Below are 57,671 nucleotides of genomic sequence, written 5' to 3' on the forward strand. Positions count from 1 at the left end.
AAATGGTAAAAGATTTCCCTATTGTAAGGGTTGCAAAAGGAAAAAGAAATTTTGAAAGTGATTTCATAGAAAAAACGATAACCGAATTTCAAAAGAATGTAAAAGATAAAGAATTAGGATGGCTGTTCAACAACTGTTTTCCCAATACGCTTGATACTACCGTAACCTATTCACAAAAAAACGGAAGACCGGATACCTATGTAATCACGGGAGATATTGATGCCATGTGGCTTCGAGACAGTTCTGCCCAGGTATGGCCTTACATGGCTTTTGCCGGAAAAGATACAAAACTAAAAAACCTGATTGCAGGTGTGATCAACAGGCAAACAGAATATATATTGAAAGATCCGTATGCGAATGCGTTTTACAACGATCCCAACAAAAAAGGAGAGTGGACAACAGATCATACCGATATGAAACCCGGAGTTCACGAAAGAAAATACGAAATAGATTCATTGTGCTACCCAATAAGACTGGCTTATAATTATTGGAAAAATACCGGAGACACTTCTCCGTTTGATGAAAATTGGGTAAAAGCAATTAAAGCAACTTTAAAAGTATTCAAAGACCAACAGCAAAAAGACGGTCACAATCCTTACACATTTCAAAGAACCACACAATTTGCTACAGATACAAGACCATTAAAAGGGTACGGATATCCGGTTAAACCAGTTGGTTTAGTGTGTTCGGCTTTTAGGCCAAGTGATGATGCAACGGTTTTTTCTTTCTTAATTCCGTCCAACTTTTTTATTGTAGCAAGTATGAAACAGGCTGCAGAAATGTTGGAAACCATTAAAAAAGACAGCGCTACAGCAAAAGAATTAAGAGCTTTGGGTAACGAAGTAGAGCAGGCAATACAACAACACGCCGTGGTGAAACATCCTAAATACGGAAACATTTTTGCTTTTGAAGTTGATGGTTTTGGCGGTCATTTACTTATGGATGATTCCAATGTGCCAAGTTTACTGAGCTTACCTTATTTAGATGCTATCGATGTGAATGATCCAACGTATCAAAACACCAGAAAGTTTGTACTATCAGAAGATAATCCGTTTTTCTTTAAAGGAAAAGTTGCCGAAGGTGTTGGAGGACCGCACGTTGGGATGGATATGATTTGGCCAATGTCATTAGTAATGAGAGCTTACACAACATCGGATCAAAATGAAATAAAACAATGTATCAAAATGTTGAAAGCATCGCATGGAGACACCGGTTTTATGCACGAATCTTTTCATAAAGACGACGCTAAAAATTTCACAAGATCATGGTTTGCATGGACCAATACATTGTTTGGTGAATTATTGTGGGATACGTACCAAAAACATCCAAAATTACTGGAACTATAGCTATTTGTAACACGTTTTAATTCTTTATAAAATGATAAAATTCAACAAGAATATCGTTCTTGCAGCCCTTTCTATGTCCATTTTTGGCTTTAATGCGGCGGCACAGAAATCCGGTGGCGGACTTGCAAAAGGAAAATATACAGCTTTGGTAAATCCGTTTATTGGTACTGCACCTTTATTAGATACCAAAATAATAGGTTATACACCACCCGCAGATATGCGTGTTTGGGCAGGATTGGTTTTTCCGGGCTCATCTGTACCTAATGCAATGGTACAATTAAGTCCTATGACAAAGTACAGATCCGGTGCAGGATATGAGTACGAGGACACATCAATTTTAGGATTTACCCATACCAATAAAGGACATTGGAACCTTTGTCATATTCCGCTTTTACCCGTACCTGACGGCGCAGCATTTCCCTACAAATCATCTTTTAGCCATGATCAGGAAAAAGCAAGTCCTGCTTATTACGAAGTATATTTAAAAGACTATAATGTACAGGTAAAATTAAGTTCGACATTGCGTTGCGGAATACACGAATATACTTTTAAAAACAACAAAGGCCGAAAAGTACTTTTTGATCTGGGCAAAGCTAATAATCATGTAGACGATTGGCAAATCAAGCAGGAAGGCAACAATGCAGTAAGCGGTTTTCAAAGAACAGGAGGCGAAAAAATATATTTTTATGCAACATTAAGCAGTGCGATTGAAAAATTAGATACCAAAGATATTGCTAAAAGTGGCGGATATACTTTGGTAAATATAAAAGACGGAGATACAAAACCGGTAACGGTAAAAATAGCCTTGTCTTTTGTGAGTGTAGAGAATGCAATCGAAGATCTGAAAGCAGAAGTAGGAGATAAAAACCTCAACAAAGTTTTTGAAGAAGGAAGCACAAAATGGGAAAACCTGCTTTCTAAAATTCAGGTAAAAGGAGGAAACGACCAGCAAAATGTAATGTTTTACAGTATGTTGTACAGATCCTTTTTATGGCCGGCTTTACGAAGTGACGTCAACGGACAATTTACAGATGAAGCGGGAAAAGTTCGAAAAGAAAACTATCATTATTACACACTTCCTTCATTATGGGATGATTACAGAAATAAACTGGTTTTGTTAAGCATTTTTTCGCCGGATGAAACCAGCGATATTATCAGTTCGATGATCAACGAAGGAGAAATTAAAGGTTTTATGCCAACATTTTTTCACGGAGATCATGCAGCCTCTTTTATTGCAGGTTCTTATATGAGGGGCATCAGAAAATATGATGTTAAAAAAGCATACGAGTTACTATTAAATAATGCGTATAAAGAAGGCGGTACAAGACCTCACATTGCAGAATATATTGCAAAAGGATATGTTCCGGAACAGGATATAAAAAATCCTGTAGTCGAAACCAAAGGGAATGCAGGAGTAACTAAAACTTTAGAATATGCCTATGATGACCATGCATTGGCATTATTGGCCAAAGAATTAAACGATACAGAACATTATAATGATCTGGTAAAACGTTCTAAAAATTATGCAAATGTATTTGATAAATCGACCAGTTTTATGAGAGGTAAATTGGCAGATGGCAAATGGGTAACGCCGTTTAACCCTGAGTTTCCGTATTATGAATACATGTATCGTGAAGCAAATGCCTGGCAGTTATCATTTTTTGCACCACAGGATATGCCTGGCTTGGTAAAACTGTACGGAGGAGCAAAACCTTTTGAAGACAAACTCGATGAATTTTTTACAAAACCATGGAATCCAAATTATATTGCCTGGAATATATCAGGTTTTATTGGGCAATATTGTCATGGTAACCAACCGGATCACGAAGCTCCGTTTTCGTATTATTTTGTAAATAAACCTGAAAAATCACAAAAAAGAATAGACGAAATATTAGAAACAATGTACGGAATTGGGCCTGAAAAACTGGCCATGTCCGGTATGGATGATGCGGGCGAAATGTCGTCCTGGTACGTGTTTGGTGCACTGGGACTTTACCCGTTATCTCCTGCCGATCCCGAATATATTGTAACTGTTCCTATTTTTAAAGAAGTAGCATGGGCAACACCTGCAGGCAAAAAAGTAACGATCAAAAATCCGAATGGTAAAAGAAATCTGGAGACAATAAAAGTAAACGGCGCCAAGATCGACGGCTATTTCGTTTCGCACGATTTGTTTACGAATGGTGGTGAAATACAAGTGATAACCAAATAATAAGAATGTATTGTATAGTATAAATTAAAGTAGCGTCCCTTTTTTTGGGACGTTATTTATATAAAACCGATTTGAAATGAAAACAATTAAAGTATTGATTTGCCTGTTTTTTGTATTGGGATTTTACCACGGTTATTCCCAAAAAAAGTTTGAACTCCTTTCGCCCAACGGAGCAATAAAAGCTTCGATTGCTTTAGAAGATAAAATTTATTATTCAGTAAACTTTAATAACGAAGAATTAGCATCAAATAATCATTTGGCATTAATTCTGAAAAATGAAACCTTAGGGCTAAATCCTAAAGTAACAGGAAGCAAAACAGGAAAAGTAAAGGAAGAAATTAAACCAATTGTTCCGTTAAAATTTTCATCAGTATCCAATAACTATAATTATTTAGTATTAAATTTTAAAGGAGATTACGCAGTAGAATTTCGTGCTTTTGATGATGGAATTGCATACCGATTCATAACGGCTAAAAAAGGCGAAATTGAAGTAATCAATGAAGATTTCTCGGTTAATTTTCCAGAGGATTATCTATTGCATTTACAACAGCCGGGAAGTTTTAAAACCGCTTATGAAGAAGTCTATTCGCTAACAGCGGTCAAAGATTGGAAACCTGCTGATAAAATGGCTGTACTTCCTGTTTTAGTCGATTCAAAAAAGCAATACAAAATATTAATTAGCGAATCTGATCTTTCTGATTATCCTTGTTTGTTTTTGAAAGGAACAGGAAAAGGAATTACAGCTGCGTTTCCTAAAACGCCTTTAGAATTTGGTCCCGACGGAGACCGAAGCCTTAAAATCCTCAAAGAAGCCAATTATATAGCAAAAACCAAAGGAACAAGAAGTTTTCCGTGGCGTTATTTCGTCATTACCAAAGAGGACAAACAGCTTATAGAAAATACGATGACCCTGAAACTGGCTCCAAAAAGTGAACTAAAAGAAACCGCTTGGATAAAACCCGGGCAAGCCAGCTGGGAATGGTGGAACGGCGCTACACCTTATGGCCCGGATGTGAACTTTGTATCAGGTTATAATTTGGATACTTATAAATATTATATCGACTTTGCTTCAAAATTTGGAATAAAATATATCATTATGGATGAAGGCTGGGCCAATAGCACAGAAGATCCTTATTCACCAAATCCAAATGTCAATGTTCATGAATTGATCAAATATGGTAAAGAAAAAAATGTGGGTATCGTATTATGGCTTACATGGCTTACGGTCGATAAAAATAGGGGCGTTTTCAAAACCTTTAAGGAATGGGGAATTGCAGGCGTAAAAATTGATTTCATGGATCGCAGTGATCAGGTAATGGTCAACTATTATGAAAATGTAGCCAAAGAAGCAGCAAAACATCAAATATTGGTAGATTTTCACGGCGCGTTTAAACCTGCAGGATTAGAATACAAATATCCTAATGTAATATCGTACGAAGGAGTAAGAGGAATGGAACAAATGGACGGCTGTAAACCGGATAACAGTCTGTACCTTCCTTTTATGCGAAATGCAGTTGGCCCAATGGATTATACACCCGGTGCCATGATTAGCATGCAGCCCGAAGTATACAGATCCGAAAGACCAAATTCTGCAAGTATAGGTACAAGAGCTTATCAGCTTGCTTTGTTTGTGGTTTTTGAAAGCGGTTTGCAAATGCTGGCCGATAATCCTACGAATTACTATCGCGAGAAAGAATGTACTGATTTTATAACTTCGGTACCTACAACCTGGGATGAAACCAAAGCATTAGAAGCAAAAGCGGGACAATATGCCATTGTTGCTAAAAGAAAAGGCACGAAATGGTTTATTGGCGGAATCACTAATAATACCGAAAAGCAAAGGAATTTCAAATTAAATCTGGACTTTTTAAAAGCCGGAAAATCATATAAAGTCACTTCATTCGAAGACGGCATCAACGCAGGATATCAGGCAATGGATTATAGAAAAAAGAATTTCACAGTTACCAATGCTGCGAACATCGAAATAAAAATGGTTAAAAATGGAGGATGGGCAGCAGTTTTAGAGGAAATTTAAAACGCAATTCTTTAAAAAATATAATTGATTGTGTTTTAACTTGAATGGATTTTGAAAACATTGTCGAAAAAATCTCTCGAAGATATCCTAAGTTTTTTTGACTAGGCTCTGGCTTTAGCTAGAGTTTATATAAAATCAATCTCAATGGCTTTAGCCAAAAACGTGTGATTTGGCTAAAGCCTATTATTGCGCTAATTATTACCTCTAGCTAAAGCAGGAGGCTAGTCAGGAAATTGATACTTGAAAATTGGCGATTCTTTAATAATATTAAAACCAATGCAACTATTAAAAAAAGAAAATCTAATGATAATACAGCATAAAACATTTACTAAAACAATATATCCGTTTTTCCTTTTTCTGCTAATGAGTTTCGCGGGTTATTCTCAAACTCCTGTAAATCTCAAGTGCGAACATTTGGTTAATCCGTTAGGAATTGATGTACCTCAGCCAAGACTTTCGTGGCAATTAAGTGGCAGCGGACATAATGTAGTACAAACAGCCTATCAAATAGAAATTGCAACAGATTCGATTGCTTTTAAAAAACGCGAAGGATTTGTCTGGAATACCGGAAAAGTAGCATCTGATGCTATTTTAATTCCTTATAACGGACTAGCTCTGAAATCTTTTACCACTTATTTCTGGAGAGTAAAAATTTGGGACGGAAAAAATAAAATGCAGATTTCAAAAATTCAGCGTTGTGAAACGGCGATGCTGCAATCGAGCGATTGGAAAGGCAGTTGGATATCCGATTCTCATGATATGAATTACAAACCGGCTCCTTATTTCAGGAAAGAAATTACAACAGCAAAAACGATAAAAACGGCTCGTGCTTATATTACGGCAGGCGGATTATATGAATTTTATGTGAATGGAAAAAAGGCAGGAGACCGAATGCTGGATCCTATGTTTACTAAATTCGACAGTAGAAATTTGTATGCAACGCTAGATATTACAAAGCAGCTGCAAAACGGGAAAAATGCATTTGGTATTTTGTTAGGAAACGGCTGGTACAACCACCAATCGACTGCAGTTTGGCATTTTGATAAAACAATTTGGAGAAATCGTCCTCGTTGTCTGGTCAATATCAGAATTACTTATTCTGATAATACTACCGAAACAATAGTTACAGATGAAACATGGAAAACGGCTGATAGTCCTGTAATCTTTAATAGCATTTACACTGGTGAACATTATGATGCGCGCAAAGAAATTAGCGACTGGAACAAACCTGATTTTAACGATAGCAACTGGAATAAAGCCATAATTGTACAATCGCCATCATCAAAATTAGTGTCACAGCAATTACATCCAATTCGGGTTACGGCACATTTAAAACCAACGAAAGTAAACAGAATAAATGACACTTTATCGGTTTTTACTTTCCCTAGAAATATTGCCGGAACAGTGAGCCTTTCGATCAAAAATGCAGTTTCCGGAACTATTTTCAGAATAAAACACGCAGAACGTTTGTACAAAAACGGAATGGTCGATCTTTCTAATATCGATTTGCATTACAGACCGACTGACAATACTGATCCTTTTCAGACCGATATTTTTATTGCAAAAGGAAATGATAAAGAAAGTTTTTCTCCAAAATTTAATTACAAAGGATTTCAATATGTAGAAGTAACTTCAAGCCGGCCTTTTGCACTAGATCATCATAATCTTGTTGCGCTTGAAATGCACAGCGATGTGCCTGCCATGGGGAAAATTAAAACTTCGAATCAGGTTTTTAATAAAATATGGGAGGCCACAAATAGTAGTTATCTCGCGAATTTATTTGGTTATCCAACAGATTGCCCGCAACGCGAAAAAAACGGCTGGACAGGCGACGCGCACACGAATATAGAAACGGGATTGTATAATTTTGACGCAATTACCATTTACGAAAAATGGCTCGCCGATCATCAGGACGAGCAACAATCCGATGGAGGAATTTCTAATATTGTTCCAAACCCCGGAGCATTTGGCTATGAATTTGCAACCGGCCCTGACTGGACGAGTTCTATAGCGATTATTCCGTGGAAAATATACGAGTTTTATGGCGATGCCCGTTTGCTGACCAAAATGTATCCCAATATAAAAAAGTATGTAGATTTAATTGATAAGAAATATCCAACCGGTATTACAGATTGGGGATTAGGCGATTGGGTTCCTGTAAAAAGCACCAGTTCGAAACCGCTTACTTCTACAATGTATTATTATGCAGATGTTTTAATTTTAGCCAAGACCGCAAAACTGTTAGGAAACACCAACGAGGCCGAGCACTATTTTAAATTGGCAGAAAAAATTAAAAGTGTATTCAATGAACAATTTTTTAATAAAAGCACCTATTTGTATTGCAGCGGTACCCAAACAGAATTGTCCGGCCCATTATATTGGGGATTAGTTCCTGATGCGTACAAACAAAAAGTAGCCGATAATTTGTACAAAAAAGTACAGGAAACTAATTTTCATCTTGATGTTGGTTTATTAGGAACGAAGTCTTTATTGAATGCATTAAGCGAAAATGGCTATGCTGATGCTGCTTATAAAATTGCTTCTCAGGAAGATTTTCCCTCCTGGGGATACTGGATCAAAAATGGGGCTACTACCTTGTTTGAAAACTGGCCTTTGAATGTTGAAAAAAATGACGCTTCGATGAATCATATTATGTTTGGAGAAATAGGAGCGTGGATGTACAAAGGATTGGGCGGTATTTTTCTTGACGAAAATTTGCCAGGTTTTAAGCATATAATTTTAAAACCCAATTTTGTAAAAGACCTTACTTATTTCGAATCAGAACATACATCTCCTTACGGGAAAATAGTGTCGAACTGGAAAAGAGAAAACAAAAAAGTATTTTACGAAGTAGTGGTTCCGCCAAATGCTACTGCTAGTTTCTATTTAGAAAAGAACAGTAATTTCACTTGTAATGCAAAGGATATTAATGTCAGTAAAGAAGGATTATTTAAAGTGATTCAGCTTAAATCTGGATCTTATTCTTTTAAAATTACTGAAGAGTGATTTTTACAGCAAAGAGCGCTAAGATTTACCGCAAAGAGCGCAAAGTTTTTTTTGATATGCTAAGTTTTTAAAAAAGGCAAAGTTCGCAAAGCTTTGAGATTACTTTGAGATTACTTTGAGATTTTACCACAGAGAACGCAAAGTTTTTTGAAATATATAATTTAATAAAAACACAAAGTTCACAAAGCTCTGTGTGCTTATTTTGTGAACACAACATACACCTTAGTGAACTCTGTGAAAAACCTTTGTGTTCTCTGCGGTTAATTTTTTTACCGCAAAGAGCGCAAAGTTTTTTTGATATGCTAAGTTTTTGTAAAAAGGCAAAGTTCACAAGGCTTTGTGTCCTTAGATTGCGTAAACACAGAATAACCTTAGTGAACGCTGCGAAAAACCTTTGTGTTCTCTGCGGTTAATTTTTTTACCGCAAAGAGCGCAAAGTTTTTTTTGATATTTTAAGTTTTGTAAAAAGGCAAAGTTCGCAAAGATTTGTGTTCTCTGCGGTAAAAAAAAATAGTGAGTATGAAATTTTCTATGTTGATCCTAAAAAATTAATTCTATTAAAATAAAAAAGCATTAGTAAACCTATAATTTACTAATGCTTTTTATTTTTTCGATTGTGAAAGAGTGGATTCTTACTTCGAATTCAAATCGATTTCATAGTTAAATGAAGTAGCTTTTGCATACACTATATATTGTTCTAATGGTTTTGGGCCACATCCCCAGGAACCAACTCCCAGCGTTTTATGCGAAATGCACAATACAGTTCCTTTACTTTGTGGTAAATCTATTTTGTATTCTACATTTTCCATTTCTTCATCGCTATACGGCAATGCGGCAACTTGCAGTAAATCGTCTCCTTGTTTAACGGTAAGCCCTAAACCGCTTTGAGATTTTATATTTGCCCATCGTACATCTTCATGATTTCCGGATTCCATAGGTTTTTCGTAGGGCGTCATCTGTTCTTTTACAGTGCTGTAATAATGACCAACATCAAAACCACTTTTTCGGTCCGGATAGTTTTCCATTGGTCCGCGTCCCAGGTAATCAAATTGATCTAATTCTTTATTTAAAAACATTCGAACACCAATTCGGGCTAAAATTAATTTTGGATCATTAAAACTAATATCATTTGTTACTTTAATAGTACCATTTCCGTTAATGGTGTAAAAAATACGATGTACAACCTTAAAGTTTTCTTTTCCTGTTCCGGTTAATGTTGCTTTAATCTCATAACTGCCACCGGATATTTTTTGAGTTTTGATGTCACTTGTTACCCATTTGATCGATTTCAAGCCATATTTCTCCCAATTTTCATAAGCCCACATATCATCTTTCCTGTGCGGTGCACGCCATAAATGCAAAAGCGGACCTCCGTTTTCCTGCAAAATATTATTACCATTTTTTTCAATTTTAGAAAACGTTCCTTTATTCTTGTCAAATTCAATTTTAAAATTGTTACCAATAAGCTGAACGGTATTTCTATTGTTCTTTACAGATAAGTTTCCTTCGGCAATATGTTGTGAAATTGGCGGAATATTTACCGGAAGTTCAAATTGCTGAGAGGCCACTTCGTATCCTTTTTTTGCCCATAATTCATCCTCTGCAAGAGCAAACGAAATTCGTAAGAAATATTCAGAGCCCGGTTTATACAAAATATCAAAAGGTATCTTGATCTCTTTCTCTTCACCAGGATTTACAGAACCAGTTTTTAAATCGCCCGAAGCTCTTAAATCACCATCTTGCGTTAATTCCCATTTTGCATCAAGGCTATTTAAATTTTTGGTTTCATAACGGTTTTTGATAGTGAAAACACCATTTTTACTGTCTTTATCTGAAATTGTAATCCATTGATAGGCATGTTTTAATTCCGGATAATGTGGCTTTAAAGTTCGGTCAGAGAATACAACACCTTTGTGAATGAAATATTGATCATTAGGATATTCACCAAAACCACCTCCAAAAGCTGTTATAGGATGTTTAGGATCGCGATTGTTGTAAATTCCCTGATCCTGCCATTCCCAGATTGCACCACCAAGCAGCGCAGGATATTGATCAAATAAGTCATTATAGATATCTACAGATCCCATAGAGTTGAACATGGCATGAGCATATTCACATAAATAAAAGGGTTTGGTTAAGCTTTGATCTTTAGCATGTTTTTCCAGATTAAAAACATCCGTGTACATCTGGCTGTCAATATCTGCAGGATTATTTAATGCAATACCAAAACCTTCGTAATGCGTTGGACGGGTAGGATCTATTTTTTTGATTGTTTCTAATGCCTCCCTAAAATTCACGCCGCCGGTTCCGTTTTCATTTCCTAAAGACCAGATTAAAACCGAAGGATGATTTTTAAAGTTTTCCGTATTTGCTACATTTCGGTCTACAATAGCCGCTTTCATACGGGGTTCATCATTAAATTCATTCATAGCGCCGTGACATTCAACATTGGCCTCGGCAACTAAATAAAGACCGTACTCATCGCATAGCTCATACCATCGGGGATCATTAGAATAATGACTTGTTCTCACATGATTGCAGTTGGCTTGCTTGATTAAAAGTATATCTTTTATCATTTGTTCTTCTGTAATAGCGTGACCATCGTCTGGCCAGTTTTCGTGGCGATTGACTCCTTTCAGTTTTATCGCAACACCATTTACAGTAAACAATCTTCCTTTGATTTCAATTTTTCTAAAACCTGTTTTAGAAGACAGTTTTTCGATACTATTTTTGCCTTGTTTCAAATCAATTACAGTCGTGTAAAGATGAGGAGTTTCAGCAGTCCATTTTTTAGGATTAAAAACATTAAAGCTTACATCAACAGTAATTTCCTGACCCGGTTTTAAAGCCGGAACTATTTTTTTTCCTATAGCGCCAACAAAATCATTTCCGTCGTAAAGAGTTGCTTCTATAGTACGGGCTTTTGTTACCGTTTTACCATAATTTTTTACTTTGGCCGTAACGATAACTTGCGCGTCTTTGTAATTTTTATCGAGATTCGTTTTTATAAAATAATCTCTAATATGTTGTTGCGGAGTGCTCCATAGCGTTACGTTTCTAAAAATACCGCTTAAACGCCACATGTCCTGATCTTCTAAATAACTTCCCGTTGTAAAACGGTAGACTTCTACAGCCAGTGTGTTTTTGCCGGGAATAAGATATTTGGTCAGATCAAATTCGGCTGCATTTCTGCTGTTTACTCCGTAACCTACTTTTTTTCCGTTTACCCAAATAAAGAACCCCGCATCAACCCCATCAAAAGTGATTAAAATGCGTCTTCCTTTCCAGTTTTCCGGAACCGTAAAATCACGGCGATAACTACCAACAGGATTTCTTTCGTGAAAAGCAGTAAATTTTTCAGGCGGCGTACTCATAACTTTAGGAAAGTCTTTCTGAAAAATATAATTGTAATTGCTGTAATACGGCGTACCATAACCTTCGATTTGCCAGTTCGATGGTACTTTTATTTCCTTCCATTGCGATACATCATAATCTGTTTTGTAAAAGTTTACAGGACGTTTTTGAGGCCAGTCGACCCAATTAAATTTCCACATTCCGTTTAAACTTTTACTAAAAGTAGACGCATATCTGTTTGCTGTCAACGCTTCTTTTAGCGAAGCATAAGGCATTAAGGTAGCATGAGCAGGTTCTTTATTAATGCCAATGTTTTCAGGATCTTCAATTTCTTTAGGCACTTTTGCAGTATCCTGTGCAGATAGATTTTGTTCTAATTTTTGAAAAGCAAAAACTGAATTTTGACTAAAGATCAGCAACAGTAAAATTAGAATTTTAATACTTTGATTTTTAATTAATAAATGAAACATACATGTGGTTTTTGATAATTAGCAATAGTTTTGGTTTAGAAATTATAAATTATTACAAACATACTAAATCGTTTTAGCGTATTTTAACTTTGCCTACCAGTTTATTAGAAACATATCTTAAAAATTTTTATTAATCTTCGTTTTTTAAAGGTAATAATACATATTTAAATTTTATTGCTCTATTATATTGCGGGTATTGTTTTTCTAAAATATCATTTTGTTCCTTTTTGAATACTGAAAAGGTATATATTTGTAATTTAGTAAAACGTTTTAGTAATTGTTTTGAATTTTGAAATTAGTTGGCTCTTTCTATATAAAGGCAAGTTCTGTCATTTATTTTTACAACCAATAATCTGCAAATAAAGTTTATATTATTAAAGTAATAAATACCACTATGAACAAAATATTATTATGGTCTGTTACGGCCGCATTGGCTGGATTTTTATTTGGTTTTGATACCGTTGTAATTTCTGGTGCCGATACCAGATTACAGGAATTATGGCATACTTCGGATGTTTTTCACGGTTCTGTTGTAATGGCTATGGCTTTATGGGGAACTGTGGCAGGAGCTATTTTTGGAGGTATTCCTACCAATGTATTAGGAAGAAAAAAGACCCTTATCTGGATTGGAATTTTATTTTTGGTTTCGGCAATTGGTTCCTCTTTGGCAAACGATCCCTGGACTTTTGCCTTTTTTAGATTTTTAGGCGGATTAGGAATTGGCGCATCGACTATCGCGGCACCGGCTTATGTTTCAGAAATTGCGCCTGCAAAAGATAGAGGAAGATTGGTTTCGCTATATCAGTTTAATATTGTTTTGGGAATTTTGATGGCTTTTTTGTCCAATTATTTATTGCGGGATGCAGGAGAAAATGCCTGGCGATGGATGATTGGTATAATGGCTTTTCCTGCTTTTTTTTATACGGTAATTGTTTTTACGATTCCGGAAAGTCCAAGATGGTTACTTTCTAAATCAAGAATTGATGAAGCCAAAACGATTTTACAAAAAATTGACACTACAGCCCGTATTGAAGATTTAATGCAGGAACTCCATATTGGTCAGGAAGATAATAAGGATTTAAAGAAAGAGACTATATTTTTGAAAAAATACAGATATCCATTAATGCTGGCTTTTTTAATCGCAGTATTTAATCAGTTTTCAGGAATTAATGCATTTTTATATTATGCGCCAAGGATTTTTGCAGAAGCTGGCTTAGAACAAAGTGCAGCCTTAATTAGTAGTGTGGGTATTGGTGTAACTAATTTAATATTTACACTTATTGGTGTTTTTTTAATTGACGTTTTGGGTCGAAAAGTGCTAATGTATATTGGATCTGTTGGCTATATTATTTCTCTGGGATTGGTCTCTATTGCTTTTTTTCTAAAATGGGAAGGCATGCAGGTACCTGTTTTTTTATTCTTATTTATTGCTTCGCATGCCATAGGACAAGGTGCTGTAATTTGGGTTTTTATCTCAGAGATTTTCCCCAATCATTTACGTGCCAGCGGCCAGGCATTTGGTTCATCAGTACATTGGATTCTGGCAGCTATTATTCCATCCATGATTCCTTTTTTATTCTCGACGATTGGAGCCGGAACTGTATTTTTGATTTTTGCTGTAATGATGGTATTTCAATTGCTTTTCGTGATTTTTATGATGCCGGAAACCAAGGGAAAATCTTTGGAAGAACTTCAGAAAACTACTTTTAAAACTTAAGCGATTCAGGATTAGGATGTAAAAGAATAATAATAATAATAATAATGGAAGAAGGAAATTGGGTAAAAATTCCAATAAAAAAACAAATTCCAAGTGTTGAGAAAGTTGAAAAAAAAGCCTTTAGAAATGATTGATCTAAAGGCTTTATTCTTTTCAAAAAAAATATTACTTAATAGTTACACTATAATTTAAAACTGAAGAACCATCATTGGTGGTAAATCTAATTCTGTCATATATTCCTGCAGGAATTCCTGATGGTACTTTTAACACAGCTCTGTAGGGAGTTAGACTTACAATTTCGACAGGATAAATTAAAGTTTTAGCTTTGTTATTATAAAGAACTGCAGCTGTTATGGTATTCATCATTCCACCTCGAATTTCAAAGGTTTCACCAGCTTGTTTCTCGATTGGAGTACCATATCTTTCAGCGGAAAAATAATCAGGTTCTGCAACCTCAACTTTAAACCTGTTATCTACACTTGTGTTTTGCAGTATGTACGCACCATTCTTAATACGCATATCATATTTTCCCGCAGGCATATTGTCAGGAAGAAAGTAGTACACTCCATAATCGGGAAATAATCCGCCGTCTCCAACTCCCAGATAAACTATTTCTGCGGTGTATTCTGTTTTTTTATCAGTAGCATCTACAAAATATACTTTGGTATCTTTAAGACTTAACCATAAATTATCTACGCCGGTTGCCGACTCATTATTGGTCATTCTTTGCATAAAACCTTTGTATAAAAAATCTCCAGTATTATATGTCCAGCTTTTAGGCTCTTTTTGTCTAATATCTATTTTGATGGTATATTTTTTTGTAGTGCCTGCTTTTGAAGTAACAGTATATACAGTACCATATTTAAAAGGAACTTGTGCGCCTGATGCGGGACTAATAGTTGCTTCTGTACCAAGAATAATCTCGGGTTTAATGGTTTCAGGCAATGCCATATAACTGCTCCAGGTAATGATGATAGCATCATCAGTAAGGGATCCATTAATAGCATTATTTTCGGTATCCTTAAAAGTAAATGATTCGATTTGGGTGTATCCGGGAACTTTAATTACATCACCTGGAATGTCATTGATTTTATCAACATATTCTGTATCACAGGAAAAAAAGAGTGTTGATAAGAAAAGTAGTATAGCGGTATGTAAAAATATACCGGTTTTGTTGCTTTTATCCATGATTGTATGGGTTATTTAATTTTTAAAAGATTTTATTTATTAGTTTTGCAGCTCATTGATTGGCTTGCTTTTATTTTTTAAAATGCCTGTACTTTCGATGCTTACGGTAATTTATAAGGCCGTTTGATAGTCATGGGGGAATGATAGGATAGGGGTAATATGCAGAGATCGCCGGTCAGCTTTGCTGCAACTAACCTTTAAACATTTCATGATCCCATGTTCTTTTTTACGCGTTATTAATTATAATACTTTTGTCCAGTTATAGTTTATTGTACTGCTTGAAGTACCTGGAGTAACACTTGTTACTTTAACCAAATAAGCTTCTGTAGCTGATGAAGGACTTGTTACAGATGTAGCATCTGTTCCTGAGTTTGTTTTCCAGATTACAATCGCTTTAGAAGGAGTCATAACATGCGTTGTGATATTGTATGAATAATATCCTAAACCGTAACTTGTTCCTGATATAGTACCGTTATATCCTAATACATTGTATTTGTCTGTTGGAGCGGTACCAAGATTAGCTGCTGCATTTTTTACAGCAACCGCCGTTTTCCAGGTTCCCCACTCATCACAAGTTGAACTTAGGTCTATTGTACCTACATACCATTTTCCCGTATTGCCTACAGGACGTACAGAGGCACCGTAAATTCCTTCCCATTGTACATTTACACCTCCAATTGTCGCAGCAACCGGAGTCCAGTTGGCATCAACAGAGGATGGAGCCTGCCATCTGTTTACAGTTACAGAGGTTGCAGTTACAGTACAAAGATCAAGTAAAGCTTTTTTTGTTAGATTGCTTGATCCTTCTTGTTCTTTTGCTTGTGCTTGTGAATCAACAGTTTGTTCGTCATTGCTACAAGATGTCATTGAAATAGCAGCCAATGCTACAATTGATAAAATTAATTTTTTCATAATTTTTTATATTAAATAGATTAAGTGGCTTATTTCATTACCCTGGCAGCGAAGACAGGCATTTTTTTAATTTCTTATTTAATTGGTGATCCTGAAAGGATATTTCATTGTTTTAGAAACATTATAGCTTTCCATCAGCAGCCAATAATCAGTATCGGTCTGAAGGCCGTTTTCTATTGTAGGAAATGAGTACATAATATAAAAACTTGCAATATCGACTCCATCATTATATTGTTTCAACTGGAATTTTTTGTTTCCTTGTGCATCTACAATAAATAACTTTGTTACTTCATAAGACGGTACGAAGTTTTCTCCTTTTACGGTGAGAGAAGATCCTGCCTGAATGTTAAAAATCTCAGTTTCGGTAGACAATTCTTTTAAAATTATTTCCGGCTGTTGTATCACAATTTTAACGGTATATACAGCAGTTGTTCCATCTGAGGCTTTTGTAGTATAGGTTACGGGAGTTTTACTAAATACGGGTAGTAACTCTGTGGCAACGGGAGAAATTGTAGTTTTTTCCGGTAATGTTATAGCAGTTTCCAGATATTGATATTCGTAAAAAGAGGGCAGATAAACGGTAATCGTTTTTTTTACGTTATCTACAGCACTGTATAAAGCCTGGCTTTCGCCCGGATTTGTGACTTTAAAAGATAGAATGCGTTTTGCATCAAGGTCTGTAACAACTTCTTTAATGGTTTCTCCTTTTACATCTGTCCATCTGTCTTCTTCATTATCACACGAAGTTAAGAGACTAAATAAGATGAAAGCAGTAAAAAATGACATTGTTTTTAATTGGGTAATTTTAATAGTCATGTTAATTAGGATAGAGTTATTTAATTTCAAATTTGGTACTTCCTTTAGGAACCATTACATAGTCAAAAGTGTAGTACATATGCGGAGTATCCTTAAACCACTCGGCAGAAGTGTATACATCTCTGTAAACAGAAATCATTTTAATTTTGGCGTAATTTCCGTTAGCCGTTTTTAGGATAACTGTTCTGGCCGGAATCACAGTTCCGTTCGCAATTTTAAGAGATTCTCCAAGCGCATAAGCTACGTGCGCTTTCTGAGGATTAGTGCCATCAGTTACCACTTCACCTCCAAAATCGTATAAGTACCATCCGGTTCCGTTACCAAAAGAACCTGCATCATCTGTACCGATAAGGTCGATACCTGTTTTGAACTGATTGTCGGCCGGAATATCAACTACATCATTAAAATGTTTGGCGACAATTGTAATTCCTCCCACACCGCCTGCAAGAGAACCGTTATTTTGTGTATTGCTGCCGTTATTTCCAGATAAAAAACTGGCGTAAAGTCCGCCAAATGCTAAGTCCCATTTTTTTGTTTTTTTATAAGAACCTTCCACAGCTTTGTTTTCTTCAAGACTGTAATAGAGCGTTGCCGATGGAGCAGTAGGATTGTCATCAGAAGTGCTTCCCTGATAATTTTTTACATGTATTACTTTATAAAACAAGCCGTTATCGGGTACCTCTGTTCCGGGATTTTCACCACCGTTTTCTGAATCTGCGGGTTTATCATCTGATGAGCATGCTGTTAGTAGTACAGCAAGGAGCAAAAGCGGCAAAAGTATTTGTGGTATTGCTTTAATTATGGTTTTAATTTTTTTCATCGAATAATTAGTTTGTGTTTAAATTTTTGCTTCCGTCATTTTGAACATAATATTTAAAGGTAAAATAAGGCGCTGGCCAGTTAAGGTCAGTTACAGCAGGCGGATTGCCTTTATAAGCATTTATGAGCTGCAGTTTGGCATATTTCCCATTCGGAAGTCTTATTGCATAGGTACGATTTGGAATCGACTGCATAATATGACTGCTTAAACTGTAATAAAACCAGCCAGCAGAACTTTCAGATGATGCCCAGCCTATTTTGGTCACTTCGCTGCTATCAAAATTGGCATCAGAAGGAGCCTGGCTTACATTTTTATAATCTTCATTAACCAGAATCACAGCTGTTTTTTCGGCTGGACCGCCAAAACCGGGATTGTATTGGTATTTTGCATTATTTACAAAAACTTCACTATTATAAGGCCCCGTAAAAGCCAAATCCCAGTTGGATGTTTTCATATATTGCAAAGAATCCGCTTTTGTGTGAAGCCATATTTGTTTTTGATCACTAAAACGGAAAAGAAAAGTATGAAAGCTTCTTTGTTCTTTGCCATCTGTACCGCCACCCATAGAAGCTCCGGTATCTCCAGCAAGATCTGTGATTACTGTACTTTTACCATCTGCCAGAGAAGCAGTTGTATCTTCTTCATTACTGCTGCACGAGCTGAAAAATGTTACTGTAAAAAGTAGTAGCAGTGCGCTGTATTTTTTAACGGTTTTGTTTGTTATCATTTAGAAAGTATTAATGTTTATTATTTTATTGATCTTTAAAGAATCGGTAACTTACGCCGGCCAGAAGAATTCTTCCGGGCTGTCCGGGCATTAGCGGATCGGTATAATTGAAAATATTATCTGCAGTAAATCTGATGCTGAGATGGTCTTTTAGCAAGCGTTTTTCCAGACTGGCATTGGTAAGCCAATATTCTTTTACAAAAATATCGTACTTATCGATGAATTGATTTCCGTTGCGATCTCCAAACGGATATTTGCCCCTAAAGTTTACCCTTACATTGGCATTAAGTTTCCAGGGAGTATAATTGTAAAAAACAGCTGCGTTTGCCATATGACGGGAACGATTTTCAATTCCCCAATAATCAGATGGACGCGGCTTATAAGAGTTTCCTGTGGCGGGATGATGTATGTTTTGACTATAAGGCCATTTTCCTGCACTGATACTGTCTTTTACGCTAAGGTCTTTCGCAATTAAGTATTGATATCCTGTACTTATTTCCAGATTTTTTAGTGGACTGTATTTGATGCCAATTTCAAAGCCTTTGTTCACGGCTTCAGGAAGATTTTGATAGGTGTAGATAATCCTGTTGTTTGTACCTGTAGCAACTTGTATGCTGTTGATTTGATTGGTTATTTTATGATAAAATACATTTCCTTCGATTTTAAATTTTTTAGAAGGCTCCAGAATTAATCCTGCATTGTAAGATGTGCTTTTTTCAGCCTGAAGATTTCCGGCGGTTTGATTAAGTACGTATTGCCTAATTTCACTTATCTGTCCGTCTTGTTGCATTTGCTGTAGAGTAGGAGCGAGGACTGCATTACCAATAACCAGATAGTTGCTGCTGGAATTGTAAAACACTAAGTAGTTGGTTTTGAAATCAGGAGCTTTAAAACCTGTACCAATTCCGGCCTTAAAAGTTATTTTGGGAGTCATGAAATACTGCAATCCAAAACTTGGATTCAGTCTTCCTCCAAAATTATTGGTATGGTCGTAGCGCAATCCGCCAACAGCTTTTAATTTCTGAAAAGGTGTCCATTCGCCCTGAATAAAAGAAAAGAAATTTTCTAATGAATTTACATTGTTTAGTGCGTTGTCATTCATGTTTTCTAGGCTTCCGCCAACGCCTCCAACAAGCTGATATGAATTGTTATTACTGTACGAAAATTGCTGTTCAAATCGGTGGAGTGTTTGTTTAAAAACATCCTGACTTACAGCATTATTGGTTTGCTGCCAGGCAACACTCATATCTGCAGTGTAGTAGGTAAGATAATATCTGGTGATGCTTCTGAGATTGCTATTAAAACGATGATCGAAAGAAACAGAAAGGTTAAGATCCTGTTCGTCCTGATTATCACCGGAAATATGACCCAAACCAAAATCCTTCTGCATAAAAGAACGGCGCAAACCATAACGTCCGCTTAAATTAAGAAAGCTTTTTTCATTGATTTGATAACGGGATCTTCCTTGTAAACTGTAATTATCGTACGGCGGAGATGTATTTCCTTTTATATATTTCGAATTTGTATTGTAACCGTCTGTTCTGTAATAATTAGCAGCAAGATTTGCGGTTCCTTTGTTTTGTAAAAATGGTGTTTCTCCTTCGAGTGTAGCGTCTATAATATTCAGCGATCCGTAGCTTAAAGAAGCCTGCATTTGCGGATCGATAACTCCATGTCTTGTAATAATATTAATAGTACCGCCAAGAGCTTCGCTGCCATAGAGACTTGACGAAGCGCCTTTGATAATCTCGATGCGTTCAATATTTGAAACACTAATTCGGGAAAGATCAAAATTTCCGTTATTTCTCCCCACCATAGGCTGCCCGTCTATGAGCACCATGATGTATTCACTGCCAAACCCCTGCATTTGTACGCCTACTGATCTCGCACCGCCGCTTATATTATTGACGACAGCAATCCCGGTTTGTTCTTTTAATACTTCATCAAGTCTTCTGCTGCCCATTAATTCTATCGTTTTTCGGTCAATTATGGTAACAGGCATGGCGCTGTATTGTGCGTTGACCAGGTTTTCGGGATTATTCTTAGCAACACGGCCTACTACGCTTACTTCTTTTAGGTCAATACCAGCTTCCATCTTGATATGAAGAGGTTTAGCGGCATGTCCGTCCAGAATAATCTCTTGTATGTAATCTTTAAATCCCATGTTAGTGACTGTTATAGTATACTTTCCGTTTGCTAATCCGGAAAATGAAAAAGAACCATTGCTGCCCGATGTTGCGATTTTTCCACCCGGCTCTAATATTATCATTGCTTTTGATAATGGATCTTCTGAATGATAAACCGATCCTTTTATCGAATTCGTTTGCGATTGTATTAAGCTACATTGTAACAAAATAAAACCTGTAATAATCATTTTTGGTATAGAACTGTAAGTGTTGGTATTTCTCATTGGTGAATTATCAATTGCTTAATTTGAAAAAAACAAAGCAACTATTCTTATTTAGACTGTGTAAAAATAGTAATTATAGATTTAGTAATAGTATTTTTTTACATAATTGAATTTTAAGAAAAGATGCAAAAGGAATACTACTTCAATAAATAAATGAGATAATTGTATTTAAATTGCTTAATTTTAAATGTTTAAAAAATAATTAAATTAACGCCTAATTTTATTTTTTAAGATTAATTTAACATAATTTCCACGTAAGATCTATGTTTTTTTAGCCTGTTGAATAAGAGAATTGTCTTACTTTATTGATTATTTTAAACCAATTATTAAGATCAAAAGCTTGTAATTAACATTTTATTTTGAATTGAAATCTAGTTGTTTAGTAATAATTGCGATTAAAAAAGCTGTGCAAAAGAGGATTTTGGTAAAAGATAAAATAAGCAGATGTTTATAGTTGCGAAGTCTGCAAGCTTGATCTTATGGAAGAAAGTCCTAATAAAGTAACTGTAATAGAAATATTTAAATATGTCCTGAAAAGGATTTTTGTTCTTCTTCATATAAAAATTGATTTATCTATTTACAGTTTGTATTTTTGCCTTTATGAATGATAATTTTATAAATGAATATTTCGGAATAGGAATACAAAATGGAAAAACGCCTGAAAATTTAGGTGTTTTGTGGCGATCGGCTCAAAACTTAGGAGCTACTTTTATCTTTACTATTGGTAATCGATATGCCAAACAAGCCTGTGATACTCACGATGCAGTAAAAGCAATTCCTTATTTTCATTACGATACTTTTGAAGCATTTTTTGACAACTTACCTAAAGGCGCCCGATTGGTTGGTGTTGAATTAGATGAAAAAGCTTCAGATTTAGAAACCTTTGAACATCCGCGCCGTTGTGTTTATTTATTGGGAGCAGAAGACCATGGCTTATCCAGAAAAGTAATGGATAAATGCCATCATTTAATTAAATTTAAATCAGAAAAAAGTTTAAATGTAGCTGTTGCAGGAACTATTATTATGTACGACAGAAACCTGCCTAAACCGCGATCTTAAAAAGCGGTTATCGCATTTTTGTAAATAGAGAAATAAAAAAAGTATAATAAACCCAGTCTAGTTTAGATTTTTATTATTGAGCCTTAAACAGTGCTCTGTACCTAAATAGAGCGGATTTCCGTGTTTTTCGGACCAAAAGCCTTCCAGTACATCTTTGTTGATGCATCTGTAAACAGCTATCCCTTTGTATATTTTTTTGTCATCTCCTCTGTAGTTAAAGTTAATGACTAAAATATTATCTTTAAAAAAACCATGACCGTTTTGTTGTTGGGTATTGTTGATTAGCCAGTTAGCAATAATGCGATTGTTTTCATCGAGCGAAAGACTCAAAATACCTTTATATGTTATTTGATTACTTTCGTCCTGATTGCTTCCTGAAATGGAATAATTACCAATTAAATCTTGTACAGTCATTTATTTTTCGATGCAGTATTAGTAGTGCAGTATTACTTGAATTAAAAGATGTCGAAATACAATGATAAGAATCTGAACAAAATAAACCAAACAATACTTATTCTTTTTTAGCAGAATAAAGATGAAGATAGCATTTTATAGTAAAAGGACTAAATCGAACAACCGATTGTGTGAAAAGAAATTTTTTCAACTGTAATAGAATTAAAATAATTACATTTACTCATTATACTATAGTAAGTAATGGAAGAACATAAACACGTAACGATATACGATATTGCCGAGAAGCTTAATCTTGCGACATCGACAATTTCTAGAGCTTTAAAAGATCATCATACTATTAGTGATAAGACAATTAAAAAGGTGAAGCAAACGGCCAAGGAAATGGGTTTTGTCCCAAATACTCTGGCTGCGGGTTTAAGAGGCAATAAATCAAGAACTATTGGTGTTTTAATCCCAACGATAACCCAGCCCTTTTTATCTTCTTTGATTAGTGGTATCGAAATTGCCGCTCAAAAGTCTGAATATTCGGTACTTATTATGCAGTCGCATGATTCGTACGAGACAGAAGTAGATCTGGCAAAATCCTTATATAGTAACAGGGTAAGTGGAGTTATTTGCTCTCTGGCAATGGAGACTAAGGATACTTCTCATTTTCAGCAATTTTCCAACAATAATATTCCCCTTGTATTTGTTGACAGGGTTCCAAGAGATTATGATACATTTCGTGTTGTAATTAATAATTACCTGGCTGGTTATAAGGCGACAAAGCACCTGATCGAACAAGGATGCAGGAGAATTGCTCATCTAACTGCCGGATCAGAATTTGGAACTTTATATAATGAACGTAAAAGAGGTTATATTGATGCATTATTAGAACATGAACTTTCTGTAGAAGACGATTTGATTATAAGTCTAAAAGAAATGACGTATGAAGATGGTGTAAAGGCCTGCAATAAATTATTTGATTTAAAGCTTCCTCCTGACGGGCTTTTTGCGCCTGGAGATATTCTTGCTGTCAGCGCTGTTCAAACGGCTAAAAAAAGAGGAATTAAAATACCACAAGATTTTGCAGTAATAGGATTTAATAATGATCCAATCTCAGAAATCATTGAGCCTAATATTTCGACTATCACACATCCTGCGGAGAAGATGGGGAGAGCCGCGGCCGAATTAATTATTAAAAATCTAAAATCTTCTAAAGAAGAAGAGGATGCTAAAGAAATAACATTTTTAAATACACAAGTCCTTATTCGTGAATCTTCAAAGCGGATTTAGAATTTATTTAAAACGATCTTATAACCTGTTAATCGCTGTATTAACAGGTTATTTTTTTTCTATACAAATTCTTTTTAAGCTCCATGGATAATAATTCAGTACCTTAATAAAAGAGCAAAACAGGAAAATAAATTGTTTTTTATTTTTTTATTGGCATATTTTTGTATTTTAGCACAACCGATTGCACAAGCTTTAATATTCTTAATAATATATTTTTTTGGCATTTTTTTTACCAAATAGTAATATTTTAACTGAATTTGTAATTTTCGCCTCAATGATAAATTTAAAAACAGCAACTATAAAATGACGCAATTAAAAAAGACTTTTACCCAATCCATTGTACTTATTTTTGTAGTTTGTTGGTCCGCTTCGGCTCAAAAGGACTATAAATTATGGTTGCAATACAATAAGACTACTGATGCTGACGTAGCGGCTGGATATCATTTTAATATTCAGGGAATCGTTTCTTTTGGAAAATCTGAGACTATAAAAATTGCCTGTGCAGAACTACGGTTAGGTTTGAGCGGGATGTTAGGAAAGGAATTTGAAATTAAAAAAATGGCTGGAGGAGATCACAATATTATTTTAGGTTCTAAAGAAGTACTAGATCCTGAAATTCAAAAAGAAATAGGAAGTTTTGATCAGATTAATAAAGAAGGTTTTATCATTAAATCCATTTCCTTAAAAAATAAGAAACAAATTGTCATTGCCGGAAAAAGTGATGTTGGGGTTTTGTACGGTGTGTATCACTTTTTAAGATTAATGCAAACCAATAAATCAATCACAGATTTAAAAATTGTTGATGCTCCAAAAATAAATCTTCGTCTATTAAACCATTGGGACAATTTAGACAGAACTGTCGAGCGTGGTTATGCTGGCTTTTCGTTATGGAATTGGCAAAAATTACCTGATTTTATAGATCAGCGTTATATTGATTATGCAAGGGCAAATGCCTCGATTGGGATCAACGGAACAGTTTTAACCAATGTAAATGCAAATGCGTTGATTTTGACTCCTCAATACCTGGAAAAAGTAGAAGCTTTAGCGAATGTATTTCGTCCTTACGGAATAAAAGTATATTTAACAGCCCGTTTTTCGGCACCAATAGAAATTGGCGGTTTAAAAACAGCCGATCCAAAAGATGCGAAAGTAGCCAATTGGTGGAAAGAGAAAGCAAAAGAGATTTATAAAAGAATTCCTGATTTTGGAGGATTTCTGGTAAAAGCAAATTCTGAAGGACAACCCGGACCTCAAAATTACGGAAGAGATCATGTCGACGGAGCCAATATGTTAGCAGATGCCGTAGCACCTTTTGGCGGCGTTATTATGTGGAGAGCATTTGTATATTCTGAACATGATGCAAATGACAGGGCGAAACAAGCTTACGCCGAATTTCAGCCCTATGACGGAAAATTTAAAGACAATGTAATTGTTCAGGTAAAAAATGGCGCGATCGATTTTCAGCCCAGAGAGCCTTTTCATCCTCTCTTTGGCGCAATGCCAAAAACGCCAATTATGATGGAATTTCAAATTACACAGGAATATTTAGGTTTTAGTACCCATTTGGTTTTTCTGCCAAAATTATTTCAGGAAGTTCTGGAATCAGATACTTTTCAAAAAGGAAAAGGTTCAACCGTTGCCAAAGTCGTTGATGGAACTTTAACTCAACATAAGCTTACCGGAATTGCCGGGGTTTCGAATATAGGAAATGATCTCAACTGGACCGGGCATCCTTTTGCACAGGCAAATTGGTACGGTTTCGGAAGATTAGCATGGGATCCTTATTTAAATTCGGAAATAATCGCTGATGAATGGTTGCGATGTACTTTTTCGAACAATGAAAACTTCATTAAACCAGTCAAGGAAATATTGTTAACGTCACGGGAAGCGGTTGTAAATTATATGACACCACTTGGTTTGCATCATATTATGGATACAGGGCATCACTATGGTCCGGGACCGTGGGTTTCTAATTTATCCAGACCAGAATGGAATCCAACTTATTATCACAAAGCAGATAAAAATGGAATTGGTTTCGACCGATCAAAAACAGGAACCAATGCCACAGGTCAATATGCGGCGGAAGTAGAGCAGGTTTTTGACAATCTAAAAACTTGTCCTGAACAGGATTTATTATGGTTTCATCATGTATCGTGGGATTACAAATTAAAAAATGGCCAAACACTCTGGAACGGTTTGGCTTTAAAATACCAAGAAGGAGTAAATCAGGTTCAGGAAATGCAAAACACCTGGAATAAAGCGGAAAAATATGTGGACAGCGAACGTTTTAAAGAAGTTCAAATGTTGCTGGAAATTCAATATAAAGAATCAAAATGGTGGCGCGATGCCTGTTTGCTGTATTTTCAGCAATATTCAGGTAAAGAATTACCGGTTGGAGTAGAAAAACCAACACAAACTTTAGAGTATTTCAAATCATTAAAATTTCCGTTTGCACCGGGAAATTAAGTACATAAAAAAAATAATATGAATACAAAAACAGCAATTGTAACCGGAGGAAATTCAGGTTTAGGTTTTGCAACCGCGAAGAAATTATGTGATAACGGAATCACAACCTATATCATTGGAAGATCAAAAGAAAAAACAGAAGAAGCTTGCGCTGAAATTGGTGCAAATGCAATTCCTGTTTTATTTGATTTGAATGATATTGCGGGAATTCCTGCGATGATGGCAAGTATAACAAAAAATAATCCTATCGATATTTTGGTAAATAATGCCGGAATTAATTTAAAGAAAGAGTTTTTGGATGTAACCGATGAAGATTTTCTTTCGATAATTCATACTAATTTGTTAAGTGTTTTTGCCGTGAGTAAAGCTGTAGTAAAAAACATGAAAGATAATAACGGCGGAAATATTATCAATATTAGTTCAATGGCATCGCAATACGGAATTCCAAAAGTAATTGCTTACTCGGCAAGTAAAGGCGCAATAGAATCTATGACAAGAGCGATGGCAGTAGAATTGGCTCCGTTTGGCATTCGTGTCAATTGTGTGGCTCCGGGTTTTATAAAAACCAAAATGTCGGCAAAAGCGCTGGACAGTGATCCGGAACGTAAAAATAAAGTGCTGTCGAGAACTCCAATGGGAATTTTAGGAGAACCTTCGGATATTGCAGATGCGGTTTTTTATTTTGCGTCAAGCGAATCTAAATTTACAACAGGAACTATTTTGCCGGTTGATGGCGGAAACAGTATTGGCTTTTAATTAAAAGGAATAGATATCATGATAAAAATGCAACAAACCATGCGTTGGTTTGGTCCTCAGGATTCTGTAAAATTAGTAGATATTAAACAAGCCGGAGCAACCGGGATTGTAACGGCTTTGCACCAAATTCCGGTTGGAGATATTTGGACAATTGAAGATATTAAAGAAAGACAGGAACTAATTAAAAACGCAGGATTAGAATGGACAGTTGTAGAAAGTTTGCCGGTTCATGAAGAGATTAAAAGAGCAAGCGGAAATTATTTACAATTCATTGAGAACTATAAAATCAGTATAAAAAACCTTTCTGATTGCGGTATTAAAACAATCACTTATAATTTTATGCCCATTTTAGACTGGGTTCGAACCGATCATGATTTTGTAAATGAAGACGGGAGTAAAGCCTTGTTATACAATCAGGAAGCGTTTACCTACTTTGATGTGTATCTTTTAAAAAGGCCAGGTGCTGAAAACGATTATACTGTAATTGAAAAGGAAAATGCATTGAAATTTGGCAACAAACTTTCTGATGATGAAAAAGAACTGCTTTTTAAAAATGTACTATTAGGTTTGCCGGGAAGTAAAATCAATTTTACTGCAGAACAAATTCTATCGCTATTGGATAATTATGCCGATATCGATAATGAAAAACTAAGAGAAAACCTGATTTACTTTTTATCAGAGGTTGCACCAATTGCTCAGGAATTAGGGTCGCAATTAGCCATTCATCCTGATGATCCGCCATTTTCGGTTTTGGGATTGCCCAGAATTGTTTCTACAGAAAATGATATTAAAACTATTTTTGAAGCAATTCCTTTACACTCAAACGGTTTGTGTTATTGCACCGGTTCTTTAGGGGCAAATACGGAAAATAATCTGGAGAAAATTATAGATGATTTTGGAGACCGAATTCACTTTTTGCATCTTCGAAATACTTTCCGCGAAAGCGAAACTGTTTTCAGGGAATCAGAACATTTAAAAGGAGATACAAAAATGGAAATTATTGTAGAAAAACTGCTTCTTTTAATGAACAAAACAAAAGTGAGTTTACCAATGCGTCCCGATCATGGCTTTTTGCATGCTGTCGATGACGCAAAAGAAACATATCCCGGATATTCACTGGTAGGAAGATTAAAAGGATTAGCCGAATTAAGAGGTCTTGAAATGGGAATTGCTTATAAACTGAAAGAGTTGAGGTAAAACAGCAAGGTTTTGTCATTTCGACGAAGGAGAAATCACACTAGAAATTCCACAATTAAAATCGCCAATTTTTATCGAAGCCCGAGTATGATTTCTCCTTCGTCGAAATGACAATATTGAGTTTCAACTTTGCGTCTCAGCGCCTTGGCTAGATTAATTTTATTTTCTAAAAGCTTAACTTAATGACTTGCCCAGCAATACTTTAATACAATAAACGTGTTATATTGGCTATAAATATTATGCTTTTCCGGAGCTTTACTATTAAAATTTTAAAAAAAAATATTTTGAAATCAACACAAAATCTATGTGTTAAAAAAATAATTACCAACAACGTGCTTACTACTAATTTTAAACCATTTAATATGAAATTAATCAATCACCGTTTGCTGCTCCTGTCTCTTGTAATTTTAGGCAGCTGCAATTCGAAAAAAGAAGTACAAACTGTTTCGTTAAAAGACAGTTATAAAAACGATTTTTATATAGGAACTGCTTTAAGTAAAGATCAGATTGAAGAAAAAAATGCCAAAGAAGATTCTTTAATAAAAAAAGAATTTAATGCGATAACGGCAGAGAATATTATGAAATCGATGTTTATACATCCTGAAAAAGACAAATACGATTTTACATTATCAGACAAGTTCGTAGCCTATGGTGAGAAAAATAAAATGTTTATTCACGGTCATACCTTGATCTGGCACAGCCAATTGGCGCCATGGATGGAAAAAATTAAGGATAGTACAGCAATGAGAGCTTTTATGAAAGACCATATCACCACAATTGTATCCAAATACAAAGGCAGGGTTGATTCGTGGGATGTTGTTAATGAAGCTTTAAATGAAGACGGAACTTTAAGAAAATCGATATTTTTAAACACACTTGGAGAAAAATACCTTGTTGATGCCTTCAAACTAGCCGCTGCAGCAGATCCTAAAGTAGATTTGTATTACAATGATTATAATAATGAAGAGCCTGCAAAAAGGGAAGGAAATATTAATTTGATCAAAAAAATCAAAGCAGGCGGAGGAAAAATTGACGGAGTAGGTATTCAGGCGCATTGGAAACTGAATTATCCATCATTAGCAGAAATTGAAAAAAGTATTTTGGAGTATTCTGCCCTGGGTATTAAAGTTGCATTTACTGAACTTGATATTTCGGTACTGCCAAATCCAAAAGATTTAAGCGGCGCCGATGTAAATCAGAATTTTGAAGGAAATGCTAAAATGAATCCGTATCCTAAAACACTTCCCGATTCTGTACAGGTTAAACTTGCAGATCGTTACGCTTCAATCTTTAAATTATTTTTAAAGCATAAAGACAAAATTAGCCGTGTAACATTTTGGGGAGTTCATGATGGGCAATCGTGGTTAAACGACTGGCCTGTAAAAGGAAGAACAAATTATCCGTTATTATTCGATAAAGACTTAAAACCCAAGAAAGCGTATTACGAGGTAATGAAGCAGAATGATACAAAATAATAAAAAACGATGCTTAAAAACATTTTTTATTATTAAATACACAACCGAATGTGTAAATTGATTACATTCATTTAATAGTTTGTTACGCAGTTGCATATTATGTTTTTTTGTATAATTTTACACAACCGATTGTTTTAATAAATAATTGCTTTGTCACTATAACTATCTATTTCGAATTTAGAAAAACAGAATCTAATTTCAGCCAAACAATAACCACATAAATAATGAATTACATTTCACAAAAATTATCCATTAAAGAAAAAATCGGCTATAGTTTAGGAGACCTTGCTGCGAATTTAGTTTTCCAGACTTTGATGACCTATCTGGCGTATTTCTATACAGATATTTACGGTTTATCTCCTACGCATTCGTCTATCATCATGCTTGTTGTAGGACTAATTGCAGCTTTTATTTTTAATCCTATTATTGGTATACTCGCCGACCGTACCATTACCAGATGGGGAAAATTCAGACCATGGATACTAATAACGGCCATACCGCTAGGTGTAATTGCATTACTGGCATTTACAACACCCAATTTCTCGTACCACGGAAAAGTAATTTATGCCGTAGTAACCTATACCTTATTACTGCTTTTTTATGCCGGTAATAATTTGCCTTATTCGGCTTTAAGCGGAGTAATAACAGGCGATATGAAAGAAAGAAACAGTTTGTCCTCTTATCGTTTTGTAGCGGTAATGTTTGCACAATTTTTTGTTCAGGTTTTCATGCTTGGCATTATCAAAAGTGCCGGAAACGGAGACAAGGCAATTGGTATCGAAAAAGTAATGACCGTTTTAGCAATCATTGGTACCATTATGCTGCTCATTACTTTTTTAACTACAAAAGAGCGTATTATTCCTAAACCGGAACAAAAATCCAGCGTGCGTGAAGATTTAAGCGATTTAATGAAAAACAAGCCTTGGGTTATCATGCTAAGTCTTACCACATTAGTATTTATTACTTTGGCGATGAAAGGCGGATCTTATGTGTACTATTTTGAAAATTATGTAGATAAAGAACAATTGGCTCTTTTTATACAGCCCATTTTGGAGGTGTTGTCAAAAACAGGATTGAATCATTTTGGGAATGATCCCGTTTCTGCAGGTTTTGGATTGTTTAATGCAGGCGGAATTATCTTTATGATCGTCGGAATTACCTTGTCTAAAGGTTTGGCTGATAAATACGGTAAGAGAAATGTATTTGGTTTGTTTTTATTTATTTCGACCTTATTTGTTCTCGCCTTTTATTTCTTTCCGCCCAAAGCTATTGGCTTTATCTTTTTCTCTCAGATTTTACACGGATTTTTCTACGGAATCACAATTCCGCTTCTTTGGGCAATGATTGCAGATGTTGCCGATTATTCGGAATGGCTGAATAATCGTCGTGCTACGGCCATTATTTTTTCGGCTATGATGGTAGGTTTAAAAGCAGGTTTAAGTATTGGCGGTTCATTGACAACCCTGTTTTTAGGATATTTTCATTATGTGCCAAATTCTCCAACCCAAACAGATTTTGCTATAAACGGAATCAAATTATTGGTCAGTGTTTTTCCTGCAATCCCTTTTTTAACGGGCGTTGCCTTATTGTTTTTCTATAAAATTGATAAAAAGACGGAAGTACAGATAGAGGCAGATTTAAAAGAAAGAAGAACTTAATTATTTTATATAAAACAAAAAAAACGACTATGCCTGAAGATAGTATTGAAGAAATTAATTTCGAGCAAATTAATAAAGAAGCCATTTCACAGCCTTTGGTGTCTCATATTTATACAGCAGATCCGTCTGCACATGTATTCAATGGTAAAATTTATATTTATCCATCACACGACATAGATGCCGGTATTCCGTTTAATGATAACGGAGATCATTTTGGTATGGAAGATTATCATGTGTTTTCAATGGAAAATATCAATTCAGAAACTTTGGATAATGGTGTGGCATTGCATGTAAAGGATGTGCCGTGGGCAGAAAAGCAAATGTGGGCACCTGACGCCGCTTGTAAAAACGGAAAATTTTATTTGTATTTTCCTGCGAAACGTGCTGACGGAATTTTCCAGATTGGAGTTGCAAGCAGCGATTCACCCGTTGGACCTTTTTTACCGGAGCCCGAGCCTATAAAAGGGAGTTATAGTATTGATCCTGCTGTTTTTGAGGATGATAATGGAGAACATTATATTTATTTTGGAGGTATTTGGGGAGGACAACTTCAAAAATACAGAAACAATAAATACGATGTAAATTATGAAGAACCAACGGATAATGAGCCTGCTTTAGGGCCAATAGTAGCCTTATTAACGCAGGATATGTTAGGATTTGCCGAAGAACCAAAAGAAATCCAAATTTTTGATGAAAATGGTAAAGTAATATTGGCGGGAAATAATGAAAAACGTTTTTTTGAGGCTTCGTGGGTACATAAGTATAATGGGAAATACTATTTTTCATATTCTACAGGCGATACTCATTTTATTTGTTACGCGACAGGAGATAGTCCTTATGGACCGTTTACTTATCAGGGCCGAATTTTAAATCCGGTTGTAGGATGGACCTCACATCATTCTATTTGTAAAGTAGATGATGAATGGTATTTATTTTATCATGATTCGAGTTTGTCAAAAGGAATTACGCATTTGAGAAGTATGAAGGTAACTAAAATCGATTATCTCGAGGATGGTACAATTGTAACTATAGACCCTTATGGCATAAGGAGAATGATGGATTAAGATTTCGGTTTATTGTGAAAATAATAGTAAGACGCTAAAATTTTATTTTCTATGGAAAGGGGAGATGAAAAAATAAAAAATAGTAGCAGCCAATATACTTCAAACAGAATAGAAATTGATTGTGTAATCTTTAATTTTGAAGGCGAAAGCCTGAAAGTTTTACTGGTTAAACATAAAGACAATCAGGGAAAACTAAACTTTGAGCTAGCTAAGGATTATATAAAAGAAGGGGATACAATATCAGGAACCGCACAAAATATTTTAAAAAAGTACATAGGCGTTGATAATTTCTTTCTGGAGCAATTAAAAGCCTTTGGTTATCCGTCTTCATCGTCCTCTCAGGAAGATATTGCGATAGGATATTATGCGATGGTAAAAAAAAATATAGAAGATATCGAAAATGATATTTTTAATCCAAATGTTGCATGGATTGGTATTAACGAAATTTCAGGTTTAAACGATAAACATAAAGTAATTCTGGATTATAGTTTGAAAGAATTACGAAAGAATATTTGCAAAAGTGCCATTGGATTTAATTTACTGCCGGAAAAATTTACTTTACTGCAAGTCATACATCTTTATGAAGAAATCCTCGGCATCGAAATCAATAAATCTAATTTTAGACGAAAGATATTGCAAATGGATTTAGTGCACGATTCAAATGAAAAAGAAGAAGCTGTTTCGCACAGGGCTGCCAAATTTTACACGATCAATTTAAAACAGCAGGAAGTATTATCGCAAAGAGAGCTTAATTTTAATTTTTAAATAATGATGTATGTAAATTTAGGTTTTATTTTTCATTCCTATTTTGCATCATTAGGAACAAAAGCGGCGGATTTCATCACGCACAATAAGATGGTTCACTATGATGTGCCAACAAATTTAATTTAAGAAATTCATTATAAGGTATGTATTATATAGGATATGATATTGGAAGTTCTTCGGTCAAGGTTGCCTTGGTTGAAGCTGCTACAGGAAAAAAAATAATCGTTTTGCACGAACCGCAAAACGAAATGGAAATTGTGTCATTGCATCCGGACTGGGCAGAACAGGATCCTGAAATGTGGTGGCAGCACATTTGTGTAGCCACAAAAAGAGCAATTCGTGAAGCCAATATCGAAGCTTCTAAAATTCAGGGAATTGGGATATCTTATCAAATGCATGGATTGGTTATTGTGGATAAGGATGGTAATGCACTCCGAAATTCTATTATTTGGTGCGACAGCCGTGCGGTTGAAATTGGTAATGAGGCTTTCGCCGAAATTGGAGCGGAAAAATGCTCGGAACATTTACTGAATTCTCCGGGAAATTTTACAGCTTCAAAACTAAAATGGGTAAAAGAAAATGAACCTGAAATTTATAAACAGGTTTATAAATATATGCTGCCGGGAGATTATATCGCGTATAAGCTTACAGGAGCCATTACAACAACAAAAAATGGTTTGTCCGAAGGTATGCTTTGGGATTATAAAGAAAACAAAGTAGCCAGATGGCTGTTGGATTATTACGGAATCGATCAGTCATTGACGCCGGATATTGTGGAAAATTTTACAGATCAAGGTGTTTTAAACGAAAAAGCATCAAAAGAAACAGGACTTCCTGTGGGGATTTCTGTGGTATACAGAGCAGGAGATCAGCCTAATAATGCATTGTCGTTAAATGTATTAAATCCTGGTGAAGTTGCTGCAACATGCGGAACTTCAGGCGTTTTTTATGCCGTAAGCGATATGTCTGCAGGTAATAAAACAAACAGGGTAAACAATTTTGTTCACGTTAATTACGAATTGGAAACACCAAGAATAGGAAAATTATTAAATATTAACGGAGCCGGAATTCAGTACCGTTGGCTGCGAAACAATATTGGTGATGAAACCTACGAATCCATGAACCGAAAAGCCTCTAAAATTGGTATTGGATCTGATGGATTAGTGGTAATTCCGTTTGGAAATGGTGCAGAGCGTATGTTCAACAATAAAAACATTGGAACACACTTTTTAAATCTCAATTTAAATATTCACAATAGCGCACATTTATTCAGGGCTTCGCTTGAAGGAATTGCTTTTTCGTTTGTGTACGGAATGGAATGCTTAAAAGAAGACAATGCAACAATAAATGTAATTAGAGCCGGTAATGATAATTTATTCCGTTCTGAGATTTTCTCTAATACGGTGGCAACATTAATTGGTCATGAAATCGAAATTTACAACACAACAGGTGCAGTTGGAGCAGCAAGAGCAGTAGGTTTAAAAGATGGCGATTACAATAAATTTGGATCAAGTATTACTACTAATGATCACGTAATGACTTTTTTACCATTAAAAAACAAAGAGCCTTATGACAAGGCTTATCAAAAATGGAAACAAGAATTAGAATTTATATTAACACATAAAAAATAAAAAAATGATAGTTTTAGGAAATAAAGAATACTACAAAGGTATTGGTGCAATTAAATTTGAAGGAAAAGAATCTGATAATCCATTGGCATTTAAATATTACAATCCGGATCAGGTTGTTGCCGGAAAAACAATGCGTGAGCACTTTAGATTTGCTATTGCATACTGGCATACCTTCTGCGGACAAGGAAGTGATCCGTTTGGTCCCGGAACGCAAAATTTTGCGTGGGATCAGTCTTCAGATCCAATTCAGGCAGCGAAAGATAAAGCAGATGCTGCTTTTGAATTTATCAGCAAAATGGGATTTGACTATTTCTGTTTTCACGATTATGATTTAGTTGCCGAAGGACCAACGTTTGCAGAATCAGAAAGACGTTTGGCAACGATTACAGAATATCTAAAACAGAAAAAAGCTGAATCCGGAATTAAGTTGCTTTGGGGAACTTCAAACTGTTTTTCGAACCCAAGATTTATGAACGGTGCAGCTACAAATCCTGATTTTAATGTAGTGGCAAGAGCGGGAGGCCAGGTAAAATTGGCTTTGGATGCAACAATTGCTTTAGATGGAGAAAACTACGTATTCTGGGGCGGGCGTGAAGGTTATATGTCTTTACTAAACACAGATATGGGAAGAGAATTAGACCATATGGCACAATTTTTAACCATGTCAAGAGATTATGCAAGATCACAAGGTTTTAAAGGAACTTTCTTTATTGAGCCAAAACCAATGGAACCATCAAAACACCAATACGATTTTGACTCGGCAACAGCAATTGGATTCTTAAAAGAATATGGCCTAGATAAAGATTTTAAAATTAATATCGAAGTCAACCACGCCACATTGGCACAACATACTTTTCAGCATGAACTCGAAGTAGCTGCAAAAGCAGGAATGTTAGGAAGTATAGATGCTAATAGAGGAGATTATCAAAATGGCTGGGATACAGACCAATTTCCAAATAACATTCAGGAAACTACAGAAGCAATGCTTGTTTTTCTGAAAGCAGGCGGATTACAAGGCGGCGGAGTAAACTTTGATGCTAAAATCAGAAGAAATTCAACCGATATTGAAGATGTTTTCCTTGCTCATATTGGTGGTGCAGATACTTTTGCAAGAGCATTATTGACTGCAGATAAAATTATTACTTCTTCTCCTTACGAAAAACTGAGAAAAGAAAGATACAGCTCATTTGATGCAGGAAAAGGGAAAGATTTTGCTGAAGGAAAATTAAACCTGAAAGATTTGTACGATATCGCAAATCAAAATGGTGAGTTAGCATTGCAAAGTGGTAAACAGGAATTGTTTGAGAATATTATCAATCAGTATATTTAATAATAGCTATGTGATAGTTACAGAAAGTTAACATACAGTTCGCTTTTTATAGTACACTTTTCGACAAGAATTATAAGAAAATATTTCCCACAAAAGAACCACTATCATTGTCATTCCTCGTTCCGGGGAATGACAAAAAAAATGCTTATTAACCAACCAAATTAAAAACAAAAAAATGAAATTTTTTATAGATACTGCCAATTTACAAGACATTAAAGAAGCACAGGAATTAGGTGTTTTAGATGGCGTTACGACAAATCCGTCGTTAATGGCGAAAGAAGGCATTACAGGAAAAGATAATATTTTGAAACACTATCTTGATATTTGCAACATTGTAGATGGAGATGTTTCGGCAGAAGTGGTTTCAACAGATTTTGATGGAATGGTAAGAGAAGGAGAAGAGCTTGCTGCGTTACATCCGCAAATTGTGGTGAAATTACCAATGATTGCAGATGGAATTAAGGCTTGTAAATATTTTTCATCAAAAGGAATCAAAACCAATGTCACATTGGTCTTTTCGGCAGGACAAGCTTTATTGGCCGCCAAAGCAGGTGCAACTTATGTTTCACCTTTTTTAGGAAGACTGGACGATATCTCAACCGACGGAATGCATTTAATAGAAGAGATCAGGGAAATTTATGATAACTATGAATACAAAACCCAGATTCTCTCGGCTTCAATCAGGCATACCATGCATATTGTAAATTGTGCAAAAATAGGTTCAGATGTGATGACCGGGCCTCTTTCTGCAATAAAAGGCCTCTTAAAACATCCGTTAACTGATATCGGACTGAATCAATTTATTGAAGATGCCAAAAAAATGCAATTATAATATTCTTATTATTAGTTTACTACATCACTTTTGCTGATTTTAAAATCAGTTTTAATCTTCTAAAAAGCTTCTTTCAAATCCAATTTGAAAGAAGCTTTTTTATTTTTAATAACAACCGATTGTTTTTGTCATCTTTTTGGTTGTTTTTTGAGAAAAGAAACCTGCTTAAACTGCTGTTTATAGTAAATACAGGGCTTTATTATCTCGTATTCCTCTTTTTTAACAATATTTTTACTTTAAAAAACCACAATTCGAAGCAAATAGCGTTATCTGTTTTACTTTTATGTTTTTTTTAATTAAATGTAAATTATACCTCACTATTATTAAAATTACAATTAAAACGAATTGGGTTAATGAATATTGTTTACTATTTTAGGTTAATAATTATTCAGAATATTTTTTAAAGTTGTTTTTTTTATGAAATATTTAAAATAATAACAAACAACCGATTGTGTATTGTTTCATTTTTTTTATATTTGTTACTAATACACTTATTAACTCAACCAAAATTTAATTTTAACTATCTAACATCAATTTTTATGAATAACTTTTTTGTTACAAGTAAATTGAAGCATCAAAAATGCTTTTATTTTTTGATCTTAATGTTTGCACTTTCGCTCCATGCGGGTGCGCAGACAAAAGTTACCGGAACTGTATCAGATGCCAATGGTCCAATTCCTGGTGCGAATGTAAATTTAAAAGGAACAAAAACTGGCGTAAGTACAAGTTTTGACGGTACTTATTCTATCGATGCACCTTCTAATGGTATTCTTGTTTTTAGTTTTATAGGTTTGAAAAACAAAGAAATAGCCTTAAACGGGCAAACTCAGGTTAATGTAAAACTAGAAGAAGATGCAGGTATTTTAAAAGAGGTAGTTGTTATTGGGTACGGAACGCAAAGAAAAGAAGCCGTAACAGGATCCGTAGCATCTATTGGAGGAAACGAATTAAATCAAGTTCAGGCTGCTAACGTAACGCAGGCATTACAAGGTCGATTGGCCGGTGTGGAGCTTTTACAGACTTCTTCTAAACCAGGAGCTGCGATGCAGATTCGTATACGTGGGACAAGATCTCTTACAGGAGACAATGATCCGCTAATTGTACTTGATGGGGTTCCGTTTGCCGGACAAATTGGAGATATTAATCCTGTTGATATTAAATCGGTAGATATTTTGAAGGATGCTTCTGCTACAGCTATTTATGGATCACGTGGAGCAAATGGTGTAATATTAATCACAAGTAATAAAGGACGTAAAAACCAAAAAGCAACATTTAATTATAATGGGTTTAGTGGTATTAAGCAGGTTTTTGGAAAATACGATATGATGGATGGTGCTAAGTTTGCTGCCCTTCGCGATTATTCAACACTATATGTTGATGGTCTGGATGAATCAAGAAGTACAAATATGGACTGGCAGGATGCACTTTATGGTGCCGGCGAAATGATTAGTCATGACGTTAGTGTTACCGGAGGTACTGAAGGAGGTGCGTACAATGCGGGTTTAGGTTATTACAAAGAAGAAGCTGTTTTACCTGGTCAAAGCTATGAGCGTTTTACTCTTAGAGCAGGTTTAGACCAGCAAATAGGAAAATCATTTCGTTTGGGTTTTAATACTAATAGTAACTACGCTGTTACAAATGGTGATAACATTGGTACAGGAAATATATTGGGAACTTCCCCGTTGGCAAATCCGTACAATGCAGATGGATCATTAAAAAGGACAGTTAGAATGGGTCCTGATGAACAATGGGTCTATACAAGAGAATCAATCAATAATCTCGGCGACTCGTATGTTAACTTAAACAGAGCTTTTAGTACTTATAATAATATTTTTGCCGAGGTAAAAATACCTGGAGTAGAGGGATTAAAATATCGCATGAATACAGGATTGAATTTGCGTACGTCTAATAATGGTTATTATGAGGGTAAAGGCGTATTTGATGTTAATGCTGCCACACTATCAGAATCATCGATAAGAAATGAATTGTCTACACAATGGCTTATCGAGAATTTGATCACATATGACAGGACTTTTGCAGAGAAACACACCGTGAATTTTGTCGGATTATATTCTAATGAACAGTATACAGGAAATAAATCAGATATATCACGCAGAGGAGTTACTTCTGACGCTTTCCAGTTTTACAACTTAGGACAAAGTGAAGAGCCTATTATTATCAAACCTGAAGATCAGGATTACACACAATGGGGATTAACTTCCTATATGGCAAGAGCAATGTATTCTTATGATAATAAATATTTTATTTCAGGAACGATTCGATCAGATGGTTCGTCAAGACTTGCTGCCGGCAATAAATGGTTTACTTATCCGGCTGTTTCTGCAGGCTGGACAGTTTCTAACGAAGCATTTATGAAAAAACTTACATGGGTTAATTTAATTAAATTACGTGCAGGATACGGAAAAACCTCTAATCAGGCTATTGCTCCATATTCAACTTTGGGCGCTTTAAGTACCAGACCCTATAATTTTGGCGGTACAAATTTAACAGGTGTTTATTTTACGGATGCACCAAATGCTAATTTAGGATGGGAGTTTTCTACAACCTGGAATTACGGATTAGATTTTGGATTCTTTAATAATCGTTTATCAGGTACAGTTGAATATTACAAAACCAATACAAATGATGTTTTACAAAAAGTAGCTTTACCTGTGACCTCTGGTATCAATGCCTATACTGCAAACATTGGTGAAACTGAAAATAAAGGGTATGAAATTTCTTTAAATGGGGTTATTATAGATAATCCGGATGGTTTGAGATGGTCGGTTGGTTTTAACTTATATGCCAACGAGAATAAGTTGGTTAAACTTGCATCAGGAGCATCAAGAGATGAGAGTAACTCATGGTTTGTTGGACACAATATAAATTCTATTTATGATTATCAAAAAGTAGGTATTTGGCAGGAAGGCGATCCTTATATGTCTGTTTACGAGCCAGGTCCAACAGGAATTAATCAACAAGGAACTGTAGTAGGATCTATTAAAGTTAAATATACAGGAGATTTTAATGCTGATGGTTCGCCAACGCGTGCCATTAACGCAAGTGACAGACAAATAATAGATACTGATCCGGATTTTCAGGGAGGATTTAATACTAATTTAAATTATAAAGGTTTTGATTTTTCTGCTGTTGGTGCTTTTAAAAGCGGAGGGGTATTAATTAGTACACTTTATGGAGGCGCAAGTTACCTTAATCAGCTTAACGGTAGAAAAAGTAATGTTGATGTTGATTACTGGACACCGGATAACAGAGATGCTGAATTTCCTAATCCAAGAGGTATCAGAAGCGGAGATAATCCGAAGTACATGTCTACAATGAGTTATTTTGATGCTTCTTATGTAAAAATCAGAGCAATAACATTGGGGTATACATTAGATCAGCAGTTTATGAGAAGTTTAGGAATTGAAAAGCTGAGACTATATTTCACGGCACAAAATCCTTTTGTATTATTCTCTCCTTATCATAAAATGTCTGGAATGGATCCGGAAACAAATTCATTCGGAAACGAAAATCAGGCAGTAAATTCATATGCGAAAAGGTTTTTGGTTATTGGAACTAATACACCTTCAACCCGAAATTATTTATTAGGAATTAATTTAACATTTTAATCAAGAAGAACTATGAAACGATATATTTTTAAAAACTTAATTATAGGATCAGTAGTTTTGTTCTCCTTTGCAGGCTGCTCTGATATTTTAGAAGAAAAACCACATGATTTTTATGAACCGGGTTATTTTAAAACTGAAAGTGGTGTAATTCAGGGATTGACCTCACATTATGCTCACTTACGATGGATTTACGGACAGGCATATTATTACAATTCTACTCAAACAGGTACAGATGAATATACTTACGGACAATTGGCAGATGGTAACTTTAAAGATCATGATTTATCTGGAGTAGGGGCTATTAATCCTACTTCCAGCAGAGCCGATGTGGTATGGAATAATTCCTATAATGATATTAATACTGCCAGCGGAATTATTGAAAATGGTGCAGCGGTTGGAGTAGCAAGCAAACTAATTGCTGAATCTAAATTCTTCAGGGCTTTTGATTACTTTTTATTAGTACAGAATTTTGGAGGAGTACCTTTAGATTTAGGAGGCGGAGAACTAAAATTTAACATTAACCCATCCAGGTCTTCAAAGCGAAATACAGTGCCTGAGGTGTATACTAAAGCGATCTTTCCGGATCTTACTGCAGCGGTAAATGAATTACCAGATGCGCCAAGATTAACTGGTACAGCAACTAAGACTTTGGCACGTTTGATATTAGCAAAAGCTTATCTTACTTATGGCTGGTGGTTAGAAAACCCAAACAATATTCCAACTTATCCTGAAGCTCCAAGAACAGATCCTGACGGACATAATGCACAATGGTATTTTCAGCAGGCATATAATATCGCTCTTGATGGTATTAATAATCCCGGATCTTACGGTTTACTGCCTTATTATTATGATGTGAATTTAGGATCTAATGACCGTAATAAAGAGATGATGCTTTATGCAGACCATACTCAGGCAAGTGAATACTACAATGGCGCAAGTCTTACATATGGCAGCGGAGGTTCACCAGATAATTTTGCCGGATGGATGGGAACATGGGATTATACCGCTCTTAGAAGTAAAAATGCGGCAGGAGCTGCAGTTTCTGCTGTGCAGAGAGCCGCAGATCAATTCCTGGGTCGCCCATGGACAAGAATGGCGCCGCCAATTGAAATTTTTACAAATACATTTGCAGATAAAACAAATGATTCAAGATATGACGGAACTTTTGCTACAGTTTATCGTGGAAACTGGAATTTAATTGGAACAGGATTAACGGATATCGCTACGCTTTACAATGCCAATTCATTACCTGTAAAACCAGGGGATGCTATTTTAACTTTCCTAAACAGCGAGCCTGCAACGGCTATCAATTACACTGGAGGCGGCGGCAGCAATATTGGCGCCGGAGTTTTACCCGGAAGAGCTGATTATGTAATTTCTCCATTGGGAATAAGCAGAAGGGTATATCCAGGTTTATGGAAATTAGGACCATATCGTACAGATAATGCCGGAGGATTGGGACAGCCTAACGCAGGTAGTACAAGACCATTTCCTATCGCGAAATTTTCAGAGCTTTATTTTGTTGCTGCAGAAGCTGCGGTAAAAGGGGCAACTGGTTCTATGAGCGCCAGAGATCTTATAAATGTCATTAGAGCGCGTGCAGGTAAATGGCGTTGGGATAATAATGGAAATGTTGCAAAGAGTGCAGATAATAGTGCTTTGCTGACAAGCACAACCCCTGCTGTAATTGATATTAATTATATTTTAGCAGAACGTTCCCGTGAATATTTCGGTGAGGGTTACCGTTGGTATGACCTGGTGAGAACGCAAAAATGGAATGAACTTGCCGGTAAATATTCAATTGGCGGGCCAAATATAGGAGATCATACACCGCAGGTTGTTACAAGAACTATAGAACCGCATCATTACTTGCGCCCAATACCGCAAGGCCAGATAGATGGAATGGAAATGTCACAAGCTGATAAGACAGCTTATCAAAATCCAGGCTATTAATATTAATACTAAAAGTAAGTTTTACCGTAATAAAAGTGTTAATTTTACAGAATAGCCCTTTAAGTTGGTAGTGTAATTTGCTTTAGTAAGAAGCCGGGGGATAATTCCCTCGGCTTTTAAATTATGAATTAAGTTACAATATACAAGTCTCTTAAATAGAAGCTATCTTTTTTTTAAGAGTTACTAATCATAAACGAACAATCACAAAATGAAGCTTTCAAAAATAAATTTCTTACTATCGTTACTGTTTCTTTTTAGTTTTAAAGCAATAGCAGCTGGTGATACCCTAATAAAAAAACAAAGTAAAAAACCTCCTGTGTTTTCTAATGTTGTGTATCAGGGAAATGACAATATTTATAAAAATAACCCACTAAAACCAGATGAATTTTATTCTCCGGTTTTACAAGGATGTTATCCGGATCCGGCAATTACCAGAAAAGGTGATGATTATTTTATGGTGTGTTCTTCATTTGCTATGTTTCCAGGCGTGCCCATTTTTCATTCTAAAGATTTAGTAAATTGGACAGACCTTGGAGGCGTATTAAATAAAGTCTCCGAATTTAATCCGCACGATACCAGTATAAGCCAGGGCGTATATGCACCGGGAATAACGTATAATCCGCATAATGATACTTTCTATATGATTGTAACCGCCTTTTCAGGAGGATTGGGGAATATTATAGTAAAAACAAAAGACCCGATGAAAGGCTGGGGAAGCCCAATAAAATTAGGTTTTGACGGAATTGATCCTTGTATATTTTTTGATGATAACGGAAAAGGATACATCGTTCATAATGATGCTCCCGATAAAGGAAAGCAATTATATGAAGGTCATCGTGTTATTAAAGTTTGGGAATATGATTTGCAAAAAGATCAGGTGATTCCGGGAACGGATAAAATTATTGTAGATGGAGGAGTAGATCTTTCGAAAAAACCAATCTGGATAGAAGCGCCTCACTTGTATAAAAAAGACGGTCATTATTATTTAATGTGTGCCGAAGGAGGTACTGGCGGAAATCATAGTGAGGTTATTTTTATCAGTGACAGTCCAAAAGGGCCTTTTAAACCCGCATCAAACAACCCGATTCTTACCCAAAGATATTTTCCGCAAAACAGAAAAGACAAAGTAGACTGGGCCGGACATGCCGATTTAGTCCTTGGACCTGATAATAAATATTACAGCGTATTTTTAGGCGTTCGCCCGAATGATAAAGACAGAGTAAATACAGGACGCGAAACTTTTATGCTTCCGGTAGACTGGTCTGGAACTTTTCCGGTTTTTGAAAACGGATTAGTGCCTTTAGAACCAAAAATTAAAATGCCAAAAGGTGTTACCGAAAACAAAACAGGTAAAGACGGATTCTTCCCAAATGGAAATTTTACGTTTACCGAAAATTTTACTTCTGATAAATTAGATTACCGATGGATCGGACTTCGAGGCCCGCGTGAAAATTTTATTGCAGTAACGAAAAGAGGACTTCAGATTAATCCTTTCGAAGTCAATATAAAAGAACTGAAACCTACGTCGACACTTTTTTACCGACAAATGCACAACACCTTCTCCTTTGCCACAACAATAGAATACAAACCGGCATCTGAAAAAGATCTGGCAGGAATCACATGCCTGCAAAACGAGCATTTTAATTATGTTTTTGGAATCACAAAAAAAGGAAAAGACACTTATATTTTATTAGAAAGAACAGAAAACGGACAATCTAAAATAATGGCAAGCGCCAAAATTGATATCAAAAAAAATATACGATTACAAGTAAAAGCAACCGGAGACAGTTACGAATTTAGTTATGCGCTAAATAGTACTGATTTTAAAAATTTAGGAGAACCAGTTTCAGGCGATATTCTATCCACAAATGTGGCAGGAGGTTTTACTGGAGCATTGATAGGATTGTACGCAACGGCTGCAAATAATACACAGCCGCAATAAAAAATAAAATATGAAAAAAGCACATTTAAAAGTATTTTTGTTTTTGCAGCTCTTCTTTTTGGTTTTGGGTTGTCAGTCCAATCAGTCATCTGTGATGGCGCAAAGCAAAACCAAAAACGAGAATTGGGTAGGAACCTGGGCTTGCGCGCAAATGCTGGTTGAACCCAACAATATGCCACCTGCTCCGGGACTTTCAGAAAATACACTTCGACAAATCATCAGGGTTTCCATTGGCGGAAAACGTATGAGATTGCGCTTTTCTAATATTTTCAGCGATCAGCCAACGGTTTTAAAATCGGTTAGTGTTGCTAATGTTGTCAATGCGCCTGGTATAGATTCTAAAACCCAAAAAGAGCTTCGTTTTAACGGGAAATCTGATATCACCATAAATCCCGAACAGGATGTTTTTTCAGATACTTTTGATTTTGAATTACAGCCCGGACAGCTTTTGGCGATTACCATTCATTACGGAAATACTTCGCAAAAAACATCCGGACATCCCGGTTCACGAACCACTTCGTACATTCTTGAAGGAAATCAGATTCAAAACGCAGCTTTTGATGGCGCCATAAAAACAGATCACTGGTATTCAATTATGGGATTGGATGTTACAGCGGATCAATCGGCTGCGAATATTGTTTGTTTGGGAAATTCCATTACAGACGGTCGAGGTTCCGGAACCAATAAACAAAATCGCTGGACAGATATTTTATCTGCACGATTATCTGCCAATAAAAAAACAGAAAAAATAGGCGTTTTGAACTTGGGAATTGGTGGGAATTGTGTCGTTAAAGGCGGATTAGGGCCAACAGCCCTGGATCGTTTTGAAAGAGATGTATTATCTCAAAAAGGCACAAAATGGCTCGTAATTCTGGAAGGAATCAACGATATTGGCGGAATTAAAAATCCCGAAGATGTACCAGTAAAAGCGCAGGAACTTATTGAAGCTTATAAAGTGATGATACAAAAAGCACATTCAAAAGGAATAAAAGTGTACGGCTGTACCATTTTGCCATTTGCCAAATCATTTTATGATGCTCCTCACAAACAAGAAGCCCGCGATATTGTAAATGCCTGGATCAGAAATAGTAAAGCTTTTGATGCTGTAATTGACTTTGATAAAGCAATGGTTGCAGAAGAAGGTTCAAAAACAATTTTATCCAACCTGCACGACGGCGATTTTTTGCATCCAAACGAAGCGGGTTATCTGAAGATGGGAGAAACAGTAGATCTCAATTTATTTAAATAACAGCTTGCATATTTTGAATTCGATTAAAATGATTTTTTGATAATAAAAACAAATCAACAATGAAATCAATACTTAGGTTTTTCGCATTTATAATTCTTTTTTCAATAGCACAAAAAGGGTATTCTCAAGATCCTAATTTTCATGTATATCTGAGTTTTGGCCAGTCGAATATGGAAGGATATGCCAAAATAGAACCGCAGGACAAAGTGGGTGTCGATGATAGGTTTCAGGTTTTACAGGCAGTCAATTGTCCTGAATTAAAACGTGAAAAAGGAAATTGGTATACTGCCATACCGCCATTGTGCCGTTGCAGCACCGGACTAACACCAGTGGATTATTTTGGAAGAAATCTGGTAGCCAATCTCCCTAAAAACATAAAAGTGGGCGTAATCAATGTAGCCGTTGGAGGCTGTAAAATTGAACTTTTCGATAAAGATAAAACAGCAGAATATGTAGCAACAGCGCCAGACTGGATGAAAGGCATTCTAAAAGAATACGACGGAAATCCGTATGCAAGATTGGTAGAACTGGCAAAAATAGCGCAGAAAAAAGGAGTAATTAAAGGCATTTTATTACATCAGGGAGAATCGAATACAGGTGATACACTTTGGCCGAAAAAAGTAAAAATCGTTTATGATAATTTGATAAAAGATTTAAATCTGGATCCAAAAAAAGTGCCTTTGCTTTCGGGGGAAACCGTAAACGAAGACCAGAACGGTAAATGTGGCAGTATGAATAAAATTATTGCGACATTGCCCAAAACGATTCCCAATTCGTATGTTATTTCATCTAAAGGATGTACGGCAGAACCTGACTTTTTGCATTTTAATGCAGCAGGTTACAGAGATTTAGGAAGACGTTATGCCGATAAAATGCTTTCGTTATTGGGATATAAATTGGCTGATGGAAAATCTCCTTTTATAGTGCAGGCGCCTCTTGGTTTTGATGTGTTAAATGCCAGTATTCCGGCAGGAAAAATAGAAACGATTACTTATGAATCTAAAACGGTTGGATCAACAAGAAAAGCAACCGTTTATACGCCTCCTGGATTCAATAAAAAGAAAAAATATCCTGTTTTGTATCTTTTACATGGAATAGGAGGCGATGAAAAAGAATGGTTGAACGGCGGAAATCCGCAAATTATATTAGACAATCTTTTTGCAGAAGGAAAAATTGAACCCATGATTGTGGTCATGCCAAACGGCAGGGCAATGAAAGATGACAGCGCAACCGGTAACATCATGGCACCCGATAAAGTTCAGGCTTTTGCTGTTTTCGAAAAAGATTTATTAAACGACCTGATTCCGTTTATCGAAAAAAAATACCCGGTTTTGAAAGACAGAGAACACCGCGCCATCGCCGGATTATCAATGGGAGGCGGACAATCTTTAAATTTTGGATTAGGGAATTTAGATAAATTTGCCTGGGTTGGCGCTTTTTCAGCAGCTCCAAATACTAAAATGCCCAAGGAATTACTTCCCAATCCCGAAGAAGCAAAAAAGAAATTAAAACTGCTTTGGATTTCCTGCGGAGATAACGACTGGCTTATCGAAAACAGTAAACGAACACACGATTATTTATATAAAAATGATGTACCGCACATTTATTATATCGAGCCTGGAGTTCATGATTTTAAAGTCTGGAAAAACGGATTATATATGTTTTCACAATTCTTATTTAAACCTGTTGATCAAAACAATTTTGCAGCTTATACCATTTTAGGAAATCCGGCGCAAACCAATATTCGTACTGCAAAATATCCACAAATATTACCGGATAACAGAGTAATTTTTAAGGTTAACGCTCCTGAAGCTTCAAAAGTACAAATCGATCTGGGCAAAAAATACGATATGACCAGAGATTCTGATGGCTATTGGACAGTAACTACAGCGGTAATCAACAAAGGATTTAATTATTATTCCCTGTTGATTGATGGCGTAGCTGTCGCAGATCCGTCAAGTCAGACATTTTACGGAATGGGACGTATGGCAAGTGGTATAGAAATTCCAAATAAGGAAGGTGATTTTTATGCTTTAAGAGACGTTCCGCATGGCGATATTAGAATCAAAAAATACTTTTCAAAAGCAAGTAATTCATGGCGCGAAATGTATATTTATACACCGCCGGGCTATGAAAATGCTACAGAAAAATATCCGGTTTTATATCTTATGCACGGCGGAGGTGAAGACCAAACAGGCTGGGCAACTCAGGGAAAAGCAAATTTAATATTAGACAATTTAATTGCCGAAAATAAAGCAAAACCAATGGTCATCGCAATGCTCGACGGCAATATAGGAAACACAGGCGGCGTGGCAGGTTTTAATGAAAATGCATTGAAAGCTTTTGAAAATGAATTAAAAACCGGAGCAATTCCTTTTGTCGAAAGCAATTTTAAAGTTGCAAAAGATGCTAAAAACAGGGCTTTAGCCGGATTATCAATGGGCGGTTTGCAAACACTTTATGCGGGCGTTAAAAATTCTGACTTGTTTTCTTATATAGGTGTATTCAGTTCAGGCTGGTGGGCCAACAATACGACTTTATCAGATCCGCAATACGAGTTTATGAAAAATAATGCCGGAACGATTAATGCGAACATCAAAGAATTTTGGATTTCTATGGGCGGCAAAGAAGATATCGCTTATGAAAATTGCAAAATAATGATCAAAAAGTTCGACCAGATCGGAGTCAAATATAAATACAGCGAATATCCGGGCGGCCATACATGGCCAGTCTGGAGACATGATTTGTTTATGTTTACACCGTTATTATTTCAGCAGAAATAAAGATTTTAAAATAGTAATTGAATTGCATAATAATAAAGTTCATGAATACATTTTCAAAATATATCCTCACATTTCTTATCGTTTTTAGTTGTACTTTTTTAAAAGCGCAGTCGTTTATTACAACTCAAAAAAGCGCCAATGTTATTGTACTGAAAGAGAAATCTTCACCCTTATCCTTTCTTGTCAGTGACGGAACAGATGAGGGTATTTTACGTGCAATCAATAATTTACAAACTGATTTTGAAAAAGTTACGGGAGAAAAACCAGTAATCTTAAATCAGAAACCAAACTCATCATCTCCACTAATTATTATCGGAACAATTGGAACCAATTCAGTTATTGATGATTTAGTTAAAGCAAAAAAAATTGATGGAAAACAGCTTAAGGGTAAAAATGAAAAGTTTAGTATTCAGAATATTAAAAATCCATTTAAAGGAGTTGAAGAAGCGATCATAATTGCCGGAAGTGACAAACGCGGAACGATTTACGGCATTTACGAATTATCGAAACAAATTGGCGTGTCCCCTTGGTATTACTGGGCTGATGTGCCTGTTGAGAAAAAAGAGAATCTTTACTTTATAAAAGGAATTTATAGCGATGGAGAACCTGCGGTAAAATACAGAGGGATTTTTATCAATGATGAAGCACCTGCCTTAAGTGGCTGGTCGAAAGCAACATTTGGCGGATTTAACAGCAAGTTTTATGAGAAAGTTTTTGAATTACTGCTTCGCCTAAAAGCCAATTATATCTGGCCGGCCATGTGGGGAAACGCATTTTATGATGATGATTCTGCCAGCGGACCTTTAGCGAATGAAATGGGAATTGTTATCGGAACATCGCACCACGAACCAATGGCTTTGGCACAAACCGACTGGCGCCGATATATTAAAAAAAATAGCCTGCCGAATGTTTGGGACTACGCTAAAAATAAAACCGTTCTTGATGAATTCTGGAAAGGCGGAATAGAACGCAGTAAAAATTGGGAAAAGCTAGTTACTATTGGAATGCGCGGAGACGGTGACGAAGCCATGAGCGAAGGAACCAACATCGCTTTGCTGGAAAATATTGTAAAAGAACAGCGTAAAATTATTGCTGATGTAACGAAAAAAAAGCCTGAAAAAACACCTCAGGTTTGGGCTTTGTATAAAGAAGTTCAGGATTATTATGATCAGGGAATGCGTGTTCCGGATGATGTTATTTTGCTTTTCTGCGATGACAATTGGGGAAATGTGCGCAAGCTTCCTGACGTGACAAAACCATTGCACAAAGGCGGTTACGGCATGTATTATCATTTTGATTATGTAGGAGGCCCAAGAAATTCAAAATGGATCAATATTAGTCCGATACAAAGAGTTTGGGAACAAATGAATTTAAGCTACGAACATGGCGTTGATAAAGTCTGGATTGTAAATGTTGGAGATTTAAAACCAATGGAATTTCCGATCAGTTTCTTTTTAGATATGGCTTGGAATCCAAAGAAGTTTAATTCTCAGAATCTTTTTGAATTTACAGAGAAATGGGCAGCTGATCAATTCGGAACAAAACATGCCAAAGAAATCGCAAGATTATTAAATACGTATCCAAAATTCAACCGAAGAGTTACACCCGAAATGCTTGACAGCAATACCTACAGTCTGGAAAACTACAATGAATTTGAAACGGTTGTCAATGAGTATAAAAATTTGGCACTTGATGCCTATCGAATTTACAATGAGATTCCAAAGGAATATCAGGATGCTTATTTTCAGTTGGTTTTATATCCAATAGATGCCTGCAGTAATCTTTATGAAATGTATTTTGCACAGGCGAATAACAGAAAACTGGCTTTGGAAAAAAATAGTTTAGCCAATGCTTTTGCAGATCAGGTAAAAAGAAATTTTGAAAGGGATTCTGTTCTTCAAAATAAATATAACAATGAAATTTCATCCGGAAAATGGACGCATATTATGGATCAGATGAGAATTGGATATAAGGCTTGGCATGATACACCGAAAAACATTTTGCCGGAAGTTAGTTATGTTTCTGAAAAAGATCAGATTAAAAGAAAAGTATTCGCAGAAAAGGACGGTTATGTTTCCATTGAAGCAGCACATTTTTCTAAAGTAAATAATTCCAATACAATTCACTGGGAAGTGATTCCTGATTTTGGAAAAACAAAAAGCGGGATCACGACATTTCCACAAAATAAGTATCCAGCTCAAAACGAGAATATTTTTGTTGAATATGAAATTGATTTTGCTTCAACCGGACAATGTAATGTAGAATTGCTTTTGGCTCCAACGCTTAATTTTAACAGTAACAAAGGCCTTCGTTATGAAGTTTCTTTTGATGAAGAAAAACCGCAAACCATAAATTTTAACGGACAGTACCGTGGCGAATTAGGAAAATGGCAGGCCGAGCATCTGATTCATTCGAGTACTAAACATACCATTTTAAAACCCGGAAAACATGTGTTGCGTTTTCGTGTTTTAGATCCGGGAATTGTGCTGGAGAAAATTGTAATCAATACCGGAGGATTAAAACCTTCGTATTTGGGGCCGCCGGAAAGTGACAGGATTGCAGAGTAAAATTTAATAATAACAGCGTTTTTTATAGCATTTGAAATCATACGAACCCATTATTTATGAAAATATATTTAATTCCCATATTGCTGTTTTTCGGAGTTTCATTATCTGCTCAGCAGACAGATGATTTAAAGCTTTGGTATAAAAGTAGTGCAGGAGCCGTTTGGGAAAATGCCCTGCCCATTGGCAATGGTTTTCAGGGAGCTATGGTTTATGGAAATGTTGAGAAAGAAGTTTTTCAATTGAATGAAGCAACTGTCTGGAGCGGAAGCCCGAATCGAAATGACAATCCGAATGCAAAAGAATCTTTGAGTGAAATAAGAAAACTTCTATTTGGAAAGGAATACAAAAAAGCCGAAAAGCTAATAAACGAAAATATCATTACTAAAAAATCGCATGGGCAAATTTTTCAGCCTGTGGGGAATTTAGAATTGAGTTTTTTAAATCAGCAAGATTTTACAGATTATTATAGGGAACTGGATATTGAAAAAGCCGTCGCAAAAACTACTTATAAAGTAAATGGCATTACGTATACCAGAGAAGCATTTACCTCTTTTCCGGATCGCGTTTTGGTGATTAAACTTTCGGCCGATAAACCCGGGAAGGTTTCATTTTCAGCAGCTTTTTCTTCGGAACATAAAAAAAAGGAAATAATCGTTAGCGGCAATAATGAACTTTTACTTTCGGGCACCACAAGCGATCACGAAGGAGTAGAAGGAAAAGTAAAATTTAAAGCCATAGCAAAATTTAAAGTTCAGGGTGGAAATATAAAATCAGCTGGCAATTCTGTACAAATAGAAGATGCCGATTCTGTTTTGATTTATGTTTCGATTGCCACCAATTTTAAAAATTATAATGATATCAGCGGCAATGAAAACGAACTCGCAACATCTTTTCTGAATAAGGCTTTTGATAAGTCTTATGATAAAATGAAGGAAGCGCACATCGCTTTTTATCAAAAATATTTTAAAAGAGTTCAGCTTGATTTGGGAACTACAATAGCCTCAAAATTACCGACAGACGAAAGACTGGCCAATTTCAGAAAGGTTTCAGATCCTTCTTTTGTGACCTTGTATTATCAATACGGACGTTATTTATTGATTTCTTCCTCCCAGCCAAGAGGTCAGGCGGCCAATCTTCAGGGTATTTGGAACAAAAGTATGACACCGGCCTGGGATAGTAAATATACGATCAACATTAATACCGAGATGAATTACTGGCCGGCCGAAAAAACGAATTTATCTGAAATGCATGAGCCGCTTTTAAAAATGATTCAGGAATTAGCACAAACCGGAAAAGAAACAGCCAAAGTAATGTACGGTGCCCGCGGTTGGATGGCGCATCACAATACCGATATTTGGAGAATTAACGGAGCCGTTGACGGCGCCACCTGGGGAGTATGGAATGCAGGCGGCGGCTGGCTGAGTCAGCATTTATGGGAGCATTATTTGTATACGGGTGATAAAAAATATCTGGAATCGGTATATGAAACATTAAAAGGAGCTGCTGATTTTTATGCTGATTTTTTAGTAAAAGATCCAACAAGTGGCTGGCTGGTCGTGGCACCCGGAAATTCACCTGAAAATGCTCCGGCCGCACATCAGGGTTCTGCAGTAACGGCGGGCTCAACGATGGACAATCAAATTGTATTTGATGTTTTTACTTCGGTTATAAAAGCATCAGAAGTATTGGGGAAAAACAAGCAATATGCAGACAGTTTAAAAGTATTAAGAAATATGCTGCCGCCTATGCAAATTGGCCAATACAATCAGCTTCAGGAATGGCTGGATGATGTGGATGATCCCAAAGACAATCACCGTCATATTTCGCATTTATATGGTTTATATCCTTCTAATCAGATTTCTGCTTATAAAACGCCCGAGCTTTTTGCGGCCGCAAAGAATACGTTGCTTCAAAGAGGCGATATTTCTACAGGCTGGAGCATGGGCTGGAAGGTGAACTGGTGGGCAAAAATGCAGGACGGCAACCACGCTTACAGCCTGATTCAGAGTCAGCTCACACCGCTTGGTGTAAACAAAGAAGGAGGAGGAACTTACAACAATCTTTTTGATGCACATCCGCCTTTTCAAATTGATGGCAATTTTGGATGTACCTCCGGAATAACCGAAATGTTGATGCAAAGTTCCGATGATGCAATTCATCTGCTTCCCGCTTTGCCGGATGCCTTAAAAGAATATGGCGAAATTTCAGGACTAAAAGCGCATGGAGGTTTTGAAATCAAGAACGTGAAATGGAAAAACGGAAAATTAATTGCTGTAACAATTCAGTCCAATCTTGGCGGAAATTTGAGATTAAGAACGCCAAATGAAATCAGAAAAAAAGACAATAAAAATTTAAAAATAGCGTCGGGAATTAATTCAAATGTTTTTTACCAAACTGTGGAGGTCAAAAAGCCAGTTATTGCGGAAAAATCGACTATAAAACCATTGGATATTGCCACAACTTATTTGTATGATATAAAGACTGAAAAAGGTAAAAGCTACAGTTTCTTAATTAAATAATACTATGAAAAATATTTTTAGAAAATATAAAATCTTCTGTTGCTTGTTCGGATTGTGGATCACATCTTCTGCAACAGCACAAATGCAATTGTTTGATTTAAAAGAAGTAAGGCTAAAAGAAGGTCCGTTTAAAAATGCTCAGGATGTTGATCTGAAATATATTTTAGAACTCAATCCAGACCGCCTTTTAGCACCTTACCTTATCGCCTCTGGAATACCCGTTAAAGCAGAACGTTACGGGAATTGGGAGAGTATAGGACTTGACGGACACATTGCCGGACATTATCTTTCTGCATTAGCGATGATGTATGCTTCTACCGGAAATAGGGAAGTTAAAAACCGACTGGATTATATGATCTCAGAACTGGAGAAATGCCAGCAAAAAAACGGAAACGGTTATGTGGGAGGAATTCCGCAGGGAAAAGTTTTTTGGGACCGCATTCATAACGGTGATATCGACGGAAGCAATTTCGGATTAAATAATACTTGGGTTCCGCTGTACAATATCCATAAACTTTTTGCCGGTTTAACCGATACGTATCATTACACTGGAAATGAAAAAGCAAAAGAGATTTTGATACAACTGGGCGATTGGTTTATCGAATTAATTCGTCCGCTTTCTGAAGAGCAAATTCAAAATATATTAAAAACAGAACACGGCGGTATAAACGAATCTTTTGCCGATTTATATATCATCACAAAAAACAAAAAATACCTGGAAACTGCCGAAAAAGTTTCGCATTTAGCAATCTTAAATCCGCTGGAAAAAAAAGAAGACAAATTAACAGGATTGCATGCCAATACCCAAATTCCAAAAGTAATTGGATTTGAGAAAATCGGCAGACTTTCCGGAAATAAAGACATGACAGATGCCGCGCAGTTCTTTTGGGAAAATGTAACCCAAAAACGCAGCGTAGCATTTGGAGGAAATAGTTTTGCAGAACATTTTAATCCAACCGAAGATTTCAGCGGGATGTTAAAATCAAATCAGGGGCCGGAAACGTGTAATTCCTATAATATGGAACGTTTGAGTAAAGCTTTATTTTTAGACCAAAACAAGGTAAGTTATCTTGATTTTTACGAGCGTACGCTTTACAATCACATTCTTTCGAGCCAGCATCCTGAAAAAGGCGGTTTTGTGTATTTTACTCCCATCAGACCGAATCATTATCGCGTGTATTCCCAGCCGGAAACGAGCATGTGGTGTTGTGTGGGTTCGGGGCTTGAAAATCATTCGAAATATGGAGAATTAATTTACAGCCATACAGAAAATGATGTTTTTGTAAATCTCTTTATTCCGTCTGTTTTAGACTGGAAAGAAAAAGATCTTTACATCGAACAAAGCACAAAATTCCCTTATCAAAACAGCACAAATCTTGTTTTGAAACTGAAGAAAAGCAAAACATTTTCAATGAATATCCGCTATCCGGAATGGGCTGAAGATTTTGAAATTTCGATTAATGGAAAAATTCAGAAAATAGAAGCGAAGCCTTCCAGTTATGTAACAATTACAAGAAAATGGAAATCCGGAGATCAAATTTCGGTTACATTTAAAACTTCGACACATTTAGAAAATTTGCCGGACGGCTCCAACTGGAGTGCTTTTGTAAACGGACCTATTGTATTGGCTGCCAAAACATCCAACAAAGATTTAGACGGATTATTTGCCGATGACAGCCGAATGGGACATGTAGCAGCCGGTAAATATTATCCGTTGGATCAGGCATATGCGATAATTGGAGACAAAGCAGCGTATATCGCAAAAATGAAGGATTTGGGAAACCTGCATTTCCGTTTAGATTCGTTGGAATTACAACCTTTTTTTGAAATTCATGATGCGCGATATCAAATGTATTTTCAAAATTATACCAAAGAACAATATCAGGAAAAGCATGCACTTTTAAAACAACAGGAAATACAGGCATTGGCTCTGGAAGCTAAAACCGTTGATAAAATTAATTGCGGTGAGCAGCAGTCAGAAGTAGATCATGGCTATAAAGGCGAAAAAAGTGATTCAGGTTATGATGATACAAAAGCCTGGAGAAGTACCAAATCGTATATTTCTTATCAGTTATTAAATAAAAACAAATCCGGAAAATATCTGGATATCATTTGCACAGCCGATTTTAAAACGGATAATATCACGATTCTCATCAATGAAAAACCGGTTTCGATTATTTCTACAGCAAATAAAACCATCCGATTAAATATTGAAAAGATTGAAGTGGTAAACATTACCATAAAATCTAATGACGGAAGCAATAGTCCGAAGTTTCATCAATTCAGAATTTTAAAAGAGTAAATAAATGATGCCAGATAAAATAAAAATCAGTAATGCTTTTTTTAGTCTTTTTTTGCTTTTTACCTTATGTAATTATGCACAAAACAAGGCGCAGAATCCGGTCATTTTTGCTGATGTTCCTGATATGTCTATTATTCGTGTAAACGATATTTATTACATGAGCAGCACGACCATGCACATGAATCCGGGCGTTCCCATCATGAAATCAAATGACTTAGTCAATTGGAAAATAGTCAATTATGCCTATCAAACCTTAGAAGATGATAACGATAAACTAAATCTGGATAATGGAAAAAATGATTACGGAAGAGGTTCGTGGGCGAGTAGTTTAAATTATCATAATGGTATTTATTATGTGAGTACTTTCTCCGGAACGACGGGTAAAACCTATATTTTTTCTACAAAAGATATAGAAAAAGGCCCTTGGAAAAAAAACGTTTTGAATTCTTCTTATCACGATCATTCTATCTTTTTTGATGATGACGGAAAAGTGTATATGGTTTGGGGAGCAGGAAAATTACAGATCGTCGAATTACAATCAGATTTGTCTGCTGTAAAAGAAGAAACAAAAAAAGTCTTAATAGAAAATGCAAGTGCTCCCGCCGGTAACAATATTATGCTCCAATCTGAAGGTTCACAGCTTTTTAAGATCAAAGGGAAATATTATTTGTTTAATATCGTCTGGCCCAAAGACGGCATGCGAACGGTTATCATACACAGGGCAGATCAAATTTCAGGTCCGTGGGAAGGAAAAGTAGGATTGCAGGATTTAGGAGTAGCACAAGGCGGACTGATAGATACGCCAGACGGAAAATGGTTTTCGTACCTGTTCAGGGATTTTGGCGGTGTCGGGCGTATTCCTTATTTCGTTCCGGTTAAGTGGCAAGACGACTGGCCAGTTTTAGGCCAAAATAATAAAGTACCGGAATACCTGGATTTGCCTCCAAACAAAAGTGTAATTCCCGGTATTGTAGACTCCGATGATTTTGATCGAAAAAAGAATGATCCAAATTTGCCTCTAGTCTGGCAATGGAACCATAATCCGGATAACTCGCTTTGGTCTGTAAAAGAAAGAAAAGGTTTTTTAAGATTGAAAACCGGAAGAATTGACAGCAGTTTTGTTCAGGCAAAAAATACATTGACGCAAAGAACTTTTGGCCCTCAAAGTTCCGGAACTATTGTAATTGAGATTTCTAAAATGAAAGACGGTGACTTTGCAGGACTTTCTTTATTGCAAAAAGAGTACGGATTAATTGGCGTAAAAGCCGAAAAAAATGCGAAGAAAATCGTCATGATAGAAGCGCTTAAAGACATTCCTGCCGAGATACAAAGTATTCCGTTAACTCAGGATAAAATTTATTTAAGGGCTGAATGTAATTTTAAAGACAAAATAGATGAAGGCCAATTTTTTTACAGTTTAGACGGTAAAAAATGGATTAGTATCGGAAAAACAATAAAACTGCCTTATACACCTCCGCATTTTATGGGATATCGATTTGGTTTGTTCAACTACGCAACTAAAAATATTGGCGGTTATGTAGATTTTGATTATTTCCATATTAAAGCTCAAATTTCAAAAAATAATTAATACAAGTTGCCAGACTAACAATTCAATACATAAGCTGGCTCTAAAAAAGTTTAATCCCTAAGGGATATTTTTTCTGGTAGTAAAGTTCAAACGTGCTGTTTGTCATTTCGACGGAGGAGAAATCTCCGCGAGAAGCTCGACAAAGATTGGATCCTCGTTGCGGAGTTACTTGTGGAGATTTCTCCTTCGTCGAAATGACATAAA

Annotated in this window: 34 protein-coding genes (1 of these 34 only partly in view); 26 read left to right on the plus strand and 8 right to left on the minus strand. The window is 35.9% G+C overall.

All coding sequences use genetic code 11. The features are described 5' to 3' along the window. From FLP_RS05065 to FLP_RS05080, 4 genes are all read left to right on the plus strand, one after another. On the plus strand, positions 1-1,346 hold the 3' portion of the coding sequence (locus FLP_RS05065) for a glycoside hydrolase family 125 protein (protein ID WP_065448440.1). Its footprint begins 85 nt before the window's first position; 1,346 of the gene's 1,431 nt are visible here — the last part of the coding sequence; its start codon lies off the left edge, out of view; it ends in the stop codon at positions 1,344-1,346. A 31-nt stretch (positions 1,347-1,377) separates the two neighbouring features. Then, positions 1,378-3,558 carry a GH92 family glycosyl hydrolase gene (locus FLP_RS05070; RefSeq protein WP_065448441.1) on the plus strand — a complete coding sequence of 727 codons (2,181 nt, stop codon included), beginning with the start codon at positions 1,378-1,380 and terminating at the stop codon, positions 3,556-3,558. 76 nt (positions 3,559-3,634) lie between these two features. Next, positions 3,635-5,593, plus strand: coding sequence for a glycoside hydrolase family 97 protein (locus FLP_RS05075; protein ID WP_065448442.1), 1,959 nt, complete (start codon positions 3,635-3,637; stop codon positions 5,591-5,593). A gap of 303 nt (positions 5,594-5,896) precedes the next feature. Next, on the plus strand, positions 5,897-8,599 hold the full coding sequence (locus FLP_RS05080; protein ID WP_065448522.1) for an alpha-L-rhamnosidase: 2,703 nt from the start codon (positions 5,897-5,899) through the stop codon (positions 8,597-8,599). A 632-nt stretch (positions 8,600-9,231) separates the two neighbouring features. Here FLP_RS05080 and FLP_RS05085 read toward each other — a convergent pair. After that, positions 9,232-12,423, minus strand: a complete 3,192-nt coding sequence (locus FLP_RS05085) for a glycoside hydrolase family 2 TIM barrel-domain containing protein (protein WP_083195794.1) — start codon at positions 12,421-12,423, stop codon at positions 9,232-9,234. Positions 12,424-12,817: 394 nt separating this feature from the next. On the opposite strand from FLP_RS05085, the gene FLP_RS05090 reads away from it, so the two are divergent. Next, positions 12,818-14,140: a sugar porter family MFS transporter gene (locus FLP_RS05090; protein WP_065448443.1), complete on the plus strand. Its 1,323-nt coding sequence runs from the start codon at positions 12,818-12,820 to the stop codon at positions 14,138-14,140. 165 nt (positions 14,141-14,305) lie between these two features. On the opposite strand, the gene FLP_RS05095 is transcribed toward FLP_RS05090, so the two are convergent. The 6 genes from FLP_RS05095 to FLP_RS05120 form a co-directional block, all read right to left on the minus strand. Then, complete coding sequence (locus FLP_RS05095; RefSeq protein ID WP_065448444.1) at positions 14,306-15,328, minus strand: hypothetical protein; 1,023 nt, start codon at positions 15,326-15,328, stop codon at positions 14,306-14,308. A 240-nt stretch (positions 15,329-15,568) separates the two neighbouring features. After that, a complete protein-coding gene (locus FLP_RS05100; RefSeq protein ID WP_065448445.1) occupies positions 15,569-16,240 on the minus strand; it encodes a hypothetical protein in 672 nt (223 codons plus the stop codon). Between the two features lie 78 nt (positions 16,241-16,318). Further along, complete coding sequence (locus tag FLP_RS05105; protein ID WP_123921646.1) at positions 16,319-17,026, minus strand: DUF5018 domain-containing protein; 708 nt, start codon at positions 17,024-17,026, stop codon at positions 16,319-16,321. Between the two features lie 46 nt (positions 17,027-17,072). Beyond that, complete coding sequence (locus FLP_RS05110; RefSeq protein WP_065448447.1) at positions 17,073-17,876, minus strand: HmuY family protein; 804 nt, start codon at positions 17,874-17,876, stop codon at positions 17,073-17,075. 7 nt (positions 17,877-17,883) lie between these two features. After that, positions 17,884-18,603 carry an HmuY family protein gene (locus tag FLP_RS05115; RefSeq protein WP_065448448.1) on the minus strand — a complete coding sequence of 240 codons (720 nt, stop codon included), beginning with the start codon at positions 18,601-18,603 and terminating at the stop codon, positions 17,884-17,886. Positions 18,604-18,628: 25 nt separating this feature from the next. Further along, the gene (locus tag FLP_RS05120; protein WP_083195795.1) at positions 18,629-21,013 is read right to left on the minus strand and encodes a TonB-dependent receptor plug domain-containing protein; all 2,385 of its coding nucleotides are present in this window, start codon (positions 21,011-21,013) and stop codon (positions 18,629-18,631) included. A gap of 600 nt (positions 21,014-21,613) precedes the next feature. Between FLP_RS05120 and FLP_RS05125 the strand changes: the two genes are divergently transcribed. Further along, positions 21,614-22,072, plus strand: coding sequence for an RNA methyltransferase (locus FLP_RS05125; RefSeq protein ID WP_065448449.1), 459 nt, complete (start codon positions 21,614-21,616; stop codon positions 22,070-22,072). A gap of 57 nt (positions 22,073-22,129) precedes the next feature. Here the strand turns inward: FLP_RS05125 and FLP_RS05130 are convergent, their stop codons facing one another. Then, entirely contained in the window at positions 22,130-22,486 is a 357-nt protein-coding gene (locus FLP_RS05130) for a hypothetical protein (RefSeq protein ID WP_065448450.1), read from the minus strand. A 240-nt stretch (positions 22,487-22,726) separates the two neighbouring features. Here FLP_RS05130 and FLP_RS05135 point away from each other — a divergent pair, with 240 nt between their 5' ends. From FLP_RS05135 to FLP_RS05235, 20 genes are all read left to right on the plus strand, one after another. After that, entirely contained in the window at positions 22,727-23,761 is a 1,035-nt protein-coding gene (locus tag FLP_RS05135) for a LacI family DNA-binding transcriptional regulator (protein ID WP_065448451.1), read from the plus strand. Between the two features lie 303 nt (positions 23,762-24,064). Further along, positions 24,065-26,227: an alpha-glucuronidase family glycosyl hydrolase gene (locus FLP_RS05145; RefSeq protein ID WP_065448453.1), complete on the plus strand. Its 2,163-nt coding sequence runs from the start codon at positions 24,065-24,067 to the stop codon at positions 26,225-26,227. Between the two features lie 18 nt (positions 26,228-26,245). Further along, positions 26,246-26,983 carry an SDR family NAD(P)-dependent oxidoreductase gene (locus FLP_RS05150; RefSeq protein WP_065448454.1) on the plus strand — a complete coding sequence of 246 codons (738 nt, stop codon included), beginning with the start codon at positions 26,246-26,248 and terminating at the stop codon, positions 26,981-26,983. Between the two features lie 27 nt (positions 26,984-27,010). Further along, positions 27,011-28,180 carry a mannonate dehydratase gene (gene uxuA, locus FLP_RS05155; protein WP_089477433.1) on the plus strand — a complete coding sequence of 390 codons (1,170 nt, stop codon included), beginning with the start codon at positions 27,011-27,013 and terminating at the stop codon, positions 28,178-28,180. Between the two features lie 362 nt (positions 28,181-28,542). After that, positions 28,543-29,655 (plus strand): endo-1,4-beta-xylanase, encoded by a 1,113-nt coding sequence (locus tag FLP_RS05160; protein WP_065448525.1) that lies wholly within the window; start codon positions 28,543-28,545, stop codon positions 29,653-29,655. Positions 29,656-29,879: 224 nt separating this feature from the next. After that, entirely contained in the window at positions 29,880-31,313 is a 1,434-nt protein-coding gene (locus FLP_RS05165; RefSeq protein WP_065448456.1) for an MFS transporter, read from the plus strand. Between the two features lie 29 nt (positions 31,314-31,342). Next, a complete protein-coding gene (locus FLP_RS05170; protein ID WP_065448457.1) occupies positions 31,343-32,377 on the plus strand; it encodes a glycoside hydrolase family 43 protein in 1,035 nt (344 codons plus the stop codon). A 51-nt stretch (positions 32,378-32,428) separates the two neighbouring features. After that, a complete protein-coding gene (locus FLP_RS05175) occupies positions 32,429-33,142 on the plus strand; it encodes an NUDIX hydrolase (RefSeq protein ID WP_065448458.1) in 714 nt (237 codons plus the stop codon). Positions 33,143-33,285: 143 nt separating this feature from the next. Then, on the plus strand, positions 33,286-34,773 hold the full coding sequence (locus tag FLP_RS05180; RefSeq protein WP_065448459.1) for a xylulokinase: 1,488 nt from the start codon (positions 33,286-33,288) through the stop codon (positions 34,771-34,773). A 4-nt stretch (positions 34,774-34,777) separates the two neighbouring features. Beyond that, positions 34,778-36,103: a xylose isomerase gene (xylA, locus tag FLP_RS05185; protein WP_065448460.1), complete on the plus strand. Its 1,326-nt coding sequence runs from the start codon at positions 34,778-34,780 to the stop codon at positions 36,101-36,103. 175 nt (positions 36,104-36,278) lie between these two features. Continuing rightward, positions 36,279-36,935: a fructose-6-phosphate aldolase gene (gene fsa / locus FLP_RS05190; RefSeq protein WP_065448461.1), complete on the plus strand. Its 657-nt coding sequence runs from the start codon at positions 36,279-36,281 to the stop codon at positions 36,933-36,935. 539 nt (positions 36,936-37,474) lie between these two features. Then, on the plus strand, positions 37,475-40,564 hold the full coding sequence (locus FLP_RS05195) for a SusC/RagA family TonB-linked outer membrane protein (protein WP_065448462.1): 3,090 nt from the start codon (positions 37,475-37,477) through the stop codon (positions 40,562-40,564). A 12-nt stretch (positions 40,565-40,576) separates the two neighbouring features. Next, complete coding sequence (locus tag FLP_RS05200; protein ID WP_065448463.1) at positions 40,577-42,517, plus strand: RagB/SusD family nutrient uptake outer membrane protein; 1,941 nt, start codon at positions 40,577-40,579, stop codon at positions 42,515-42,517. Between the two features lie 208 nt (positions 42,518-42,725). After that, positions 42,726-44,459 (plus strand): glycoside hydrolase family 43 protein, encoded by a 1,734-nt coding sequence (locus FLP_RS05205; protein WP_065448464.1) that lies wholly within the window; start codon positions 42,726-42,728, stop codon positions 44,457-44,459. Between the two features lie 10 nt (positions 44,460-44,469). Next, positions 44,470-45,708 carry an SGNH/GDSL hydrolase family protein gene (locus FLP_RS05210; protein WP_065448465.1) on the plus strand — a complete coding sequence of 413 codons (1,239 nt, stop codon included), beginning with the start codon at positions 44,470-44,472 and terminating at the stop codon, positions 45,706-45,708. A 59-nt stretch (positions 45,709-45,767) separates the two neighbouring features. Continuing rightward, positions 45,768-48,491, plus strand: coding sequence for an alpha/beta hydrolase-fold protein (locus FLP_RS05215; RefSeq protein WP_083195796.1), 2,724 nt, complete (start codon positions 45,768-45,770; stop codon positions 48,489-48,491). Positions 48,492-48,532: 41 nt separating this feature from the next. After that, positions 48,533-51,058: a glycosyl hydrolase 115 family protein gene (locus FLP_RS05220; protein WP_065448466.1), complete on the plus strand. Its 2,526-nt coding sequence runs from the start codon at positions 48,533-48,535 to the stop codon at positions 51,056-51,058. A gap of 56 nt (positions 51,059-51,114) precedes the next feature. Beyond that, complete coding sequence (locus tag FLP_RS05225; protein ID WP_065448467.1) at positions 51,115-53,577, plus strand: glycoside hydrolase family 95 protein; 2,463 nt, start codon at positions 51,115-51,117, stop codon at positions 53,575-53,577. 4 nt (positions 53,578-53,581) lie between these two features. Further along, positions 53,582-55,879 (plus strand): glycoside hydrolase family 127 protein, encoded by a 2,298-nt coding sequence (locus FLP_RS05230; RefSeq protein WP_065448468.1) that lies wholly within the window; start codon positions 53,582-53,584, stop codon positions 55,877-55,879. Between the two features lie 4 nt (positions 55,880-55,883). After that, positions 55,884-57,467, plus strand: coding sequence for a glycoside hydrolase family 43 protein (locus tag FLP_RS05235; RefSeq protein WP_065448469.1), 1,584 nt, complete (start codon positions 55,884-55,886; stop codon positions 57,465-57,467). Positions 57,468-57,671 lie beyond the last annotated feature (204 nt).

Origin of the sequence: Flavobacterium piscis, from assembly GCF_001686925.1 — a bacterium.
GTDB lineage: Bacteria > Bacteroidota > Bacteroidia > Flavobacteriales > Flavobacteriaceae > Flavobacterium > Flavobacterium piscis.

Coding starts and splice junctions, on each gene's coding strand:
- FLP_RS05070 (WP_065448441.1), top strand. CDS start 1,378: ATGATAAAATTCAACAAGAATATCGTTCTTGCAGCCCTTTCTATGTCC.
- FLP_RS05075 (WP_065448442.1), top strand. CDS start 3,635: ATGAAAACAATTAAAGTATTGATTTGCCTGTTTTTTGTATTGGGATTT.
- FLP_RS05080 (WP_065448522.1), top strand. CDS start 5,897: ATGATAATACAGCATAAAACATTTACTAAAACAATATATCCGTTTTTC.
- FLP_RS05085 (WP_083195794.1), bottom strand. CDS start 12,423: ATGTTTCATTTATTAATTAAAAATCAAAGTATTAAAATTCTAATTTTA.
- FLP_RS05090 (WP_065448443.1), top strand. CDS start 12,818: ATGAACAAAATATTATTATGGTCTGTTACGGCCGCATTGGCTGGATTT.
- FLP_RS05095 (WP_065448444.1), bottom strand. CDS start 15,328: ATGGATAAAAGCAACAAAACCGGTATATTTTTACATACCGCTATACTA.
- FLP_RS05100 (WP_065448445.1), bottom strand. CDS start 16,240: ATGAAAAAATTAATTTTATCAATTGTAGCATTGGCTGCTATTTCAATG.
- FLP_RS05105 (WP_123921646.1), bottom strand. CDS start 17,026: ATGTCATTTTTTACTGCTTTCATCTTATTTAGTCTCTTAACTTCGTGT.
- FLP_RS05110 (WP_065448447.1), bottom strand. CDS start 17,876: ATGAAAAAAATTAAAACCATAATTAAAGCAATACCACAAATACTTTTG.
- FLP_RS05115 (WP_065448448.1), bottom strand. CDS start 18,603: ATGATAACAAACAAAACCGTTAAAAAATACAGCGCACTGCTACTACTT.
- FLP_RS05120 (WP_083195795.1), bottom strand. CDS start 21,013: ATGAGAAATACCAACACTTACAGTTCTATACCAAAAATGATTATTACA.
- FLP_RS05125 (WP_065448449.1), top strand. CDS start 21,614: ATGAATGATAATTTTATAAATGAATATTTCGGAATAGGAATACAAAAT.
- FLP_RS05130 (WP_065448450.1), bottom strand. CDS start 22,486: ATGACTGTACAAGATTTAATTGGTAATTATTCCATTTCAGGAAGCAAT.
- FLP_RS05135 (WP_065448451.1), top strand. CDS start 22,727: ATGGAAGAACATAAACACGTAACGATATACGATATTGCCGAGAAGCTT.
- FLP_RS05145 (WP_065448453.1), top strand. CDS start 24,065: ATGACGCAATTAAAAAAGACTTTTACCCAATCCATTGTACTTATTTTT.
- FLP_RS05150 (WP_065448454.1), top strand. CDS start 26,246: ATGAATACAAAAACAGCAATTGTAACCGGAGGAAATTCAGGTTTAGGT.
- uxuA (WP_089477433.1), top strand. CDS start 27,011: ATGCAACAAACCATGCGTTGGTTTGGTCCTCAGGATTCTGTAAAATTA.
- FLP_RS05160 (WP_065448525.1), top strand. CDS start 28,543: ATGAAATTAATCAATCACCGTTTGCTGCTCCTGTCTCTTGTAATTTTA.
- FLP_RS05165 (WP_065448456.1), top strand. CDS start 29,880: ATGAATTACATTTCACAAAAATTATCCATTAAAGAAAAAATCGGCTAT.
- FLP_RS05170 (WP_065448457.1), top strand. CDS start 31,343: ATGCCTGAAGATAGTATTGAAGAAATTAATTTCGAGCAAATTAATAAA.
- FLP_RS05175 (WP_065448458.1), top strand. CDS start 32,429: ATGGAAAGGGGAGATGAAAAAATAAAAAATAGTAGCAGCCAATATACT.
- FLP_RS05180 (WP_065448459.1), top strand. CDS start 33,286: ATGTATTATATAGGATATGATATTGGAAGTTCTTCGGTCAAGGTTGCC.
- xylA (WP_065448460.1), top strand. CDS start 34,778: ATGATAGTTTTAGGAAATAAAGAATACTACAAAGGTATTGGTGCAATT.
- fsa (WP_065448461.1), top strand. CDS start 36,279: ATGAAATTTTTTATAGATACTGCCAATTTACAAGACATTAAAGAAGCA.
- FLP_RS05195 (WP_065448462.1), top strand. CDS start 37,475: ATGAATAACTTTTTTGTTACAAGTAAATTGAAGCATCAAAAATGCTTT.
- FLP_RS05200 (WP_065448463.1), top strand. CDS start 40,577: ATGAAACGATATATTTTTAAAAACTTAATTATAGGATCAGTAGTTTTG.
- FLP_RS05205 (WP_065448464.1), top strand. CDS start 42,726: ATGAAGCTTTCAAAAATAAATTTCTTACTATCGTTACTGTTTCTTTTT.
- FLP_RS05210 (WP_065448465.1), top strand. CDS start 44,470: ATGAAAAAAGCACATTTAAAAGTATTTTTGTTTTTGCAGCTCTTCTTT.
- FLP_RS05215 (WP_083195796.1), top strand. CDS start 45,768: ATGAAATCAATACTTAGGTTTTTCGCATTTATAATTCTTTTTTCAATA.
- FLP_RS05220 (WP_065448466.1), top strand. CDS start 48,533: ATGAATACATTTTCAAAATATATCCTCACATTTCTTATCGTTTTTAGT.
- FLP_RS05225 (WP_065448467.1), top strand. CDS start 51,115: ATGAAAATATATTTAATTCCCATATTGCTGTTTTTCGGAGTTTCATTA.
- FLP_RS05230 (WP_065448468.1), top strand. CDS start 53,582: ATGAAAAATATTTTTAGAAAATATAAAATCTTCTGTTGCTTGTTCGGA.
- FLP_RS05235 (WP_065448469.1), top strand. CDS start 55,884: ATGATGCCAGATAAAATAAAAATCAGTAATGCTTTTTTTAGTCTTTTT.